We start from the raw sequence: 57,295 nt of genomic DNA, 5'->3' as shown, positions 1-57,295 counted from the left end.
CAATATCTCTAGTGAAGACGCCATTCATATGCTTGATGCAATGGGGTATGACACTGGCATGAACATTCCTAAGTTGTTACAGCTCGCAAAAGAGTTACCAAAGATTGTCGGGCACGAGGTTCCTGGCCAAGTGGCTAAGGCAGGTAGTACTTACACATTGCATCCAGAGCCAAGTTACGTAGATGAATTACGCCGTGCTCAATAAATAGGGGATAGATCATGATTGACCATTTAGATCACTTAGTGCTCACCACTGCCAAGGAAGCAGAGTGCGTAGACTTTTATACCCGAGTCATGGGTATGAAATTGGAATCTTTTGTTGGCGGCACACCACCAGTAGAGCGCAAGGCATTTAAGTTCGGAAATCAAAAAATCAACTTGCACATTAAGGGTAAAGAGTTTGAGCCTAAGGCCGATATTCCGACGCCCGGAGCATTGGATCTTTGTTTTATTGCTGATCGCCCATTGGTAAAGGTGATTGAACAACTCACAGCCGAAGCTTGGCCCATTATTGAAGGCCCAGTAATACGCACTGGTGCAACCCAAAAGATTAACTCGGTGTATGTGCGAGACCCAGATCAAAACCTGATTGAAATTTCTGAGTTAATCTAATTGCGTATAAATCAATATTGCATACTGAGTTATGGCCAATCATTCTGAAAGAGACTCTAAAGATGGGGAAGAGCTCCAAAAGGAGAGTTCTGTGCCGGAAACCTCAAAAAAAGCAGATGAGGCTCAAGTGAGCTCTTACGACTCCCGAAAGAAAAATCTCAGTAAACGTGAAATCATGGAAGAGCTATCACGCGCTCGATTCCCTTGGGACGAATAAACACGAATTCCCAGTAGAACAATATAATTAGCAGGTATAGAAATTACCTAAAAATACTACTAAGGGATGACATCAATGAGTAATAAGTTAAGAGTGGGCTTTATTGGCCTTGGCATCATGGGTCAAAGCATGGCGGGGCATATATTGGCTGCTGGTCACCCTTTAAATGTATTTAATCGCTCAAAAGCTAAGACTGATGGTTTGGTGGCTAAGGGTGCCAAGTGGTTTGACACCATTGGTGATCTTGCAGCTGAGTCTGATGTCATCATCACGATGGTGGGTTACCCATCTGATGTTGAAGAGGTGTACTTCGGGGCTGGCAATATTTTGGATCGTGCCAAGAATGCCTATCTCATTGACATGACAACTTCTAGCCCATCCTTGGCTAAGAAGATTGCCGATGAAGCGGAAAAGCGTGGTTGCCATAGTTTGGATGCGCCTGTATCTGGTGGTGACATCGGCGCACGCAATGCCAAGCTCTCCATCATGGTGGGTGGCAAGCAGGCTGACTTTGATGCAGTACTCCCGATTCTAAAAATCATGGGTGCCAATGTGGTCTTGCAGGGTGGCCCTGGTGCTGGACAACATACCAAGATGTGTAACCAGATCGTGATTGCTGGAACTATCATGGGTGTAGGCGAAGGTCTGGGTTACGCTAAATCAGTAGGCCTTAATCCTGAAACAGTGATGGAGTCAATTGGTGGCGGTGCTGCATCTGGCTTTCAGTTACTCAATCTGGGCGCGAAGATGATTGTTGGGGACTATGCTCCAGGTTTTTATGTAGAACACTTCTTAAAAGATTTAGGTATCGCATTAGAAGAGGCTGACAAAGTGAAATTAGAATTGCCTGCCTTAGCCTTAGCGAAGAAGCTCTACGATGAATTGGTTGCTAAAGGTTGCTCACGTGATGGTACGCAAGTGATCTATACACGCTACATCAAGTAAGTTAGATTGAGCACTACCCAGTTGTTTGATAAAGCCACCTTCGGGTGGCTTTTTACTGAGCCCTGCTAAACCCGAGTAATTTCCTGATGTATTAAGGTTGGTTATCTCAAGAGCGCATACTTGAGGGATGAGAACAGAATTAACGGTATTAAGATTTTTAACAGTAGCTTTAACTTTGGGTTTGAGCGGACTAGTACAGGCAGCTACTCCGCAGGAGCTTTTAAAGAACTATGAGGCGCAATCTGGCAAAGCTTCCCCAGCCAGAGGTGAGCAGTTTTTCAATTCTAAGCATGGCAAAGAGTGGAGCTGTGCTTCCTGCCATGACAATCCACCGAATCACGACACTAAGCACATTGTGACTGGCAAGGTCATTAAGCCTTTGTCCCCCAATGCTAATGCAGCGCGATTTACTGACGAAGCGAAAGCGGATAAGTGGTTTAAGCGGAACTGTAATGATGTCCTGGGGCGTGACTGCACTGCTCAAGAAAAAGCAGATGTCCTTGCCTGGCTAATGACGGTTAAGTGAGATACCAATGAAGAAACTTTTTACGTTAATGATGGCTATTTTGGCAATTACACCAGCTATAGCAGCGAAGGTGCCCATGCCATCTGATGCGCCCAAATCCTATGAGTCTGAATGCGCTAGCTGCCATATGGCTTACCCACCAGGATTACTTGGCGAGAAGAGTTGGCAAAACGTCATTAGCGGGCTGAATAAACATTTCGGGACTGATGCAAGTCTTGACGCAAAGGACCAAAAAGAAATCTCATACTGGCTGCAGAAGAATGCCGCCACTAAACAAAAATATAACGTAGTGGCACCAGACAATCGCATTACCAAAACACCCTGGTTTATTCGTGAGCATGATGAAATCAAAGCCGATGTCTGGAAAAGGGCAGGTATTAAGAGCGCGGCCAACTGTGGAGCCTGTCACACCACAGCAGCTGAGGGTATCTTCAGTGAAAAAAGTATTTCCATTCCTGCCAAATGAGCAATAAACAATCCATCTTAGTGTGGGATGTCCCCACGCGTGTTTTTCATTGGCTATTAGTTATCTGTTTTGCTGGTGCATGGCTAACTTCTGAGAGCGAGCGCCTACAGATGATTCACTACGCATTTGGTTATTCAGCATGCGCCTTAGTGATCTTTAGAGTGGTCTGGGGTTTTATAGGCACAAGATATGCGCGCTTTACTCAATTTCTTAGAGGCCCGGCAGAAATGATGAGTCATGCTAAGGGGCTATTGAGTAGTAATTCACACAACACGGTTGGACATAATCCAGTGGGCGGCATTGTGATGGTTGGTCTTATGCTTCTGATTCTATTGATCGGTCTCACAGGCTACTTCAGTGTGAAGGAGTTTTTGGGGGATTTGATGGGTGAAGCACATGAAGCGATTGCTAGCTTAGCCTTAGTGATAGTTGTCATACACATTGCTGCTGCGATCATCATGAGCTTGCTGCAAAAAGAGAATCTAGTCAGATCAATGGTGACCGGCAAAAAACAGGGCTTACCTGAACAAGCCATTCGGTTTCCTCAGTATTTGATTGGGCTGTTGCTTATCCTGGGCTCAGCCTATTGTTTTTATGTGATTCTTACTGGAGCCGTTCCTAGTTTGACCCAGTAAGCGAGCAATAGATTTGCTATCTGCCTGGTATGGCGATATCACTCTAGCGACAGAACTACCAAATAGGCATAGAATTGAAGGATGAGAAAGATATGTATCGCTCTTTGCTTTAGCTTATTTGCCAGCTTAATTCATGCGGCAGTGATGCCTATTGAGCAACCTGTTTCTCAATCATCAGTTTCCCAAGCCCATCATCAAGTTGCTGTAGTTGATATCTCAGCACACCATTGTGATGAAGTAGCTAGCAATACATCAGATAGCAATAGTAAGTCGCCTTGTAACGGAGATAGCTATCAGTGTTGCTTGGGATTGGTCTTCATTGCGCCTATGGCAATAATGGTTCCAGTGGATTTCACTGCAAGAGCCGCCTCAAATTATTCTTCATTAGCGCTTCAGCCGATGATCAATCACATCTATAAGCCTCCAAAATCTTAAGCTATTTTTTGCATTACGCATTAGCTTGATCTGTGACATCTAGTCACACGCCTATTTTGGAGAAATACAATGAACATGACTCATTACATGGAGTTATTGGCTGTGAACCAGCCTTGGAATTTAATTATCTTTATGGCCATTCCGGTAATTTTGGCGGAGACCTTGGCTATTACAGAGTTATATCTACTGTTTACCCGCAAGTTTGATGGGGCCGTCTATTACCTCAATCGATTTGCGGGAATCGCAGTAGGCATCTACTTTATTGGCATCATTTACTACATTGTGACTAATGCCATCATTCCCATTACTAAAGCAGGTGAGTGGAGAACGATGATTGATGTCATTGCAGTATTTACTTATGTGATTGCTGGATTGCCATTAATTTGGATCGCTTTACAAGAGTTGGGGCTTGTTAATAAGTCGCTTGATCAAATGGGTAGACTCAAAATCCATGCGATATGTGTAGCTCTATTCTTGGTGTTTGGGCATATCGCTATGATTGCCGGCATGGCTGACCCTAGTATTCTTGGTTATAAGGGTGCCGAGACTCATCAAATGGGCGGATCAAAAGACTATGAGCATTGTGATCCGGCTATGCATTCTCAAATGATGGGCGATCATCAAAAAATGATGAATGGAAACATATCCTCTTCTCCGATGCCTATGGGAAACCAAAGCCATAAGCACTAATAGTTGGATGCTTCGATAGAAGTAAGGAAATGGGATTTCTCAATAAAGCCCCCGAATGCAAGTTTGGGGCTTTTTTATGACCATCATGGCTGCCCGTTTTCCGTGTAAAAGGGTTGCTTTGATTAGGGTATATTGTTTTTAAATTCATCGATAAACATAGGAGAACACATGAACCGCGAACAATTTGAAAAAGGCCTAAAAACACGCAAAGAGGTTTTGGGCGCTGAATATGTAGAGACTTCATTAAAAAATGCAGATGACTTCAATATGCCAATGCAAGAGTTGGTTACGGAGTATTGCTGGAATGAGATCTGGAATCGCCCTGGACTTGAGAGACAAACGCGCAGCTTTTTAAATTTGGCTATGATTGCCGCCTTGAATCGTCCGCACGAGCTGAAATTACATGTTCGTGGTGCCATCAATAATGGCATTACCAAGGAAGAAATTCGAGAAGTATTTATGCAGGTAGCAATTTACTGTGGTGTGCCAGCGGCTATAGATAGTTTTCGGGTGGCCAAAGAAGTATTTAAAGAGATGGGAATCTAAAGAGGGGGCGACTGGGAGCGGTATTAAATGAATTTACCAAAAATTCCCCAGAAGATATGAATCTAGGTATATTGCTAATTATTAAGTTTATTGATTGAAAGGCCGCTCATGGAAAAAATGCACTTCACTAGAATGGACCAAGGAACAGCGGCTGACTTTGAGGTCATGAAAGGGGTTCACGAAAGAACCTTGGCAAATCTTCCTGACAGACTTTATGCTTTGTTGGAAGATCTAGCCAAAGATACCGCCTATAACATTACACGTAAAGACCATTGTCTCCAAGCCGCCACCAGAGCCTTGCGTGACAACCGCGATGATGAGTATGTTGTAGTGACCCTATTCCATGATATTGCAGAGCCTTTGGCGCCATTTAATCATGGCGAGGTAATTGCTTCAATTTTGCACCCCTTTATTTCCAGAAATAATTATTGGATGCTGGTTCAGCATGGCTTATTCCAGACCTATTTTTATGGTGACAAGATTGGCGTAGATCCCAATCAACGTGATCAATATAAGTCTGATCCTGCTTATGAGCAAACGGTTGAGTTTTGCGCCAAGTATGACGAAATTTCTTTTGACCCCAATTACAAAAGTGAGCCGCTCTCTACATTTGATCCAATAGTTAGGCGGGTCTTAAAAAAACAATGGGTTGCCCCTTAAATTGAAGAAAAGAAAAAGCCACCCGAAGGTGGCTTTTGTATAACTGGTGAGTCGGGCGGGATTCGAACTCGCGACCAATAGGCTACCATTCCATGGGCTTAGCTTTGATCCCACCTTATTTACAAACATCAAGAACAATGTGCAGTTTTGAGGTCTGATTTAGTCATTTGATTCGGTTGGTCAATTAAAATCGCCCTGGTTGATTTTATAGTTTATAAAGATAGAGAGATGCTTAGGAGGCCCTAATGGTTTGGTTTTATCTTGCTATTGCCATAGCTGCAGAAGTGATGGCAACTACTGCCCTCAAATTTAGTGAAGGCTTTACTAAAATAATGCCATCCGCACTTGTGGTGGTTGGATATGGTGGGGCATTTTATTGTTTGTCTAAGGTACTCAATCAAATTCCTATCTCCATTGCTTATGCGATTTGGTCGGGCGCAGGTGTTGCGCTTGTCGGTATAGTAGGTTGGATTTGGTTAGGGCAAAAACTAGATGCAGGGGCCTTGATTGGAATTGGATTAATCATTGCTGGGGTATTGGTAATCAATATTTTTTCCCAGTCGGTAGCGCATTAATATTTTTTACCTAATTTGAGAATATCTTGAAAAATTTTCTTGAGCTTTCAGATGATCAAATCAGACAAGTGTTTGATATCTGCAGAAATTTAGGGATATGTGGCGCAGTTTTTATAGCTGCCGAGTGGGAGCTTTCTCAAATTCAATCAATATCATCTATGATTGACGTTTTTAATGCGATAGTTTTTGCGCTTCTAATCTTGGTTGGCGTTTGGTTATTTTTGATAAATCAAATCCAAGTATTCAGAAAGCTTAAAGACGGAAAAATTTTTGGGGTGAAGTTGTTATTGCTTGGCCATATCTATAACTTGGTAGCTGTTACCCTCATTGCCTCCATCTTCTTGCATTGATCCGTCGATTTTCCCCACAAACAACATGACTAAGTGTTGTGAAACGCGACACTTGCAAGTCTCATGAGATGCCCAGTCTTAACCTAGCGTCTTAGATCCCCAATAGAAGCGTCCATTAAGTTGTATATTGCGCAGCACTGAAACTACATTTGTTCGGCCTACAAAGACAAAACCCTCACTATTGCTAGTGAGGGTTTTCTTGATGCTGGTGGGTCGGGCGAGATTCGAACTCGCGACCAACGGATTAAAAGTCCGCTGCTCTACCGACTGAGCTACCGACCCAGTTAAGCCATAAATTATAGCAAGAAGTTTGTTGCTCATCCTCGGGTCTACGGGGTCTGCCCGTCAGCCCTTGTAGTTACAAGTGGCTTATGAATTTACCCGTCTGGCGACCGGTGGATTTTTGGAAAAATAGTCCTTAATTCCCCTCAAAATCGCCTCTGCGATCTTGTCCTGATAGCCGTCATCGTTTAATCGGGCTTCTTCTTGTGGATTGCTAATAAATGCCGTTTCCACGAGGATTGAGGGAATGTCAGGCGCCTTTAATACGGCAAAGCTAGCTTGTTCTACCTTGGGTTTATGTAAGGCTGCAAATCCACCAATTTGCTTCAGGATGGAGTTGCCCACCTGCAGAGAATCTTTAATTTGAGCGGTCGTCGACATATCCAGCAATAAGTTGGCTACCTGCCTATCTTGAGTCTTGATATTGATGCCACCAATCAGATCGGAGGCATTTTCTTTATTTGCCATCCAGCGCGCCGTCGTGCTACTGGCCCCCATCTGGGAAAGTGCAAATACGGAAGCGCCTCTAGCATTTCTTTCAATAAAGGCATCGGCATGAATGGAGACAAATAAATCTGCTTCAACACGTCTTGCTTTTTGTACTCTGATGTGAAGCGGCACAAAATAGTCGCCATCTCTAGTTAAGAATGGGCGCATATAAGCTTCACCCTCAATCTTGTCCTTGAGTCGCTTGGCAATCGCCAGTACGACATTCTTTTCTTTTGAACCAGCTGCGCCGATGGCGCCAGGATCTTCACCGCCATGGCCAGGATCAATTGCAATCGTGATCAAGCGCTTATATTTGGCGCCCGCTGGAGGCTCTTTAATTTCTGGAATGGCTTGCGCTACGGGTGCTGCTGGAGCTTTAGCAAGCTCTTTCTCTTTCTTAGTAGCAAATTGGGCAATGAGATCTACTTCTTCATTGGATTTTTCTAGCGCGCTCTCTTTTTTAGCACTGCTTCTTACTAAAGCCATCAAAGGGTCTGGTGGAGTAGTGGGGTACAAATCAAACACCATGCGATAGTTGTACTCAGCTACTGGATCAAGCGTAAAGAGTTGGGGCTTGATTGGTTCTTTTAAGTCAAACACCAAACGCACAATGCCTGGTTGGAATTGCCCAACGCGAACTTGAGAAATATAAGGATCGTTGGGTTTTACTTTGGCTACTAAATCTTTCAGCGTGGGATTGAGTTCCAATCCTTGTACATCTACTACCAAGCGATCAGGATTAGTCAGAATCTGCTGGGTAATGGGCAGCGGCGTGTCAGATTCCAAAGTAACGCGGGTGTAGTCCTCTGATGGCCAGACGCGGACGCCTAAAATCTTGGCACCCCAAGCAATATCAACCTCTGTGAGTAATAGAGCAAAGCTCAAGAACTTCGCTGAAGTCTTCAGTGTTTGTCTTTTCGAGAGATTGGTCTTCTGATTACTCATGTATTAATAGCAAATAACTATTGTTGAATCTCTTGTAATGCCATCTTGCCAGATTGAGTGATGGCATTGAGCGTGATAGCGCGTTCGTTTTCATCTGCACCAGCAGTAAGTTGAATCTGAATATCAAAACCTGGCAAAGTACCTTCCGCTTTTTCTGGCCATTCAATGAGGCAAATTCCAGGAACGTCAAAGTGTTCCGCAAAGCCTGCTTCTTGCCACTCCAGCGGATCTCGCATGCGATACAAATCAAAATGATGTACGGTGATCGCTTGATCTTTAAATTGCAGCGTATAAGGCTCGCATAAGGTGTAGGTAGGACTCTTCACTTTGCCTTCATGCCCCATGGCTTGAATAAGGTATCTTGCAAAGGTCGTTTTACCGGCACCAAGATCACCCTCCAGAGAAATATTTAGGTGTGAGTCTGCATGTTCAGTCAGAAAGCGCTCAAAATTAGTGGCAAGCTGCCTAGCAAGAGAAGCGGTATCGGCTTCCTGCCTACAATAGAGATTAATAGCAGTAAGCGGGGGCTGGTTGGCCTGTGTTTGAGTCATTCCCCTAGTTTATTCAATTATTGCGCTACATTCTGTATTCCATATGTCTTCATCTATCAGCCCTCAATCCATCGACGAGTCCAATCTGCGTGATTGGCTCAATACCCAGGCTATGGCGCTGGGGTTCGATGGCTTGCGCATTACTGACACCCATTTAGGTCCTGCGACCGAGCGCTTGAATGAATGGTTGGCTGAAGGTCGCCACGGTCAAATGGAATACATGCAACGTCATGCAGAATTGCGCTCTAATCCTGAGCTTTTGGTGCCCGGCACCGTGCGTGTGATTTGTGTATCTATGAACTACCTGCCACCCGAGACGGACTTTGATGCTGAGTGGCAACGATTAGAAGATCCTACGCAAGCAGTCGTATCCATGTATGCGAGGGGCCGCGACTATCACAAGGTGCTACGTAATCGCTTACAAGAATTTGCCCGGCTGATTGAAGAGCGTATCGGTAAATTGGGCTATCGAGTGTTTACGGATTCAGCGCCATTGATGGAGGTGGAGTTGGCGCGCAAAGCAGGCTTAGGCTGGCGTGGCAAACATACACTCTTACTCAATCGAGAATCGGGCTCCACGTTTTTCTTGGGCGAGATCTTAGTAGATATACCCCTACCAATAGATCAAGAGGTTGAAGAGCATTGCGGCACTTGTACTTCTTGTATCGATGTTTGTCCAACAAAAGCAATCACTGCACCTTATCAATTAGACGCCCGTCGCTGCATCTCTTATTTAACCATTGAGAATCCTGACTCTATTCCTGTGGAGTTCAGACAAGCCATGGGTAATCGCGTGTATGGCTGCGATGACTGCCAACTCATTTGTCCATGGAATAAGTTTGCCAAACGTACGGAGCTGCCAGATTTTGCAAGGCGTCACGGCTTAGGGCAGGCAACACTCTTACAGCTATGGTCTTGGACTGAATCTGAGTTTGAGCAACGCCATGAAGGTAGCGCTATTCGTCGAATTGGTTACAGCCGCTGGCGTCGCAATCTAGCGGTAGCAATAGGCAATGCTTTGGCTAGCGGAGTGGAGAAGCTTGCAATTACTGAGGCACTAAACGCCGCACTTACTACTGCCGATCCTTTAGTAGCTGAACACATTGAGTGGGCCTTAGGTCAAAATGCGCATTCAGCATAAATACTCACAAGCTTTACAATTGCTACATGTCATCTAACGACCAGCCCTATATTGACCCTAGCGAAATCGCTCTAGATGAGGCTGCGGTCCAACGCTTTAAAAACCCAAGCCATGCATTTTGGTCAGGCATTCGGGATGCGGCTGGTGCCCCTGCGATGGTGCTCTTTGCCGGCATGGTTGGCTTTGGTGCGATGGGCAAAACCAACGGCTTTGATGTTTGGTTTACTACATTTACTTCGTTTTTCATGTTCGCCTTACCAGGGCAGGTGGTCTTGCTTGAGATGGCGATCACCGGATCATCCGTTCTAGCGATTGCTTTAGCAGTTACGCTGACATCGACACGCTTTATTACGATGACGGTGACGCTCTTTCCGCAGTTTCACCAAAAAGATCGTAACCGCAGTCTCTATGCTTCGGTGCATTTATTGGCTATGACTGCATGGGCTATCTCGATGCGGGAGTTTCATGCAATTGAAATTAAGCATCGCCTCAGTTACTTTGTTGGGCTAGGACTCTTGTGTTGGTTGATCTCTGTACCTGGAACTGTATTAGGTTATTACTTAGCAGGAATGGTGCCTAAACCAGTTACTTTAGGTTTGGTGTTTATCAATCCACTATTTTTCTTGCTGACCTTTACCGAAGTAAAGCCTTGGATTAATCGCATTGCCATTCTCTTAGGCTGTATTTTTGGGCCAATCTTCTTTATGCTCGATCGCGATACTAGCTTGTTAACGGCGGGTGTAGTTGCGGGCACCTTGGCTTACTTTATCGATCGTAAGTTCTTGCGCAAAAAAGCAGGAGTACTCGGATGAACGAGGCAATGGACGCTTTAAATCACATGAGCGATGCCCTCACTGGTTGGGGTTTATGGATTGCATTGGTAGGCGCCTGTCTAGGCACTTACTTCTGCCGCGCCATTGGTGTGTTTCTGTCTCAGAGCATTAATCAAGATAGCGAGATATTCCGCTGGCTAGCAGCTGTGACCTACGCAATGGTTGCTGCACTCACAGTGCGTTTGATTGTGATGCCGCTGGGTCTCATGGCAACCGTACCTTTGTGGATACGCGTTCTGATTTGCGCCTTAGCCATTGGAGTGATGATCTCTAAGCCTACAAAACGATTGGTTCCAGCATTATTGACTGGAACTTTGTTGATGGTGGGCTACGGCGTGATTCGCTAACAACCCAAATAACACCAGCCCATCTTTTTATAGATGTGCCGCCAAAATTCTGGCGATATGCACAGCTTCTCTTTGAGTACCATCCGCAATTTGATGACGGCAGCTCGTACCATCAGCTACCACCCAGCTATCTGGTGACTTCCGAATACTAGGCAAGAGGCTTGCTTCAGCCATTTGCTTAGATACTTCAATATGCTCTGCTTCATAACCAAAGCTACCAGCCATGCCGCAGCAAGATGATTCGATAAGCTTTGGCTCTGCATTAGGAATGAGTTTGAGCAACTCCATGGCCGGAGTAACGGCAGCAAATGACTTTTGATGGCAGTGACCATGAAACAGTACAGGCTTATCCGCAGCTTTAAGTTGGATGTTGAGCTTCCCGGCTTTAGCTTCGCTCGCTAAGAACTCTTCTAGGAGTTGTGCTTTTTTAGAAACGCTGACTGCACTCTCGCCAAAGCCCATCACCAAGGCTTCATCTTTTAGAGTGAATAAGCAAGAAGGTTCTAAGCCAATAATCGGAATGTGCTTGTCTGCATAAGGTGCAAGATGATCAACCAATTCGCCAAGTGTTGCCTTGGCTTTATCAACCATGCCTACTGCAAGATAGGTTCTGCCACAGCAAAACTCTTTGGAGCATGAACTTTCTGCTTGGTTTGCTGTTTTACTTTGGTTCTTGCTGTGACTTTTATTGGGGATATGCACACGATAGCCTGCAGCCTTGAGTACCTTTAATGCTGCCTGGAGATTTTCATCCTCAAAGTAAGCATTAAATGTATCGGCTAACAGAACTACGCCCTTGCCATCGACATTGCTTGCCAACTGTTCTGGAGTGTATTGATAAGAATCTCTTGCCTTCTGGTTCCAGAAGGTTTTACTCTTCCAGGTTGGTAGGCTTCTTTGTGCAGAGATGCCCATGATCCATTCTTGTAACTTAGCAATCGGCGCAACGTGATTACGTAGATTGAGAAGACTTGGCAAAAATGGAATATTGCTAATCGTGCTGGCATATTTGGGAAGATAGGCAACTGCTAGATCTCTGAGTGAGTGGCCTACACGCTTCTTGTAAGCAGAGAGGAACTCAATCTTCATCTTGGCCATATCAACGCCAGTAGGGCACTCGCGACGACATGCTTTGCAACTCACACAAAGCTCCATCACTTCTTTAATAGCATCGCTACCTAGGGGTGAGGATTCATCTTTAATATCGAGTTGATTGGAAAGTGCAAGGCGCAGCGTATTGGCTCTGCCACGAGTGAGATGTTTCTCGTCACGAGTGACGCGGTAGCTCGGACACATGACTTCCGCGTCAAACTTACGGCAGTGACCATTGTTATTACACATCTCCACTGCTTTGGCTAAACCCATTGCAGGGTCACCGCCTGTGCCTGGTGCTGTAGTTTCTTCTGTGACAGGATCGTTTTGTACGTTCCAAGCAGACCAATCGAGTGCAGGTTGCAGTGGTATGACTTTATAGCTTGGTGGAAATCTAAAGTTGATGGGGTCATCCATCTTTGGTGGATTGACGATCTTGCCCGGATTAAATAATCCTTTGGGGTCGAATGCGTGTTTGATTTCAGCAAGGGCTTCGGTGATCTTGGGGCCAAACTGCCAAGAGATCCATTCACCACGGCATAGACCGTCACCATGCTCACCGCTATATGCACCCTTGTATTTGCGTACTAAGGCAGATGCCTCTTCAGCAACAGCACGCATCTTCTGTGCGCCATCTCTACGCATATCCAAAATAGGGCGTACATGTAATGTACCTACGGAAGCATGGGCATACCAAGTGCCACGTGAGCCATATTTAGAAAACACTTCAGTCAATGCTTGGGTGTAGTCAGCTAAACTCTCCAGGGGTACGGCGCAGTCTTCAATAAAGCTCACTGGCTTACCATCACCTTTGAGGCTCATCATGATGTTGAGACCTGCTTTGCGTACTTCCCACAAGTTCTTTTGCAGGGATGCATCAGGCATTGGCACAACAGAACCTGGTAAACCGAGATCACTCATGAGTTCTTGTAATGCTTTGAGCTTATCCAAGAGTGGCGCATGCGCTTCACCTGAAAATTCCACCAACAGAATCGCTTCAGGTGTTTTAGCGGTGTGATCCACTAATGCAGTCTCAATGGTTTTCTTGAAGCTTGGATTGCTGCGTGCCAAATCAATCATGGTGCGATCGACTAACTCAACAGCGGTAGGGCCCAATTTCACAATATGCTGGGCACTATCCATGGCCTTATAGAAGCTCGCGAAGTTCACAATGCCCAGCACCTTGTGTTGCGGCAAAGGTGCTAGCTTGAGCTTGAGCGATTTGAAGTACGCGAGAGTCCCTTCGCTACCTACTAACAAATGCGCCAAATTAACGCTACCGTCTTGGGTATAAGGCAATTCGCTTTGGGGATTGAAGATGTCGAGGTTATATCCCGCAACCCTTCTCAACACCTTCGGAAAGTGCGCTTCGATCTCAGGTGTGAGGGTATGGGCTAAGCCTTTAACAAAGTCGCCTAACTCTTTAGCAACACCAGAGCTGTTAGCGTAATTACCAAACTGAGCGACTTGGCCATTCGCTAGCCACGCATCAATCCCTAAAACGTTATGCACCATATTGCCGTAAGCAATGGAGCGACTGCCACAGGAGTTGTTGCCTGCCATACCGCCAATGGTTGCTTGGCCAGCAGTGGAGACGTCAACTGGATACCAGAGACCGTATTGCTTTAAAGAGCCATTAAGGTGATCAAGCACGATGCCGGGCTCAACTTCAACATAACCTTTATCAAGATTGAGATCTAAAACATTTCTGAAATATTTGGTGTTATCAATGACTAGTGCTGCACCAGTAGTTTGACCACATTGGCTAGTGCCACCACCACGAGGTAAGACTGGCACACCCAGTTCAGCAGCAATCTGAATGGCGCTGGAAATATCTTGCGCGGTCTTTGGCACAAATACGGCAACTGGCATGGCCTGGTAGATGGAGGCATCAGTTGCATAACGGCCACGACTCGCGCTATCGGTCATTACTTCGCCAGAAGTTTCTTGGCGCAAGCGTTTGGCTAGCTCGGCCTGATCCACCATCAGTTCTTTGAGGTCTAGAGGCTTATTCATAACTTGCTTGTCTCCGCATCTTTGATTTCTGCTTCTGATTTCAGTAGCTGCACTACAACATCGCGCTTGTTCTGTACGTGCTGAATCATGATTTTTCTCATGCGGGCAGCATCTCTAGCTTTGAGTGCATCGAGCATCTCTTGGTGCTCTTCTACAGCCTTTTCCCATTTCACGCCATCTTGGTTGGAGCGAAAGCGCAATGCTTCGATGCGCGCATTAACTTGTGTGAAGAGTCTAGAGAGCACCGGATTATTTGCTGCTTGATTAATGAGATGGTGAATACGCAGATTGAGTTTGTAATAACTCGACAAATCACGACGAGCATATGAAGCCATCATTTCGTATTGGAGGGCCTCTAACTCTGAGAGAGTGGTGTCGCTAACATTATTGGCAGCCAACTCACCAGAGAATCCTTCGAGATCGGCAATCACATCAAAAGTGTGAATCACATCCTCAAGGGTTAGCTGAACTGCAATAGCGCCACGATTGGTAATGAGTTCAACTAAGCCATCTGCAGCTAAGCGACGAATCGCCTCCCGAATAGGGGTGCGAGATACATTGAGACTTTCAGCCAACTCGCGCTCATTGAGTTTGCTGCCGGGCGCGATCTTGCCCTCGACCAAGAGTGATCTGAGCTTTTGAAAGGTGGCCTCGTGCAAATTCTGAGAATTGGGCTGTTCTATGGTTGCCATGCTGGAATCCCCTAAACCCTATATTTGTATACAAAATTAACAATAAGCCATCATAAAGCATAAATACAGGCTTTAAATGCCTATTTATAGGTTTATTTAAGTAATTATTTCAAATAATTTGTATACAAAATGGAAAATTGGCAAAAATTGTCATACACTAGCGTTAGAAATAACACCCATAAACACACCCATAAGTGAGACAAAGCATGTTGAAACTTGATAACCACGCATCAGGACGCCACTTTTTGCATATTCCTGGCCCAAGCCCTGTGCCCCCACGCGTACTGCGCGCCATCAGCTATCAAACCATCGACCATCGTGGTCCTGAGTTTGGCGCCTTCGGTCTGAAGGTTTTAGAAAACATCAAAAAGATTTTTAAAACTGAGCAGCCGGTCATTATTTATTCCGCTTCCGGAACTGGTTCTTGGGAGGGTGCTTTGGTAAACGTACTGAGTCCTGGCGACAAAGTGTTGTTCTACGAAACTGGTCAGTTTGCTAACTTGTGGCGCGCACTTGGCAAGCGCCTTGGTTTAGATGTTGAGGTAGTTGGTAAAGCAGGACAAGATAGCTGGCGTTGGGGTGTTGACGCTGCAGTAATCGAAGAGCGTTTGCGAAAAGATACTGGTCACGAGATCAAGGCCGTTTGTGTAGTGCATAACGAAACTTCTACTGGTGTCACTTCCAATATTGCAGCGGTACGTAAAGCGATTGATTCTTTAAAGCACCCAGCCTTGTTACTTGTAGACAGCGTATCTGGCTTGGGTTCGGCGGATTATGAGCATGACAAGTGGGGCGCTGACGTGACGATCTCTGGCTCACAAAAAGGCTTGATGTTGCCACCTGGCATTGGCTTTAACGCCTTGTCACCCCGTGCTATCGAAGTCAGTAAGACTAACAAAATGCATAAAGCATATTGGGCCTGGGATGAAATTCTCGAATCCAATAAAACAGGTTACTGGCCAACGACTCCGAGCACCAATTTGATGTACGGTTTGCATGAAGCGATGGATATGATGATGGCCGAAGGATTGGATACGATCTTTGCACGCCATCAACGTTTGGCAGCAGCTTGTCGTGAGGCAGTAAAGGCCTGGGGTTTAGAAATTCAGTGTCAAGACAAAGATTGCTATTCACCAGTGCTCACTTGCATTGCAACACCTGAGGGTATGGATGCTGATGTATTGCGTAAACATGCGCTGGAGAAATTCAATCTCTCCCTGGGCACTGGTTTGGGCAAGATCAAAGGCAAGGCATTCCGTATCGGCCATTTGGGTGATTGCAATGAATTGAGCTTGATGGCTGCTTTAAGTGGTGTAGAGATGAGCTTGGGCTCTATGGGCTTTAAGCCCAAGGCCAGCGGCGTAGTTGCTGCCCAAGAATTTCTCAAATAGCCTTAAATAATCAATTAGTTGGGTGGAGACAGGGTGTAGCAAGGCTTCTAGACCGGAGTCGGGCTACACCCCTTATAATTCAGGTGCTCTGTATAGATAGCACTTTCATCATATAAAACATATTCGAGACAAAGAAAGATTAACCATGTTGGCTACTAAACCTTATTTAACTCAAGCTGATGTTCAAAAGATTTTGAATGCAGCCGATCAACACGCTGCTAAAAATAATTTAGCAGTGACGATTGCCGTTTGTGATGATGGCGGTCATATGTTGGGTTTAATTCGTCGTGATGGTTGCGCTCCTTTGTCTGCCTATATTGCTCAAGAAAAAGCACGCACTGCTGCAATGGGTAAACGTGAGACACGTGTATACGAAGAAATTATTAATAATGGTCGTCATGCTTTTTTATCTGCCCCCCATGTATCGGGCATGTTAGAAGGCGGCGTCAATATCGAGGTAAATGGGTTTACCATCGGCGCAGTCGGCGTTTCCGGCGTTAAATCTGCGGAAGATGCTGAGACCGCTAAGGCCGGCATTGCCGCCATCATGTAAGTTACCTTGACAAATACTGCTACTGAAATAAATTTTTCTACAGGGGTTAGCGATAGCGCTACCCCTACCGATGTTAGTAACACCCCTCCAGCAACTATTACTTTTGCTGACTTTGGTTTAGACCCGAAAATTCAAAAAGCGGTCTCTGAGCAGGGCTACAACACTCCAACTCCCATTCAAGCGCAATCGATTCCGCATGTTTTGGCGGGAAGCGATTTAATGGGTGCTGCGCAAACTGGTACTGGTAAGACCGCTGCTTTTGTATTGCCGATTATTCAAAAGATTTTGCGCCACGCTAGTAATAGCGCGTCTCCGGCGCGTCATCCAATTCGCGCATTGGTTCTCACGCCCACGCGTGAGTTAGCAGTGCAGGTTGCTGAGAACGCAGCCAGTTATTCCAAACATACAGATTTACGCGCTGCAGTAGTTTATGGCGGCGTAGATATGAAAGAACAAGTTGCAATCTTACGCAATGGCGTAGAGATTTTGATTGCTACCCCTGGGCGCTTGCTCGACCACATTGGTTCTAAAGTGGCCAATCTCTCTCAAGTAGAAATATTGGTCTTAGACGAAGCCGATCGCATGCTCGATATGGGCTTCTTGCCAGACTTGCAGCGCATCATTGATTTGATTCCAGCGCAAAGACAAACATTGCTGTTCTCTGCTACTTTCTCACCAGAAATTAAAAAGCTGGCGCAAAGTTACTTGCGCACCCCGGTAACGGTTGAGGTCGCCCGTCAAAATGCTGCAGCTGATACGGTCAAGCAAGTGGTGCACATGGTTTCCTCTGCGGATAAGCAACGCGCAATTGTGAAGGTATTAGAGGCCCGCACTCGTGCTGGTTTATCACGTCAATGCATCATCTTTACCAATAGCCGTTTGGGTTGTGCAAAATTGTCACGCGCACTTGAACGTGATGGTATTAAAGCGGGCGCCATTCATGGTGACAAGAGTCAGGGTGAGCGCACTTTAACTTTAGATGCGTTCAAGTCTGGCGCCATTGAAGCGCTGGTGGCCACTGATGTAGCAGCGCGCGGTTTAGATATTCCGGACATGCCTTGCGTTATTAATCATGAGTTGCCATACAACGCAGAAGACTTTATTCATCGTATCGGTCGTACTGGCCGTGCCGGTAGCAAGGGTGATGCGATTGCCTTAGTTGATGCTAGTGAGAAGCGCTTACTCGACGATATTGAAAAGTTGATGAAGCGTAAATTGGATGTGAAGCCGTTACCTGAAGGTGCGCCCTCACCAAGTCGCCCATCATCTAGTGGCTATGGCAGCGCGCCAGCTAAGATGTCTGATCCCTTCTTCTATAAGCCATACGAGCCATCTGCATCTACAGCATCTGCTACAGATCCTGCAAAGCCAGAAGAGAAAAAAGCAGGCATTACTCCTGCTAAGCCGGCTGTTGGTGCTTTGCTTGGCGGCTTTAAAAAGAAATAAAGAAACCAGAAATCAATTGCAAGAAGAAAAGCAAAGCGATTTAGCTTTTCCATGCACGAGTAGCTGCCAGTAGCCACTCTGCAATAGTGACATTCTCGCCATCAGGCAAATTACGTAACCCCAAATGTTTGGCAGCCTTACGTAACTCTATGAGCGAGTGTTTTTCATCTTGAGTATTGATTTTTGTTGCCAATGTTTGCTTGCTCAGTTTTTCGCCATGCTCATCGAGTACTAGAGGTAAGTGCAGATACTCCGGTCTTGGGTATCCTAGCAATTCCTGCAGATAAATTTGTCTTGCAGTATTGCTTAATAAATCTTCGCCACGGACGATATGAGTAATGCCTTGCTCTGCATCATCGACAACAACAGCAAGTTGATAAGTAAACAGGCCATCGCTTCTCCGTAGAACAAAATCACCTACTGCAGTATTGAGATCTTGGCTTTGTTGGCCCAACCCTAAATCCTGAAATTGAATATGGCAATCCGCTGGAAGAGCGATACGCCAAGCCCTTTTTAAATCTTGAAGAGTGGGCTGAGGATTACGATTTAAATCGACGATACCCAAAGTGGTAGGCCGGCAGGTGCCTGGATAGACCATTTCCTGGTTTCGAGGGGTTTCTATGCCAAGTCTGATCAGGGCATTGGCAATGGTTTGCCTGGAGCAGGTGCAGGCATATAGGCATTCTTGTCCATTTAAGCGCTCTAAGGCAGCTTGGTAGGCCTCTTGGCGTTGGGATTGATAGATGATCTCCTCATCCCAAGAAAGCCCACAGGCAAGCAATTGGGACTGAATTTGCTGGGTTGCCTCAGGGATGCACCTTGGGGCATCTAAATCCTCAATTCTGAGAAGCCATTGACCCCCATTTTTTCGGGCATCTAGCCAGCTTCCAAGGGCTGTGGCTAGGGATCCGGCATGGAGTGGTCCGGTAGGGGATGGGGCAAATCGCCCGCGATAGCCGCCGGCTGGGGATGCAAGGTTTTTAGGTGTCGACACAGCTAAAATCATCTCATGGCTTCACCCCGTTTTGTTCATCTCCGCGTCCATTCCGAGTTTTCGATTACGGATGGAGTCGTTCGCATTGATGATGCGGTCGCAGCAGCTGTCAAAGACGAGATGGGTGCCCTAGCCATCACGGATTTAAGTAATTTATTTGGTTTGGTGCGTTTTTACACTGCTGCACGCTCGAGTGGTATCAAGCCGATTGCGGGTGCTGACGTTTGGATTAGCAATCCTCAGGATCCGGATCAGCCCTATCGTTTACTGTTATTGGTACAAAACCATTCTGGCTATCTCAATTTATGTGAGTTGCTCAGTAGAGCATCTCTCGATAATCAATCTCGCGGTCGCGCTGAAGTGGATTCAGCTTGGTTTAGTGAGCCTGCCGCTAAAGCGGAAGATAAAGCAGCAAAACGCACTTTGTCTTATGGATTGATTGCACTCTCAGGTGCGCGTATGGGTGAGGTTGGAACAGCATTGTTAGCCGGCCAAGAAGATCATGCCAAGATTGTTGCGCGGCGTTATGAAAAGCTATTCCCAAAGTCTTTCTATATTGAAGTTCAGCGCGGCGGCAATCCTCAGGATGAAAAACAACTGCAACTGGCATGTCATCTAGCTAGTGATTTGGATTTACCAGTAGTTGCAACCCACCCAGTGCAGTTCATGCAGAGAAGTGATTTCACGGCGCATGAGGCCCGTGTCTGTATTGCCGAAGGTGAATTGCTGGGCAATCCTCGCCGCACTAAAAAGTTTAATGAAGAGCAATACTTCCTCACTCAAGAGGAGATGGAAAAGCGTTTCGCTGATTTGCCAGTAGCCATAGCCAACTCGGTTGAAATCGCTAAGCGATGCAATCTCTCTTTAGTTTTAGGTCAGCCGCGCTTGCCGGATTTTCCAATTCCGCCTGGAATTAGTTTGGAAGATTATTTATTGCAACAATCTGAGATCGGTTTAAAGCGCCATATGGAGCGCAACTTCCCAGATGCAGAAGAGCGCGAAAAAGAAATGGCGCGTTATCACGAGCGTTTAGTGTTCGAGGTGAAGACCATTTCTCAAATGGGCTTCCCAGGCTACTTCTTAATCGTGGCCGACTTTATCAACTGGGCAAAAAATAATGGCGTACCGGTGGGTCCAGGCCGTGGATCTGGTGCAGGCTCTTTAGTGGCTTACTCACTCGGTATTACCGACTTAGATCCACTGCGTTACAACTTGCTCTTTGAGCGCTTCTTAAATCCAGAGCGGGTATCGATGCCCGACTTCGATATTGACTTCTGTCAGCACGGTCGTGACCGTGTGATCCAGTACGTAAAAGATAAATACGGTAAGGATGCAGTCAGTCAGATTGCGACTTTTGGAACGATGGCTGCTAGAGCGGCGATTCGCGATGTGGGTCGCGTACTAGAGCAGGGCTATAACTTTGTGGATGGCATTGCTAAGCTGGTGCCGAATAAGCCAGGTCAATATATGACTATTGAGATGGCAAAGAAGGAAGAGAAGCAATTAGCCGAACGCGAGAAGAATGAAGACGAGGTGCGTCAATTACTATCTTTGGCGCAGCAGTTAGAAGGCATGACTCGTAACGTCGGTATGCACGCGGGTGGTGTGTTGATTGCTCCTGGGCGTCTCACTGATTTTTGTCCACTGTATACCCAAGAAAGTAAAGATCAAGACAGTAGCTCCGTCATTAGTCAGTTTGATAAAGATGACGTAGAAGCGATTGGATTGGTAAAGTTCGATTTCTTGGGCTTAACCACCCTAACCATCTTGGCGGCTGCAGAGCGCTGGATTAAAACTTTACATGCTGATCGCAGAGATTGGAATATTGGGGAGATACCGCTCGATGATGAAAAAGCATTTGATGTTCTCAAGCGTGCTAATACTGTCGCAGTATTCCAGCTAGAAAGCCGCGGTATGCAAGGCATGCTGCGTGAAGCCAAGCCCGACCGCTTTGAAGACATCATTGCTTTGGTGGCATTGTATCGCCCAGGTCCAATGGATTTGATCCCAGACTTTATTGAGCGTAAGCATGGCCGTCAAAAAGTAGAGTATCCCGATCCGCGTATTGAGCCTGTTTTGCGTGAAACCTACGGCATCATGGTTTACCAAGAGCAGGTGATGCAGATGGCACAGATGATTGGCGGCTACTCATTAGGCGGCGCTGACATGTTGCGTCGTGCGATGGGTAAGAAAAAGCCAGAAGAAATGGCGCAGCATCGCAAGATCTTTAGCGATGGCGCAAAAGCCGGTGGTATCTCTGAAGGTAAGGCCAACGAGATCTATGACTTGATGGAGCGTTTTGCGGGCTATGGATTTAATAAGTCTCACGCTGCTGCATATGCACTTCTAGCCTATCAAACTGCTTGGCTTAAGGCGTATTACCCAGCTGAATTTATGGCGGCCAACTTATCGCTCGCTATGGATGACACCGATAAGGTAAAGATTCTGTATGACGATTGCTTGGCCAACAACATTCGGGTGTTCTCACCAGACATTAATACGGGAGTTTATGATTTCACGCCATTGCGTGCACCTGATGCAGCACCAGATTCCCCGATTAGTCATATTCGTTATGGCTTGGGCGCGGTGCGTGGCACTGGTGAGGCAGCAATTGAATCTATAGTTAAAGCACGAGAAACCGGCGGCCCATTTAAAGATTTGTTTGATTTCTGCGCGCGCGTAGATCGTCGCCAGGTGAATCGCCGTGCTATAGAAGCGCTCATGCGTGCTGGTGCATTTGATAGCCTGTATCGTGACTCCGTGCCTGCCGGTGGTAATTTGTATGACATTCGCTCTACCTTACTTGCTTCTTTAGCAAGAGCGATTGAAGCTGCCGAGCAAGCTGAGGCTTCGATTCACCAGGTGAGCTTGTTTGAAGATGCTGGCGAAGAGAATCGCCATCTACCAGAGTTAGTACGCGAGCCTGTTTGGTCTGAAAAGAAGCGTCTGCAAGAAGAGAAGAATGCTTTAGGACTTTGTTTAACGGGTCATATGTTTGATGCCTATCGTGACGAGACCTCCCACTTCATTCGTCAACCTTTATCAAAAGTCACTGAAGGCAAAGATCAGCTGATCGCTGGCATTATCACTTCAGCGCGGATGTTGACTGGCCAGCGCGGTCGTATGATGATTGCAACCATCGATGATGGCACTGCAGCTTTAGAGGTAACTTTGTATAGCGAAGTATATGAACCCAATCGCTCATGGCTCAAAGAAGACGAGCTATTGGTTGCTAAAGTGAATGTGACCCCAGATAAGTTCTCAGGCGGTATGCGGATTGTGTCTGAGGCTGTTATGGATATTACCGGTGCTCGAATGCGTTTTGCTCGCAACGTCCATGTCTGTATTGATAACGCCATCGATATCAAGATGCTTCGCAGTCAAATTAATCCTTACTTGATGGCCAATCGTGTCAGAGATCCTAAGTTAGGAGCTACTGCTCCAGCTGTACCAGGATCAAATGATGGCATGAAGGGCTTGATGTTGACTGCTGCGGTGACAACTAGCGGCGGCGCCTGTTTAATGCAGTTCCCAGAAGAGCTGCGCATCTATCCAGACGACGCTTGTTTGCATGGCCTGAATCAGATTTTGGCTTCCAAACAAAAAGACCCTGTGCAGGTTCAGTACCACTAAGAATATTTTTTTAGTGTTGTCGCTAATTTAGTTTGCTAGCGCTTTTTGAATCGCTTCAATTACTTGTTTAGGCTCTAGTAGATCCAAACACTCGCTATAGCTATCCGCTTTATCAAGACAACCTGCTTTGCGGCAAGGTACGCATTCACCTGGACCTTGCAAAATAGTGACATTACCCACAGTTTGTGAGCGAGCACGTAGTTGAAAAGGCTGCTCACCTACAAAACCATTAGGCCATGGGCCAAAGTTGGTTGGGGGTGTGGCACCAAAGAGGGCGATAGTAGGAGTATTGCAAGCTGCTGCTAAATGCGTAATGGACGTATCTACTCCAATGTATACAGTAGCACTGCGAATGAGCGTCCCCGCCTGTGGAATGGATAACTTGCCAGCAGCGTTAATCACCTGACTCTTTATATCTTCCGCCAACAAAGACATGATGTCGTGATTCAGTTGTACATCTTGCTTGGCCGGAGAGGCGCTCAACACCACCTGAAATCTTTGTTTCACTAGCCACGTAATAAGTTCCTGCCAGTACGCTAATGGCCAGCGTTTATAAGCAGTCAGCGGTCCTGGGTGAACAACAATATAGGGCTGCTTGAGTTCGCCGGCAATGATAGGCGTTAAAGGCTCGCCTGCTGGGGGTGTGACTGATATCGGCTTAGAAAATAATTGCGCAGAATTTTTAAAGAAAGCTTCTAGTAGGCGCAGCTTTTCGGTAATGACGTGTTGATTAAAGTAATCCACATCGACGGTATGCAAGCAAATCAATTTCTTCCATGCATTTTGTTTATTGCTCTTGGTGCGCTTATGTTGATCTTCGGCATCTTTGCCTTGGGGGTGACCACCGAGAACACCAATTCTTCTAAAAGCTGACACCAGACCATACAGGTATGCGCGATCACTGGGTTGGGTTACAACAGCTAGGTCATAGCGCTGAAATAAACGATTGAATAGAGAGAGGTATTCACGAAATCCTGGGCGATCAGATGTCTCGATGATCTCAGCGATATCGGGATTGCCATGCAGCATCTCTAGCTTGCCGCGATATCCCAAAAAGTGAAACTCCGCATCTGGCCAGAGCTCTCTAGCCTTGCTAATAAGGGGGGTTGTTACCAGCACGTCACCAATCTGCCGTGTGGCAATGAATAGCACTCTCTTAGGCTTGAGGGTAGAGTAATTCGTCATAGCAGTATGAGTATTTACAGTGCCTTTGCCATGATTTTTTCACGCACACGCCGTGCGTTCTCAGCAGCATTGCTTTGATCATGAATTTTATGGAAAAGGTGCAGCACTTCAGTCGACCAAGAGCCCGATTTACGGGTGATGCCATGATGCTGCATTCTAAAAACAAAATCCGCATCTTCATGGCCCCAACCAGTCATGGTTTCATCAAAGCCATTAATGGCTTTAGCATCTGATTTCCAGCAGGCCATATTACAACCCTTGATACGGCGCCAGACAAACTTTTTGTAATCACGCCATGAGCCATTACCCAGTTTTATTTTGAGAGGCCAGTATTTATTAATGCCTCCAGCAATTCTTTTGCTGAATAGAGCTGTGCAGAAGGCGGAGAAGTTCCATTGAGGCCAGGAGAGTAACTCCTTCGTGAGATCTTCACTAAGTAACACTCGGCTGCCGGTGACGAGATATCCTTTTTGTGCCAATGCGCGATGCCGCGCTATAAAGTCAGGCTGAACAATGCAATCCCCATCCAGAAATACCAGGTAGTCACCATGGGCTGCATCAATCGCTTGATTGAGTATTTTGGTTTTCCGAAAACCAATATCTTCTTGCCATAAATGAGTAATGGCTATGGGAGATGAATGCTTGAACGATTCAATGACCTGTTTGGTGCTCTCGGTGGAGCCATCATCGGCAATGATGATCTCAAAGTCTTTATCTGTTTGGGTTGCGAGTGATTCGAGACAAAGCTTGAGCGCTTGTGGCCAGTTGTAGGTGGCCAACAAAATCGAAATCATTTATTCGCTTCCTGGTTGAGGTGCCAGAGCTTGATATAGCGGTAGTAAGTACCTTGACCATTGGATACAGCCAAAGCAAACCCTTGCGCGCCATCTAAAAAACCTGCGCGAATAATATACGTGCGAATAAATGCCCAAACACCATGAAGAACGGCTTTTAGAGGACTGCTAGTTTTGCCCTTGGCAAATGCTTGCTCTGCCGATGCAGTCGAATAGCGATCAAGTTTTTGCAAAACTTGGGAGTAGTTCATAAAACTGTAATGCAACATCGGGTTTTCTAGTTTGGCGACCTGCCCATTAGGAATGAGTCTTTCATGCACCAGGTCATCAGAGAAGCGGGCAGTACCACGCTTAAAGAGACGGTCAACATAATCAGGGCTCCATCCGGAGTGGCGGATAAATCGACCGCAATACCAAGACAATCTGGGAATAGCAAAGCAGTCCACATGAGCGCTATGGTGAATTGCCGTCTGGATTTCTGAGCGCAGGGCAGGAGTTAACCTTTCATCGGCGTCCAAAGAGAGTACCCAATCGCCTGTTGCGAGATCTAGGGCCCGGTTCTTTTGGGGGCCAAATCCAGGCCAGTCTGAAGGCTGGGAGATGGTTGCCCCATGGTTTTGGGCTATTTCTAGGGTGCGGTCAGCGCTATTGGTATCTACAATCACGATCTGCTGGGCAATCCCCTCTAGGGAGGCCAGACAGTCGGCCAAATTGGCCTCTTCATTGCGGGTGATGAGTATGACGGATAACGTGGGCATAATTCATTATATGAATGCTAAAGACCGTACCGCACTAAATCGCTTAATTACGTACCTAAAGCCCCATATTGGCTTGATAACTGGCTCCCTACTGGCTATGGCGGTAGTGGCTGCTGCCGAGACCTCCATCCCGGCATTAATGAAGCCTCTTTTAGACCGCGGCTTTACTGGTCAGCTCAATAGCAAGCTTTGGCAAGTGCCGGTTTTCTTAGTGGGCCTTGCATTGGTCCGCAGTTTGGCTCAGTTCTTCTCCAATTATTTGCTATCCCGCGTGATTAATTCAGTATTGCTCAAGTTACGGGAGCAAATGTTTCAAACTTTATTGCATGCAAAGACAAGTTTTTTCCAGCAGAACTCCGCATCTAAATTAATCAATGCCGTTGTGTTTGAGGTAAATAATGTTCTCTCAGTGATGGGTGGCATGTTGATTAGTTTGGTGCGTGACTTGTTGACGGTTATTGGCTTAATGGGATATTTAATTTATTTGAACTGGCAATTGACATTAGTTGTCCTGATTATTTTCCCTGTAATTGCATTTGTCATGAGTAAAGTGAATCGCCGCTTGAGATCGCTGAATAGAGAACAGCAAACGCTCACCAGCGATTTAGCTTATATCGTTGAAGAAGCTGCCGCGGGTTACAAAATTGTCAAAGTACATGGTGCTGAAGAATATGAAATGAATCGCTTTAGACAAAAGGCTGAGCGTGCACGTCAGTTTGCCTTGAAGTCTGCAGTAGCTGGCGGCCTAAATCAGCCCATTACCCAGCTAATTGCCTCCATGGCTTTATCCGTAGTATTGGTTATTGCATTGATGCAATCTGCCACTGAAGGCACGACTGTTGGCGGCTTTGCGGCCTTTATTACCGCCATGATGTTGGTCATTTCACCACTTAAGCATTTGGCTGACATTAATCAACCCCTTCAGCGTGGCTTGACTGCTGCTGAAATGGTCTTTGGCATGATGGATGAGCCATTTGAGGAGGATGAGGATCGCAAGCTCAATATGCGATCTTTAGAAAAAGCAAAAGGCGCTATTCGCTTTGATGATGTTGGTTTTTCGTATCAACAAGAGGTGGGGCGTAAAGATGCTTTACGTAATATCAATCTCAGCATTAAGCCGGGCGAAGTTGTGGCCTTCGTTGGCCCATCGGGTGGTGGCAAATCCACGCTCGTCAATTTATTGCCGCGCTTCTATAAGCCAACTAGCGGCCATATTTTCTTGGACGATATTCCCCTGGAAGATATTGTGTTGGCTGATGTTCGTAAGCAAATTGCATTCGTCAGTCAAGATGTGATCCTCTTTAACGATACGATTGCGGCAAACGTGGCATATGGCGCAGATACTCAAGAGGCAATTGATCGTGGCCGAGTGATAGAGGCCTTAGAGGCTGCGAATCTGACCGCACTCATTAAAGAATTGCCTGAGGGTATTGATTCGATGGTGGGTGATAACGGTAATCGCTTATCTGGCGGGCAACGCCAGCGTATGGCGATAGCGCGCGCAATCTATAAAAATGCCCCAATTTTGATTTTGGACGAAGCCACTTCAGCCCTGGATTCAGAGTCTGAGCGCCAAGTGCAGGATGCGCTTGATCGCCTTATGGCGGGTAGAACTACTTTGGTAATTGCTCACCGCTTGTCAACTATTGAACATGCTGATCGTATTGTGGTGTTAGAGCATGGCCAGATTGTAGAAAATGGCTCACACGAAGATTTGATTAAGCAAGATGGACTCTATGCCAACCTGCATCGCATCCAATTTTCTAACGCTTAATTAACGAGTAGGTTTAACTCAGAACAATATCGTATTGCTCTTGGCGGAAGCTACCTTCAGCCTGGAGGGTAATTGGCTTACCAATAAAGTCACCTAACTGTGCCAAGAATTGATTCTCTTCTTCTAGGAAGAGGTCGATGACATCGGGCGCTGCTACGATTCTAAATTCTCTTGGGTTAAATTGACGGTGCTCTCGCACAATCTCGCGCAAAATCTCGTAACAAATAGTTTGAGCAGTTTTCACTTCACCCTTGCCAAGGCAGGTAGCACAGGGCTCGCAGGTGATATGGGCTAAGGATTCGCGAGTGCGTTTACGAGTCATCTCCACTAAGCCTAGCGCAGAGAAGTCACTTACTGAAGTGCGAGCATGATCACGTTCTAGATTTCGATTGAGCTCATGTAATACAGACTCTTGATGATCTTTGCCAACCATGTCGATGAAATCAATGATGATGATCCCGCCGAGGTTACGCAAGCGTAGCTGCCTTGCAATTGCTTGGGCTGCCTCCAAATTCGTTTTGAAAACTGTGTCATCCAGATTGCGCGCACCAACATAGCTGCCAGTGTTCACATCAATCGTTGTCATAGACTCGGTTTGGTCAATCATCAAATAGCCACCGGACTTGAGATCAACTCGACGACCGAGTGCCTTATTAATTTCAGCATCGACATCAAATAAATCAAAGAGTGCACGTTCACCACGATGCAATGTCAGCTTGCCTAAAAGATTAGGCATGTAAGCATTAGTAAAAGCCTTCAACTTCTCGAAATTCTCAGCCGAATCAACCCGAATTTGTGTGGTTTCTTCTCCAGCCACATCGCGTAAGACGCGTTCTGCCAAGCTGAGGTCTTGATAGAGCAGGGTGGGCGCGGGATTATTTTTCATCGCCGCATGAATATTGTCCCAAGTGGTGCGCAGGTACAGCATGTCATGCTGCAGCTCAGTATCGGAAGCATCCTGAGCGCTGGTGCGCACGATAATGCCACCTTTTTCATCGGATGCCATTAAGCTAGCGAGACGAGCCTTGATAGCTTCACGCTCTTCGGGTTGATCGATGCGTTGAGAGACGCCAATATATTTTTCGGTAGCAGCATCGCTGCCAGCAGGCGGTAGGTAAACCAAATTACGCCCAGCAATGCTGAGTTGAGTTGTCAGGCGCGCACCTTTTGTACCTAAAGGATCTTTAAGAACTTGTACCAAAAGGGTTTGACCTTCAAACAATAATTTTTCAATTTGTGCCTGAGGATTATTCTGCGTGATATCAGCAACGTGCATAAAAGCAGTGCGCTCTAGTCCAATCTCGATAAATGCCGATTGCATACCCGGTAGAACTCGAACCACTTTGGCTAAATAGATATTGCCCACAATACCGCGTTGGCGAGTGCGTTCAATTTGCAGCTCTTGAACCGCCCCTTGCTGAATTAAAGCAACTCGCGTTTCTTGCGGTGTGATATTGATCAGTATTTCTTCGTTCATTTGCTAGTCAGGCCGGCAATTTCAAGTAATTGTTGGGTTTCATAGAGGGGTAGGCCCATGATACCGCTATAGCTCCCCTGAATAGTGGGAATAAAAGTGCCTCCTAGGCCCTGAATGCCATAGGCCCCAGCTTTACCAAAGGGTTCACCGCTGGCGATATAAGCGTCAATCTGTATTGGAGATAGCTCTGCAAATTGCACGCGCGATACCTGTACCAAAATATTGGGTATTTCGGTTGGGGCTGGCGTAAGGGCAACGGCGGTTAGTACCTCATGTACTTTGCCACTGAGCATATTGAGAATCCGCGCAGTATCTGTTGCATCACTTGGTTTCCCTAAGATTTCACCATCAGGACTGTTGGGCAGGCTAACCGTAGTATCTGCACAAAGAATTGGAGCCCAAGGCAAACCACTGCTTTGCCAACGATTCAGTGCTGCTGCACTTTTTGCCAGGGTTACGCGTTCAACATAGACTCGCGCTTTTTCTTGAGGAAGGGGAGTTTCGATACTTTCACTATCTTCATCAGAAGTGGGTAAAAGCATTTCAAAGCGTACGCCAATTTGTTTTAAGAGCTCTTGGCGACGCGGACTTTGTGAGGCGAGATAAATAAATGAGCTCACAAGATTACTCACGATGGTAGGGGTGACCCTGCAGAATAGTCCAAGCGCGATAGAGTTGCTCTACCAGCAGCACTCTAGCCATAGCGTGGGGAAGGGTGAGGCTAGAGAGGCGCCACATTGCTTGAGCAGTTGCTTTGAGGCTGGCATCCAGGCCATCTGCGCCGCCAATTAAGAAAGTGATATCGAACCCCTCTTGGCGCCAGCTGGCCAGTTGAGTGGCTAGATTCTGAGTAGTCTGGTCTTTACCGCGCTCATCTAAGGCAATGACTCTTGAGCCTTTAGGAATGGCGGCAGCAATTTTGACAGCCTCTTTAGCGGGCGTCAGGTCTGGCTTAATTTCCTTAATTTCAATACTGCAGTCTGCAGGCATTCTTTTGATGTAGTCATGGGTTGCAGTCGCAACCCAATCGGGCATCTTATGACCAACTGAAACTATGGTGAGGCGCATTGATACGTTCAGCGACGAACTTACTCGTCGTCCTCGTCTTCCGATTCGCTGGCTTTGACAAGGCCTTTGCTGCCAGCCAATTTGACGCGTACAGGTTTTGCACCCCACATACCTTCAAGCTGATAGTAGGAGCGCAGCATCGGTTGCAAAATGTGTACGACAATATCGCCGCAATCAACCAATACCCATTCACCGGTTTCTAAACCTTCGACAGAAATCACATCGCCGCCTTTAGTGTTGACAGCTTCTTTTACTGACATTGCTAAAGAGCGGGTTTGACGATTACTTGAGCCGGTGGCAATAACCACGCGATCAAACAATTCACTTAATTTGCTAGTGTCATAGACGCGGATATCTTGCGCCTTCACATCTTCTAGAGCATCAATCACGACGCGTTGTAATTTACGTAAGTCCATATTTTCTCGGCAATAATTTTTGTATTTAGGATGATCTTAGCTTGATTACTGATACAAGCCCAGATTTGTAATTATTTCTAGGGTGTGGGTGGGAATTTGCTCAGATGCAATAGTGCTTCGTGAGCTGGATTTAAGGCAATCTCGTAATTCGGTAGAGGATAGATCGACATTAAGGCTTTCATCGATATATATGAGGCCTGCAGCGCTATTTTCAAGGGCAGCAGGATCTTTTGTCTGGTGATTTTGCAAAAATTGATTCACCTCGGCGCTGGTTTCCACCTGCAAATCATGATGGGGTCTACTAGCCACAGCAAAATTGACATATTGACTGAGCTTTTCCCAAGAATTCCAGCTTGGTAAGGTAACTAAAGAATCTGCCCCCATCAACCAAGTCAGGCTGGCATCTCTACCAAATCGTTCACGTAAGGCTTTAACAGTATCAATGGCATAACTCGGGCCAGCACGATCAATTTCCATGCGATCAATACCTACTTGAGTGGAGATTTTTAAATACAAAAATGCACGGGCTAAGTCAATTCCCGCAGCCTCGGTTAACTTAAGGCGCATTTCAGCGGAAGTGATGCCGGTACCTTTTTGCCATGGTTCACCACTAGGGATTAGCAACAGTGCATCCAAACGCAATAGTTTGGCAAAGTGCGCTGCCAGCTTTAAATGACCAACATGGGGTGGATCAAAAGTGCCCCCCAAGATGCCAATTTTTTTCAAGGTATTCAAGCCAGCCAATCTCGAGGCTTCAGGTAGTAGTCATAGAGCTTGGCCTCAGGTGTGCCAGGCTTAGGTTGCCAGTTGTACCACCATTGCACTACCGGAGGCATCGACATCAGAATGGATTCAGTACGGCCACCTGAATGCAAACCAAAGATCGTCCCTCGATCAAAGATGAGGTTGTATTCCACATAACGACCACGACGATATTCTTGGAAAGCTTTTTCTTCAGCAGTAAAGCTATCCTGGTAGCGGCGCTGAACAATCGGCAGGTAGGCGTCAATGAAGGCATCGCCCACGGCACGAGTCATCGCAAAACTTTTTTCAAATCCGAGTTCATTAAAGTCATCAAAGAATACTCCGCCGATACCGCGTGGCTCTTCGCGATGCTTTAAGTAAAAATATTCATCACACCACTTTTTAAAGCGAGGATAGAGCTCTTCGCCAAAAGGATCTAATGCATCTTTAGCTGTTTGATGAAAATGCTTGCAGTCTTCATCAACGCCGTAATAGGGTGTGAGATCGAAGCCTCCACCAAACCACCAGACAGGCTCTTTATCGGGCGCTTGCGCAATAAAGCAGCGCACATTCATATGGGTGGTGGGCACTTTAGGATTATTTGGATGAAACACTAAAGAAACGCCCATCGCCTCAAAGCTACGCCCAGCTACTTCTGGTCGGTGATGTGATGCAGACGGCGGCATTTGATCGCCGCGTACGTGTGAGAAACCCACACCACCCTTTTCCAGGATATTGCCGCCATCCAAAATACAGGTGCGACCATAACCTTTGAGTTTGCTATCTTCTGGCTTATGCCATTCGTCAGCAATAAAAGCCTTGCCATCCAATGCACTCATTGCAGTAGTAATGCGATCTTGCAAGCCTAAAAAGTAATCTTTTAGGGCGGCGATATCGATTTGGGTATGTTGATCTGACAAGAGCGTTCTAACTTTAGATAAATTTACTTAATAGCGCGATAACCAATATCTTTGCGATATTGCATGCCATTGAACTTGATGTGGTTGATTGCTTCGTATGCTTTTTGTTGGGCGCCGCGAACGGTATCAGCAAGTCCAACCACACACATCACACGTCCTCCAGAAGTGACTACCTTGCCGTCTTGTAATTTCGTACCGGCATGGAATGTGATTTGATCTTCAGTGTCGTCAGGTATGCCGGTAATGATATCCCCGGCTCTTGGGGTATCAGGGTAGTTATGGGCGGCCAATACAACGCCAAGAGCGGTACGACGATCCCATTCCAGCTCGACTTCATTCAGGGTGCCATCCACAGCGTGATCCAAGGCATTGACGAGATCACTTCGCAGGCGCGCCATAATTGGTTGTGTTTCTGGGTCACCCATACGGCAATTAAATTCTAAAGTCTTGATCTTGCCATCAGGCGTGATCATTAAGCCAGCATATAAGAAGCCGGTGTACGGAATGCCATCAGCTTGCATGCCCTTAACAGTTGGCATGATCACTTCACGTAATGCGCGCGCATGAATTTCTGGGGTGACTACTGGAGCAGGAGAGTAGGCACCCATACCACCAGTATTAGGGCCTTGATCGGCATCGAGTAAACGTTTGTGATCTTGGCTAGTTGCTAAAGCTAAAACATTCTTACCGTCAACCAACACAATAAAGCTAGCTTCTTCGCCAGTGAGAAATTCTTCGATGACTACACGTGCGCCAGCATTACCTAGTTTATTGTCAGCCAGCATCATGTCAACTGCAGCGTGCGCTTCTTCAAGGCTCATAGCCACAACGACACCTTTACCTGCCGCAAGGCCATCCGCCTTGATCACAATTGGTGCGCCTTTGGCATCGATGTATGCATGTGCTTCTAGAGCATTAGAGAATGTTTGGTAATCCGCAGTCGGAATACCATGACGCTTCATGAAGGCTTTGGAGAAATCCTTAGAAGACTCCAATTGCGCTGCTAATTGTGTTGGTCCAAAAATACGCAAGCCATTATTGCGGAATACATCAACGATGCCGGCCGCCAGAGGGGCTTCAGGACCAACAACAGTTAGATGAATCTTCTCGCGCTTGGCAAAATCAGCCAGCTCTTGCAGTCCGCTGATGGGTAAATTCTCAATACCTGCAGCAGCTTGCTTAGCCGTAGCGGTGCCGCCATTACCTGGGGCAACATAAACCGTTTGTACTTGTGGGGATTGAGCTAGCTTCCAAGCAAGTGCATGTTCGCGTCCGCCAGATCCGATCAGTAGAATTTTCATAACAAGCTATCTAGTATTTAAATAAGGTAATTAAAAGAAATCAATTTCAAGAATCAAAGTGCAGCGTTCGTAAATACCTCTTGAACGTCATCCAAGTTCTCAAGAGCATCTAGCAACTTCTGCATGCTTTCAGCTTGCTCGCCTTCTAGAGCAATCTCTGTCTCGGGGCGCATGGCAACAGTTGCAAGCTCTGGCTTGAGACCTGCTTTATTAATAGCATCTTGGACTTTTGAAAAATCTGGAACAGGAGATAACACCTCCAAGGATCCATCATCATGCGTAATGACATCTTCTGCGCCAGCATCTAACGCAACTTCCATGAGTTGATCTTCGCTGGTGCCTGGGGCAAACAACATTTGGCCGCAATGTTTGAATAAGAAAGCAACTGAACCTTCTGCGCCCATATTGCCGCCATTTTTATTAAATGCATGGCGCACTTCGGCGACGGTGCGGGTGCGATTATCGGTCAAGCAATCAACAATGATGGCTGCGCCATTAATGCCGTAGCCCTCATAACGAATTTCTTCATAGTTCACACCCTCAAGAGAACCAGTACCACGCTGAATTGCTCTTTGCACGTTGTCATTGGGCATATTGGAGTCTTTGGCTTTATCAATAGCCAGACGTAAACGTGGATTGGTAGCAACATCGCCACCGCCTAATTTGGCGGCTACGGTAATTTCTTTAATGAGTTTGGTCCAAATCTTGCCGCGTTTTTCGTCCTGACGACCTTTGCGGTGCTGAATATTGGCCCATTTCGAATGGCCGGCCATACGGGTAAGTCCTTTTAATAATTTGGCTAGAAGTCCTCATTTTAAGGGGTTCTAGACCCAAGGTAGGGGGTAAGGGGGCATTTTTTGTTACACTCTCATGTCTTAGCAGTAACAAAGTAGCAAAGTAAGCAGAATTTCCACTGCAAACACCTGCCTCGGTGATGGAATTGGTAGACGTGCCGGACTCAAAATCCGGTGCCGCAAGGCGTGGCGGTTCGAGTCCGCCCCGAGGCACCACTCAAAAACAGATCTGTTTTTGAGGATCTCCCAAATCAGAATCAAACACCAGACTGTGGCCGGTTAAATCTCGTACGTCTCGGTTTCGTTCGACATGGCCTGCTCAACAATTTTTTTGGTGAGCGTTGGCGAGAAGAGTTCAATAAAGGTGTAAACAAATGAGCGAAGGTAAGCGCCTTGTTTAACACCTAGATGGGTCACGTTATTGCCAAATAAGTGTCCTGCAGGAATCACTTTGAGATTGCGGTCTCGATCGGGATCATATGCGTGACCCGCAACGATGCCGATGCCCATACCAGTCTCAACGTAAGTTTTAATCACATCAGCATCAATCGCCTCCAAAATAATATCGGGTGTGATATTTCTTTGTGCAAAAGCTGCATCAATCTTACTGCGTCCCGCAAATGCTTTGTCGTAGGTAATGATGGGGTACTTAGCAATCTCTTCTAACGTCAGTGTGGCCTGGTTGAGTAGTGGGTGACTGAGTGGCACCATCAATACGTGATGCCATTGATAGCCCGGCAGTGCCAGCACGCCTGGCGTATTGGCGATTCCTTCAGTGGCAATCGCAATATCAGCGCGATCATGGGTGAGTAATTCCGCAATTTGACCTGGACTGCCTTGCTGAATGCTGACCTTTACCTTTGGAAAGCGCTTAGTAAATTCGGTGAGAACTTTGGGTAGGGCATAGCGTGCCTGAGTGTGGGTGGTGGCAATCACAAAGCTGCCTTGATCTTGGCTCGCAAAATCCTTGCCCACTCGCTTGAGTGTTTCAACTTCATCCAAGATGCGCTCGATCGAGCTCAAAATCCGCTTTCCAGGTTCCGTCATAGAGCGAATACGCTTGCCGTGACGACGGAAGATTTCAACGCCTAATTCGTCTTCTAGCTCGATGATGGCTTTAGACACCCCTGGCTGGGAGGTAAAGAGTGCCTTTGCGGCGGTCGTTAAGTTGAAGTTTTGTCTAACGGCTTCTCGTACAAATCGGAATTGGTGGAGATTCATAAGGATTCCTGTCTTTATATCAACAATGATATAGGAATCACATTCTAAATGATTTTTTGGTATTAAGCCTTAGAAACCCAGCGCAATCCAACAAGCGCCAATAGGAAATACAGCAGGGGCGGAGTGAGGGCGGTAAGAAGCGATGGCCAGGAACCCAGTAACCCCACATTTGAAAACAAGGAATTAAAGAGTTGAAAGCTCATACCCAGCATGATGCCGCCAAATACCTTAATACCAACACTGCCTGCACGTACCTTGAGGTAAGCGAACGGTAGTGCCAATGTGAGCATCACAAAAATGGTGAATGGATAGATGACTTTTTTCCAGAAAGCAATTGAGTGCCGATGCGCATCTTGTTTGTTATCACGCAGATGAGAAATAAATCGACCCAAGCTCACAATCGACATTTTTTCCGGACTGATTAACAGCACGCTCAAAATTTGTGGGGTGACTTCAGACTCTAGGGTGAGAATCGGATGAGTGAAAGTCTGTGCAGAAAAAACAGGATTGAGAGGGTCAGATTGCTTGGTTTCTTTAAAGCGGGTTTCTGTTACATCATTTAAAACCCAGATACCTGTCTCATCAAACTGTCCAGAGACCGCGCTGCGAATAGAGAGGAGATGGTAAGTGTCATCAAACTCATACATGCGGATATTGCGAATTTCATTATCCTTATCAACCTTGCCAACGTTGACGTAGCGCACTCCAGGGCGAACCGGACCACTACCATCTTCATCACGTAAGCGATCCTTTACCCATACACCCGTTCTGAACTGGGATGAGTATGCCGACCCCATAGCCTTCATGCGAATCTGATCAGACTTCGCTTCGGTATAAGGTCCGACCCATTCACTCATGATGAGCGTAAGTGCAATTAAAGGAATAGAAATTTTAGTGAGCGTGATCAGTCCGCGTTTTACATCCAAACCAGCGATACGCAAGATGGTGAACTCAGATTGACTAGCTAACATCGCAAATACATAAATACTGCCTATTAAGCCTGCAATCGGAATAATTTCAGAGATGCGGCTTGGCGCCTTGAGTAGAACGTGCAGCAGAGCCAAGGGAAGTGTATAGGCGCCTTGCACTGAGCCGAGTTCACTCAAGATATCAAAGAATAAAAATAAAGCCACCAAAGCAAAAAGAATGAAGCCAAAAGCAGCATAGATCTGCTTGGCTAGATAGCGCTCGTAGATAAAGGGGAAGAGGATCTTCATTTTCTGGCAATGGAAGCGGGTAATTGGCGGAGCCACCACTTCAATGAAGGATTAATACGATTGCGAATTAAGACTGTTGCAATCAAAAGCGCAAGTAAGTGTATCGGCCAGATGGCTACAAAAACACTGACCTTGCCTTGTGAAACAAAATTTTGCGTCAGGTTTAGCAGGTTGCTATAAATCAGGTAAATCAATACCGCGTAGAACATCGCAGTGTAATTACCAAGACGTGGATTGACATATGCAAGTGGTATGGCAATCAACACTAAACCTAAGGCCATTAATGGCAAGCCAATGCGCCAGAGTAATTCAGCGCGATTAGGATTGATTGTCGCTGGGTTGGTGTCATTGAGTAGCTCGTCGACTGTTTTTTCACGATCACGTGGCGCAGGCGCTAAGGCATCCTTGCTGCGAATTTTGGTGCTGTATTCATCAAACTCGAGAATTCTAAAATCAGGCTGGGTGGGTTGTCCTTCATAGCGCCGGCCGTTATGTAGAACAATGGATTTTTCGCCGCCTTCAGAATTTTGAATATAACCAGAAGCCGATACAGCAATGCTTAAACGACCGTTCTTAGAGTCTGCTACGAAGATATTTTTGACTTCGCTTTTATCGACATCGAGCTCTTCAATAAAGAAGACGCGTTCTGCTTTTGCTGATTCTTTAAATTGACCAGCGCTCACCATAGATACATCATCACGTTGTTGAAAGCGCTGACTAATTAAGGTTGATTCCCGATTAGCCCACGGCCAAACAAAAAGAGCGAGTAAGGCAATGACAATAATGAGTGGAGTTGCAAATTGCAAAATTGGACGAATGAGATTGGTGACGCTTAAACCGCTGGCAAACCAAACAATCATTTCTGAATCTTTGTACCAGCGCACTAAAACAATCAGCGTTGCGACAAATAGGGAGACCGTCAAAAGAATGGCAAGGTAGCCCAAAGTGGCTAAGGCAATTAAAACCAGTGCATCCTCTGGGTTAACCGCTCCGTTAGCGGCGTAGCCCAAAATACGGATCACTAGGGTAGTCACCATAATGGTGACTAAGACCAAAAAGACCCCGCCAGTCGTAAAACTGAGTTCGCGGCGAAGGGCCTGTTTAAAAATCATGAGAAATAAGGGTCTGGATTCGTGGGGTTATTGGGTTCTGTAAATGGCTTATATTGCTAGTGACAAGGGAGACTATTCTCATGTCGGAGGATAATGGATAAACGTCCCGGATTAGCAATTTCCTCTCTTTTGAATCGACCAAAATACCGTAATAGATTATGACAATTCAATTTAGTACCAAGATTTTCCCTCAAGCCGACCTTCAGAGCTCAAAACTCCAGAAAACTAGCCTCAAGTCCTTGCTTGGACATACGACCGACTGCTTGGTTTTGGCCTACTCCAAGGCAGATTTTGATAGCTTCTCAGGCGCAAAGGGCGCCAAAGCAAAGGTAGGATTTTTGCCGGAACTAGATGTTCTGCTTGGAGGTTCTGTAAATCACGCCAACATCGTTGGAGATTTGGATTCTAAGCAGGCCTCCGTTTGCATGTTGCGTACAGAAAAATCCTGGGCCGGAAATGGTGTTAAAGCTAAACGCGTCTTGTTAGTGAGCTTGGGTGATGTTCATCTTGCCAGTGAGCGCAGCTTAACGACTTATTCCAAAGTAGCTCGTGCTGCCTTAAAAGTACTTAGTGGCGGCTCAATTGAAAATGCACTTTGGTTTACTCCAAGCTTTGCTCTCGCACACAAAGCAGATTTCATTGCAGAAGAAGTGCGTCTTACTGTTCAGTATGCTGGTGATCAAGCTTATCGTTTTGGTGTTCGTCAGCCAGCGATGAAATTCAAGGCTAAAGATAAGGCGGATACGTTTAAGCAGTTGGTATTTGCTGGAAACGATGATTGCGCTAAGGAATTGAAAGCCGCTGTAGAGCAGGGCGTAGCGATGGTTGAAGGAATGAACCTGGCAAAAGATTTAGGCAATCTTCCTCCAAATATCTGTACGCCAACCTACTTGGGTAAGGCTGCGCAAGGCTTAAGCAAGAAGACAGCTTTAAAAGTCGAAGTGCTTGGGCGCAAGCAGATTGAGGCTTTGGGCATGGGCTCGTTCTTATCGGTTGCTAAGGGATCTGAAACTCCGCCGCAATTTATTGTGATGCGTCATCAAGGCGGTAAAGCGGGTGAGGCCCCGATTGTTTTGGTAGGCAAGGGCATTACTTTTGACACTGGTGGTATTTCACTGAAGCCTGGCGAAGCGATGGATGAAATGAAGTACGACATGTGCGGTGCTGCATCTGTCATTGGCACCATGTATTCAGTTTCATTGATGAAATTAAAAAAGAATGTGATTGGCGTCATTCCTACTTGTGAAAACATGCCATCTGGTCAAGCTACACGTCCAGGTGATATTGTGAAGAGTATGTCTGGGCAGACAATTGAGATTCTCAACACTGATGCAGAAGGTCGATTAATTCTGTGTGATGCTTTGACGTATGTCGAGCGATTCAAGCCAGCAGCGGTCATTGATATTGCCACCTTAACTGGTGCCTGTGTGATTGCCTTGGGCCATGTTCATAGTGGGTTATTTTCTGAAGATGAGGGTCTAGTGAGTGAGCTCACTAAAGCGGGTCATGCTTCTTTGGATACCGTATGGCGCTTGCCTTTAGATGCTGCCTATCATGAGCAACTCAAATCCAATTTTGCCGATGTCGCCAATATTGGGGGACGTCCAGCTGGCAGCGTAACCGCAGCCTGTTTCTTATCTCGCTTTACTGAGAAATACAAATGGGCCCACTTGGATATCGCTGGAACTGCCTGGAAGAGTGGTGCCGCTAAAGGATCTACTGGTCGCCCGGTTCCTTTGTTAGTGAACTTCTTGCTTGAACGCAAGTAAGCAGTGCGCGTGTCTTTGGATAAAAACTGAATGGCTCGAATCGATTTTCATAGCAACGTGAATGACAAGCTGGAATACGCTTGTCGATTAACGCGCAAGATTTGGAGTGCTACGCCTGAGGGTGAGCCCGTTCGCAATATTGTGATGGTGGGTGAGAAGGCTGACCTGCAAAAGCTAAATGATCTTTTATGGGCATTTAGCAGTACTGATTTTTTACCCCACTGCTTTATTGAAGATGAAGCCGCAGCAGAAACGCCGATTGTTTTAACGGATGATTTTGCCTCTTCGGCTTTAAGCAATATACCTCATGCAGATGTCATGATTCATTTAGGTATGCGAATGCCTGCCGATGTACCAGCATTAGTGGCGCGCTTTCCCAGAATAGTTGAGGTAGTTACCGTCAATGAGGCTGAGCGTTTGGCTGGGCGCGATCGCTATAAAGCCTATCGAGATTTAGGTCACGAGTTGCACAACTTCGACCAATCCAAAAGTTAGCATCTATGTTGATTCATCCTGAGTTTGACCCCGCAGCAATTCGTATTGGGTCCTTTGCGATTCATTGGTATGGATTGATGTATCTGATGGCCTTTGTGCAGTTTTTGCTCTTAGGTCGCTTACGCATTAGAGCGCCTCGTTATCAGGCCTTGGGCTGGACCTACAAAGATCTTGAGGACCTACTTTTTGCAGGCGTTCTCGGTGTTGTGCTTGGGGGCCGCTTGGGCTACACCCTGTTTTATATGCCAGGCTTTTACTTGGCCAACCCTTTGAGTATTTTCAAAATCTGGGAAGGCGGTATGTCTTTCCATGGTGGTTTGCTGGGTGTACTTGTTGCGCTGTACTGGTTTGCTAAAAAGCGCAAGACCACTTTTTTTGTCGTCAGTGATTTGGTAGCGCCACTTGTTCCCTTTGGTTTGGCTTTTGGCCGCCTTGGAAATTTTATTAATGGTGAGTTGTGGGGAAGGCCAACCGATCTTCCATGGGCAATGGTATTTCCGTTAGTGGATTCTGTGCCGCGTCATCCCTCCCAGATATACCAACTGCTCGGCGAGGGCCTATTGCTAGGTATCGCTCTATGGATTTATGCAGGTAAGCCAAGACGTGTTGGTCAGGTATCTGGATTCTTCTTATTAGGTTATGGCATTTGTCGTTTCTTAGCAGAATATGCTCGAGAACCAGATGCATTCCTTGGCTTGCTTGGCTTGGGTCTATCCATGGGTCAATGGTTATGCGTGCCAATGATGGTGTTTGGCATCTATCTGATGACCACATTTAAATCTAAGAGTACTTAACGAGTTCAGACGTACTTATGCTGAATGAAGAACTGACGCTACGTAAATTAGAAATTCTCTGTTCGTTTGTTCGAACTGGAAGTCTTGCGCGTACGGCAGAAGAATTACATTTAAGCTCGGTCAGCATTCACAAAGCGCTACATTCGCTTGAGTCAGGCATTGGGTGCCCGTTGTTTATTAAGGAGGGGCGTCAATTAAAACCCCTTCCAGCAGCGATCTATTTAGCTGAGGCGAGTAACGATTTATTGTCAGACGTAGATCGCATTCTTAAAAAGACAAGAGCAAAGGCCGGAGTAGAAAGCGGACAAATTCGCCTGGGGTCAATGTACTCATTGACTGCCAACATCATTCCTCGCATGATCATGGGCACCAAAATTCGTCGACCTGATTTAGATATCGATTTATTTCTTGGATCCAATGAGGAGTTGATGAAAAGGTTGACCGAAGGAACTGTAGACGCAGTAGTGATTGCCGTCCCCTCGAAAAATCTTCCTGAGGGAGTGCAGGTGGTCTCCCTCTTTGAGGATCAGTTGTATTTAGCTTCCTCGAGGAACAGTAAACCCACTCAGGCTGATATCGACTTATCGGAATATCAAAGCGAAAAATTTCTCACTTTGCAAGATGGCTTTGCCACCACATCGGGTTTTTATGAGGCGTTTCAGTTAGCAGGCTTTAAGCCTAATGTAGTAATGAAGGTGGGGGACATCTTCTCGCTGATGAATATGGTCTCAGGAGATCTAGGGCGGTCTTTATTGCCTGGTAGGGTGAGGGCACTCATGGGGGATGCGATTGACTTTACCCCCTTACTACCCAAATATCAGGTGATTCAACACATTGGCCTAATGTATCTTCAGGCTAATGAAGCGAATCCCAATATTTTGGCTTTAGCGGCTGAAGCCCGCATGCTGCATCGCAAAAACTCCTGATATACCCTTACGTTTAGCAATATTAATTAACTTTAGGTTAATGATTTATCATTTAACTTAATTGATTTTGCTTGTCCTGGGTAATAAATTGAACTCGGTCAAATTTTTGTCGATTTTCTTTTTTGAAAAGACTCCATGCTTGAAAAGCTAGCAAAAGCCCGAAACCTGTCAAAAGCAAATAACGCTATTAAGCGTTTAATTTCCGAGCGAGGGGAATCTAACGCGGTCAGCATGGCAGATGATGTGGTGAATAACTATCGCAAGCTTACAAAAGATCAACATATTCCATTTTTCACCTATCTGTTTGAAAAATTAAATCCTCAAGTAGATGCAGTCCTGAAGGCTGCACAAAACTTTGCAGCGGAATCTTCCGCTCGTAACTACATCAAACTACAAAAGGTTTCTGAATCTCCTAGGCAAGAATTATTTCGCCGCTTAAATCGTGCTGGGCACGGCACTGCAGCAGTTGTCCAAATGCGTCGCGACTTATTGCAGCTTTTGGATAAGAAGCCCGAGCTTGCTGCTGTAGATTTTGATATGCGCCATCTTTTGTCATCTTGGTTTAATCCAGGATTTTTGAAGATGCATCGAGTTGACTGGAAATCACCCGCAGAGGTTTTAGAAAAATTGATTCAGCATGAGGCAGTGCATGCTATTGATGGTTGGGATGACCTGCGTCGCCGTCTTCAACCAGATCGTCGCTGCTTTGCCTTCTTTCATCCGCAGCTCCCCAGTGAACCCTTGATCTTTGTGGAAGTGGCGCTGCTACCTGAGATTCCAACCGTGATTACACCTTTGGTGGACAAGAAGGCTGAGACGGTAGATCAACCATCGCAATATAAAGTTGCGGTGTTCTACTCCATCAGTAACTGCGAACCTGGTCTTCGTGGTGTATCGATGGGTAACTTTCTCATCAAGCGCGTTGCTGAGCAGTTGCATGCGGAGTTTCCTGGAATTAAAACTTTTGTTACCTTGTCGCCGATTCCTGGATTTATGGATTGGGTATCTGCTGGGGCTAATTTGGGTGAAGATGTTCCTGCAGAAAAATTAAAGCCAAATTTAAGAGCTGCTCGAGACCAAGCCCTAGCAGCACTAAAGCTGGATGCGCAGTCTTGGACTGAAAAACTCAGTGCTGGATGGCACCCGGATTTAGCATCCCCAAAAGAGCAGGAGTCTTTGCTCTGTTTGGCATCCATTTATTTGGGGCTTGGCTCTACTGGACGCAATGGCAATCCTGTTGCCAAATTTCATTTGGGTAACGGGGCTAAATTGCATTTAGTGAACTGGGCTGGGGATTTATCTCGCAAGGGCTTACGTCAGTCAGCAGGCTTGATGGTCAACTATCTCTATGATTTGGGCAATGTTGAAGAAAACCACGAGAAATTTGCCAATGGCGAGATTGTGTATTCAAGATCGGTGGGGCGCTTGATGGTGCCGTGATAAAGAATTAAGGAGGAGATGCCCTAAGGCAGAATCCAAAGAGATTCACTTTGGGGTTTAATAAGCGAACTGGGCATGAAGATCCAGAAAGTAGTAACGTAAGCAATTTAGCGGTATTCATAATGAACATAGCCATGAAATAGTGGCAAGTGGAGGAGATGAAGATGTTTAATCAATTACGCCTTTCGGCAATGATCAAGAAAGCGGTATTTTTAGTTTGTGCCGCCCCCTTAGTGGTAATGGCGCAAGAGTGGCCCAATAAACCAATTACCTTTGTTGTGCCTTTTCCTGCGGGCGGCGGAACAGATGCATTCGCTAGACCTTTAGCAACACAGCTAACCAAGCAATTGGGCAAGCAAATCATTATTGATAACCGTGGTGGTGCTGGCGGAACTTTAGGTGCTTCTATTGCTGCTAAGGCTGCACCAGACGGATACACCTTTTTTGTAGGTGCTGCGCACCACGCAATTGCACCTTCCATGTATCCAAACTTGGATTACGACATCGAGAAAAGTTTTGTGCCAGTTGCAATGATTGCAAGTCCACCGCAGGTAATCGTTGTTAATCCAAAGAATGTTCAAGTGAAAGACTTGAAAGAATTCATTGCACTTTTAAAGAAAAATCCTGGTAAGTTCAATTACGCCAGTGCAGGTAATGGCTCTACTCACCACTTGGCTGGCGAACAGTTCAAGATGCTGACTAAAACCTTTATTACTCATATTCCTTACCGTGGTGCTGGTCCAGCAATGCAAGATCTGATCGCAGGACAAGTTGATATTGAGTTTGATGGCCTTGGTTCTTCAGCTGCTCAAATTAAGAATGGCTCAATTGTAGCCTTGGCGGTTGCATCTCAGAAGCGTGCCCCTGGATTCCCGAACGTGCCAACAGCTGCTGAAGCCGGTTTAGTGGGTTATGAAGTTTCCACTTGGTATGGATTGTTTGCCCCTAAAGGAACACCTCAACCGATCATTGATAAGATGATTGCTGAGACGCAGAAGGCGCTGAATACGCCTGAGATCAAAACTATTTGGACTAATAACGGTTCCGAAACTCCAAGCCTTTCTGGTGATGCATTTGGAAAGTTTGTGAGTGCTGATGTTAAGCGTTGGGCTGCTGTTGCTAAGGCTTCTGGCGCCAAATTAGACTAAGAATTTTTATTAAATATTACCCCTGAGGTTTGAGGTTTAAATGAATTTATATTCACTATTGGAAAAAGGTTTTCCAAAAGATAAAAAAGCATGTGCTCTCGAGACGCATGATGGTTTGTATTACTCCTGGGGTGACTTAGAGGGTGCGACTGCAAAGCTGGCAAATTTACTTGCCAGCTTAAAGTTACCCAAAGGGTCTAGAGTGGCAGTGCAGGTTGAAAAATCACCTGAGGCACTTTTTCTATATCTAGCAACCATTCGTGCGGGCTATGTGTATTTGCCACTGAATACGGCTTACCAGTCTGCAGAAATCCAATACTTCTTGGAGAACGCTGAGCCAGCCGTAGTTGTTTGCAGCAGTAAGAATCTATCTTGGGTATCTAAGGTTGCCTCCAAAGCCGGCACCAAGCATGTCTTTACTTTAGACGAGAACCGTACCGGCACATTGCTAGAGCGTGCAGCGGGATTGAGTGATAAATTTAAAACGGTACCCGCTAAGGATGATGACCTCGCGGCTATTTTGTACACCTCTGGTACCACTGGCCGAAGTAAAGGCGCAATGTTGACGCATAAGAACTTGGGCAGTAATGCGCAAGTATTGCAAAAGTTCTGGGGTTGGAAAAAAGGCGATGTCCTGTTGCATGCTTTGCCTATCTTCCACGTGCACGGTTTATTTGTAGCAGCTCATGGTGCTCTCATTAACGGTAGCAAAATGATCTGGTTGCCACGTTTAGATACCGCTCAACTTATCAAGCATATGCCGCAGTCTACGGTGATGATGGGTGTACCAACATTCTATGTACGCCTTCTAGCTGACAAAGGCTTCAATAAAAAAGTAGCACGCAATATGCGCCTTTTTGTTTCTGGTTCTGCTCCACTGCTGACAGAGACATTTAATACTTTCAGGGAAGTGATTGGACAGCCAATTTTGGAGCGCTATGGCATGAGCGAGACCGTCATGTTGGTCTCCAATCCATATAAAGGTAAGCGAGTAGGGGGTTCTGTTGGTCTCCCACTTCCTGGCGTTAAGGTGCGCGTTGTCAATGAAGACAACAAGCCTTGCAAGGTTGATGAAATTGGTGGCATTCAGGTGAAGGGCCCAAATATATTTAAGGGCTACTGGCGTATGCCTGAAAAGACCGCCGAAGAATTTACCAAAGACGGCTGGTTTAAGACTGGTGACGTTGGCCGTTGGGGTGGTGATGCCAATGGCGGCAAAGCACCTAAGGAATACTTGTGCATTGTTGGTCGCAGCAAGGATTTAATTATCTCTGGTGGCTATAACGTCTATCCAAAAGAAATTGAGAGTTTTATCGATGACATGCCTGGTGTTGACGAAAGTGCTGTGATCGGTATTCCGCATCCAGACTTTGGTGAGGCGGTAATGGCGGTGGTTGTACCGAAATCTGGAGCTAAGTTAAATGCTGAAGCCATGATCGCGACTTTAAAAACTCAAATTGCGAATTTCAAGATTCCGAAGCGAATCGAGATTCTTTCTGATTTACCTCGCAATGCCATGGGTAAAGTCCAAAAGAATATTTTGCGTCAGCAATTTACTGGCTAATCAATAGCCAAATGCTTTGCGGCTTTCATTAAACATGAAGGCCGCAAGCATTAGTAACATCACCCCAAAAATTCGTTTGAGTTGTCCGACATCCAGCTTGCGGGCCATCTTGGCACCAAGCGGTGCCGTGAATATACTCACTACAGCGATGCAAACTACTGCAGGTAGGTAAACGAAGCCTAAAGATCCAGAGGGTAGATTGGGGTGGCCCCAGCTGCCGTACATGTAGCCTACAGTGGCCGCAGCGGCGATCGGAAATCCCAAGCCAGAAGAACTGGCCATCGCAACGTGTGGTTTGACGTTGCACCAGAGCATGAAAGGTACGGTGATGAAGGCGCCACCGGCACCCACCAAGCTGGATAGGGCGCCTGCAAATGAGCCAAAGCTAAATAGACCTAAAGGGCTTGGTAAATCTCTGCCTGGTTTAGGTTTTTTGTTGAGGAGCATCTGAATAGATGTGTAAACAATAAAAACAGCAAAGAAGAGTGAGAGCCAAGAGGTATTCAAGGCTTCAAAAATTTCGCTACCGCCAATTAAGCTACCGACAACTAAACCAGGACTTAATGATGCAACCAACCTCCAGTCAATCGAGCCATGCTTGTGATGCGCCCAAATAGCAGAAGTTGTTGTAAATAAAATAGTAGCCATGCCGGTAGCAATGGCCATATGCACAATCACACTTTGGTCAAATTGGAGGTGATTAAAAACCAAGATCATGAATGGCACGAGAATCATGCCGCCACCAATGCCCAATAAGCCTGCTAAAAATCCAGAGATGCTGCCGCAGAGCATCAGCATGGCGATATCGCTCAGTAACATGAATTCCCCGCCTTAGCCGCTAGGCCGTCATCCTGAACCCTAAGGTTCAAGGTGGAACGGCTACCCTGTTTCGGGTGCATTAAGAGGTTCAGGGAGTAACCAAGTCTAAGTTGGCACTGTGAACTTTCGAAACGCTCACGCCCACAAGGTAAAGATCGTTCCGGATGCTTGCGCATCGGTTCAAGGAACTATTGGCCTTGGCGAACCAGGCAGGGAAAGGGTTTGCATCAAGGCGTCAACTTGATCCTCTAGGGCGCGAATCTCGCTTTGCAAGCGAGTGACTTCATCGGAGCTCACATTGGAGGAAGAGCCTTGCTGCGATTGATTTTTTTGTAGCGTAATAAGGTCGCCTGCAATTTTGAGCGCTGCCATCATGCTAGCGCGTTCAATGCTGCGATTGCCTCCGCTAATAGCTAATTGAATTTGTTCGTCCACCAAGACGCATGCTGCTCTTAATAGTGGTTCGTGCTCAGCGCTCGTTGCTAGGGTGATTTTTTGACCGGCGAGACTTACTTCAATGCGTTGTTGGCTCATTATCATCCTCTGGATTATTTGGGGGAACAGCCTCGCCTAGTAAATTGAGCTGACGACCATCACTCTGTTCTGGTAAGCGACTCAATATGTGTTGAATTCGCTTTTGCGCGTCTTCAATTTTGATTTCTAACTGAGTACGTTCAGCCGTCAATTTTTTAACGGCTTCTGCAACTATAGAAAGCTTATCAGCAAGACGCTGAACAGAGATCTCAAGAACACTTATGTCGCCAGAGGGTAATGGGGTTAAATCGCTCATAACGACATTGTAGCTTTTTGATCAAACCTTGTGAAAGCTATCGTGAACACCCTGAATTCTGGACTCAAATACCTCAAAAGGTATATCTGGCGGTCAAATAATAAGCTCTTCGATCGCTAGGATAGTAGTAGTAGTTATTTGCAAAGGATCCGCTAGCACCTTGGGTGGAGGCATAGCCCCCATAAGTAGCGTAAAGAGCATTACCTACGTTCTTAATCGTGAACTTAGTATCCCATCCACCTGTTTTGTAATTTAGGTATACATCGCCTACAGTATATGAAGGCATCAATGCAAGAGAGTTGTATATGGTGGTGTTAGTTCCTGCATCGTAATGCTGAGTACTTACATAATTGACCACGCCACCCAATGACCAGTTTTGATCGATTAAATAGTTAGCTCTTGCATTTAGAAGTAAGTCCGGTGTTACTGCTATTGATTGTCCTTGGTATGGTCCATCAGCATAGTAGGAGCGTTGAAACTTTCCTCCGCCTGCAACACTGAGTCGATTTGTGAGATTGACAGAGGAATCCAGCACTACTCCTCTTCGATTAATGTTGTATGGGGAGTTATAGTTGGCGCCAGTGGTAGGGTTGTAGGTGATTTCATTTTGAGACACAGACGAGAATATTGAGCCATTAATTTTGAAACTTTGAAGCAACCAATTTCCTCCAAGCTCATAAGTTTGAGCAGTTTGAGGCCTCAAGATACCATTGAAAACTTGCGCACCAGTTAGTGGATTCGTTCCCCAAAACTCATCAATATTAGGGAAGCGATATGATTGATTCCACTTGACATACAGATTTTGGTTTTTTGCGTAATTAAAATTTAATGCAGCATCGCCTGCATTGGCAGAAAAAGTCTGATCCGCACTTGAAGATCCATTGAACGAGCCGATAGCAGAGTAGTAGGTATTTGCTTGTTGTGTTTGGCGTCTTCCGCCTCCAACTAAATTAATGCCGTTTGTAATTGGCAGTTTCAAGATGCCATAAAAAGACTGATTTAAAAACGCAGCGTTCTGAACATTATTTGTTTGGCCATTTGGATTGGTAATCCAGTAACCATCTGGGATCATGTAACTATTTAGTTGATTTGATCCATAGGAGCCAACAGATCCTTGCCCAGCTTTATTAAATTCATATCCCACAATCGTTGTTCCAAGTGATCCGAAATCCGCTTTAACGCGTGGCGAAAGGTTGAATTGCCATCCCGAAAGAGTAATGTTGGTGTTTGACCATACAGGTGATCCGCTACTGGTATTTATGGCTGCAGTCGTATCGTAAAAAGGATAGTAGTTAAAGGCAGTTTTGTTGGTATAGGATGTATCTAACTCGCCTATATAGCCTGTTGCTAACTCCTTAGTTCCACCGAAGCGAAATCCGGAATTGTTCACTGTGTTATTGGCGCCAATGTTTTTAAAGTAGGCCGATTGTGGATTGCCGCTTCCTACTTGTCCTATAACAGCACCAGGCACTTGTTGATTTGTATAGCCATAGAAAAAATCAGTATAGATTTTGTCAATGCCGCCAAACTTTTGCGTTACCTTAGCGTCAAATGCATAGGCATTCGCTGCAGAATTCTGGCGCCATCCTTGGCTGTTTGAGGTGTTAGCTGTGAGCTGATAAGTAGTATCCTCAAAGCTATCGCGCAGAATGACATTATTAATTAAAGTGTTGTAACTGCCGTAGCTTGTACTAGCTTGGTTGAGCTTAGAACTATTTCCGTTAGTGATGATATTAATGACGCCGCCAACTGCACCGTTGCCGTATTGAACGCTGGCGCCACCTTGAAGTACCTCAATGCGTTCAATCGAGTCTATCGGAATCGATTCCCACATGACAGATGAAGAGTCAATCGGATTAATTCTTTGGCCATCAACCAAAATGAGAGTGGTGCTTCCAGCTGTCATTCCATAGCCACCCATATCCACCGTAGCATCTAGATTAAGTTGCCCTCCGCCATTGATATTGCGAACGTTGAGGCCGCCAATTTGAGATAGAACATCAGGAATATTGCTTGATGTTGAACCCGCTATTTCATCGCGTGTAATGACTTTGACGTTTGCAGGAACTTCGTTGAGGTTCTCTTCAAAACGTGATCCTGTTACAACGACAGTGGGTAGTGAATTTTGTGCAAACGCTAAAGAGGTGTTACTAACTACAACTAGTGCGCCGCAAAGAAGGGCGAGTTGTTTTTTGCTGAACGGCTGTTTCATCAAATGCTTTCTGTTATCGAATGCCTAGCTAACTTCCCCGTTAGCTGGGTCGAACAGAATTTCACGTGCAGGAGCTCAGGCGTCAATGAGGCGCGGATTGCGCATTATTGGCGCGCGAAGATCCCCGTCCGCAAAATTCCACCTGTCTTGGCCGGTATCCGGGCTAGTAAATATCAGAATCTGGCCTTCCCATGCGATTGACTCGCACAGTGGCTTTGTCAGATTCCTGACGTCCTTGACTTACTAATAAAGACGCATTTACCTACCGTTGCGGGGGCAGCACACGTTTAGTGTTTCCCGTTTAACTTCATTGCACTGCAATAAAGCACCACGACCCCGCCATTCTAGCTGATTTGATGGGGTCTAAGACCCAAATCCCGGCTTAAAAAGGCAAAAAAGCCTACAATATGAGGTCTAGGAGTAAGCATTGATGACCGTATTAGATAAGCATCCCGAAAAGAACCTGATTCGCCTGCAGTTAAGCCAAAACTCGGTCTTAAAAAGCTTGGATCCGGCCGCAATGGCTGAGTTAGAACGTCATTTAGAGATCTCCGACCTCAAAAAATCTGAAATTTTGCTGCACCAGGGTGACCATCAGATGGAGCAGTACTTTGTTTTGGATGGCATTCTGAAGCGCATTGTTTCAAGTGCCGATGCAAAAGAGATGATTCTGCGTTTTGCCATCGAGAAAGATATTGAAACCAGCTATGCCGCTTGGCGTCTAAAGACAGCAGCCCCCTACAGTATTGCCTGCGTGACCAAGGCGCGCGTGGCCCGGATGCCCCTGAAAAAATGGGCAGAGTTCCTAGATCAACACAAGCCTCTTAAAGAGAGCTTTGAGTTTGAGGTAATGCGCCTCATGAGTGAAATCATGGCCCACACGATTACCTTGCATATGCTTGATGCGCCTGGCCGGGTAGAGCGTTTCTTGCGTAAATACGAGGATTTATTTGAGCTCCTCCCTAAAAAAGAGCTGGCAGCCTACCTGAACCTTTCTCCAGAGACCTTGAGCCGCCTCAAAACGAAGCACAAAGAGCTTTTTGTATAGGCGCTCACCCCTCCTGTAATTACAGGATTTAGAGGGAAATTGACCGAAGTCAATGATGAACCCCCTCCCCAAGCCTAATATTCATTTCAGCCTAAGCGGGGTCAAAAATCTCGCAGTGCGATTAATAACTAAATTGGAGACATTAGCGAGAGCTAAATTGCTTTTGCCCTTACCGGGTGATTTGCGATTCTTAAAAAATTTCTATGACTACAGATAATCAAAACACACAGTTAACGGATGGCTTCCATCTCGTCATTGATGCCTTGAAGGCAAACGACCTCGATACGATTTTCGGTCTGGTTGGCATTCCAATTACTGACTTATGTCGTTTAGCGCAGGCTGAAGGTTTGCGTTTTATTGGTTTCCGTCACGAGCAGCACGCAGGTAATGCTGCCGCGATTGCTGGTTACATGACACAAAAGCCAGGTATTTGCATGACGGTTTCTGCTCCTGGTTTCTTGAACGGTTTGACAGCACTTGCTAATGCAACTGTGAACTGTTTCCCAATGATTTTGATCTCTGGTTCAAGCGAGCGTGAAATCGTTGACTTGCAACAAGGTGACTACGAAGAGATGGATCAGCTCAATGCAGCTAAGCCATATTGCAAAGCTGCATATCGTATTAATCACATTGAAGATATCGGCATCGGTTTTGCTCGCGCAATTCGTGCTGCAGTTTCTGGTCGCCCAGGCGGTGTTTATTTGGACTTGCCAGCCCAGTTGCTCGCGCAAACAATGCCTGTTGAAGAGGCCAAGAAATCCATCTTCAAGGTAATCGATCCAGTTCCACGTCAAATCCCTGCAGCTGATGCAGTTGCTCGTGCATTGGATGTATTGAAGGGCGCTAAACGTCCATTGATTCTCTTGGGTAAGGGCGCTGCTTATGCGCAAGCTGACAAAGAGATTCGTGATTTGATCGAAAAATCTGGCATCCCATATTTGCCAATGTCTATGGCTAAAGGTTTATTGCCAGACAACCACCCACAATCTGCTTCTGCAGCGCGTTCATTTGTATTGGCTGAAGCCGATGCTGTGATGTTGGTTGGTGCGCGTTTGAACTGGTTGTTGGCACACGGTAAAGGTAAAACTTGGGGCAAAGATCCTAAGAAATTTATCCAAATCGATATTCAAGCAAACGAAGTGGATAGCAACGTACAAATCGCCGCTCCGTTGATTGGCGATATCGGCTCTTGCGTGAGCGAACTCTTGAAGGGTATTTCTGCTGTTCCTAAGCCAAGCGCTGAATGGATTGCTGCCATTACCGAGAAGAAAGATAAGAACACAGCCAAGATGGCGGAGACATTAGCTAAAGAAGCTAACCCAATGAACTTCCATGGTGCATTGCGTGTAATTCGTGATGTGATCAAGAAGAACCCAGATGTGAACTTGGTAAACGAAGGCGCAAATACACTCGACTATTGCCGTGCAATTGTAGATATGTACAAGCCACGCAAGCGCTTTGACTCAGGCACCTGGGGAATTATGGGTATCGGTATGGGTTATGCCATTGGTGCTGCTGTAACCAGCGGCTTGCCAACTGTAGCGGTTGAGGGTGATAGCGCGTTTGGTTTCAGCGGCATGGAATTAGAAACCGTTTGCCGTTACAACTTGCCGATCACTACTGTTATCTTTAATAACAACGGCGTATACCGCGGTACTGATGTGAATCCAACTGGCGGTGCTGATGTTGCGCCAACAGTATTCGTTAAAGATGCTCGTTACGACAAGATGATTGAAGCGTTTGGTGGTGTTGGTTACTACGTAACTACTCCAGCAGAATTAGAAGCAGCGTTAACAGAAGCGATTGCTGCCGGTAAACCAGCCCTCATCAATGCTGTTATTGATGAAACTGCAGGTACTGAGAGTGGACGTTTAACAAACTTAAACCCATCCACAGCAGCTGCTAAGAAGTAATCCAAGATAAATTTAGAAGCAAACAAGAAAGACTTAAGGAGAAACAAACATGACTAAACCATTAGACGGTATTCGCATTATTGACTTCACACACGTACAAGCAGGTCCTGCATGTACTCAGTTATTGGGCTTTTATGGCGCAGACGTTATTAAGGTAGAGCGTCCTGGTGCTGGCGACGTAACTCGTAGCCAATTGCGTGACGTGCCTGGCGCAGATGCTTTGTACTTCACAATGCTCAACGGCAATAAGCGTTCTTTGACTTTGGACACTAAGACTCCAGAAGGTAAGGAAGTGTTAGAGAAGATGATCAAGGTTTCTGACGTAATGGTTGAGAACTTTGGCCCAGGCGCATTAGACCGTATGGGCTTCTCATGGAAGCGTATTCAAGAGTTGAATCCAAAAATGATTCTAGCTTCTGTTAAGGGCTTTAGTGATGGCCACTCATATGAAGACTTAAAAGTGTATGAGAACGTTGCTCAGTGCGCCGGTGGTGCTGCTTCTACTACCGGTTTCTGGGATGGTCCTCCTACAGTTTCTGCTGCTGCTTTGGGCGACTCTAATACTGGTATGCACTTGGCAATTGGTATCTTGACTGCATTGATGCAGCGTCAAAAAACTGGCAAAGGTCAAAAAGTATCTTGCTCAATGCAAGACGCTGTATTGAACTTGTGCCGTGTGAAATTGCGCGATCAACAACGTTTAGACAAAGTTGGCTACTTGGAAGAGTATCCACAGTACCCACACGGTTCATTCACTGACGTAGTTCCACGCGGCGGTAACGCTGGTGGTGGCGGTCAGCCAGGTTGGGTGTTGAAGTGTAAGGGTTGGGAAACAGATCCAAACGCATACATCTACTTCACAATTCAAGGTCACGCTTGGGAGCCAATTACCAAAGCTTTGGGCAAGCCAGAGTGGGCAACTGATCCAGCGTACATGACTGCTGAAGCTCGTCAAGACAAGATTTTTGACATCTTCGCAACTATCGAAGACTGGCTCAAAGACAAGACTAAGTATGAAGCTGTGGACATCCTTCGCAAGTTCGATATTCCATGTGCTCCAGTTCTCTCTATGAAAGAATTGGCTGCTTCACCAGACTTGCGTAAGAGCGGTTCTATCGTTGAAGTTGACCACAAAGTACGTGGTAAATATTTGACAATCGGTAGCCCAATCAAGTTCTCTGATTTGGAAATCGAAGTGAAGCCATCTCCAGTATTGGGTGAGCACACCGATGAAGTGTTGGCTGATCTTGGCTACAACGCTGACGATATTGCTAAGCTGCACTCAGCTAAAGCGGTTTAATAAAAATAATTATCTGCTTAATTGCAGTTACTTTAGGGCGCTCCTTGTGAGCGCCTTTTTTATTCTATAGACTGGCCATATGAAGACAAATATTGATTTGTACCAACTAATAGAGTGTGTCGGTGATGCCATCATCGTGGCTGATGCTCATGAAAAGATTGTGCTTTGGAATCCCGCTGCAACTCGGATCTTTGGGTATTTGGAAGAAGAGGCTTTGGGCAATACTTTGGATCTCATTGTTCCTGAGCGCCAACGGCAAAAACACAATGACGGTTACAGCCATTCCATGGAGACGGGTACAACTCGGTATGGAACATCTCTATTGAAAGTGCCTGCCAAACATAAAGATGGCGGCATGCTGTCGATTGCCTTTACTGTCGGAATGCTATTTGACGCCTCTGGTAAGGCCAATGGGGTGGTAGCCATCGTCCGTGATGAAACCGAACGCTTTGCCCAAGAAAGAGCCCTCAAAAAGCGACTCTCCGATCTTGAAAATCCCTAGTTTTAGCCCCATATAGGCCTATGGTGACGCCAACACAGGCTTAGATGGGCAGTGTGCCCAAATATTGGGCACACTTTAATTTAGCCATTTCCCCACTGGTAAAATTGCCTTAATTCAAAATTTTCATTCTTATTAGGACTTAAATCATGGCAAAAGCACTAGAAGGGGTCAAAATCCTCGACTTTACGCATGTTCAATCAGGCCCAACCTGTACTCAGTTACTGGCTTGGTTTGGTGCAGACGTAATCAAAGTAGAAAAATCTGGCGAAGGAGATGCAACACGCGGTCAGTTGCGCGATATTCCTGATGCAGACAGTTTGTACTTCACGATGTTGAACCATAACAAGCGTTCTATTACCGTGAATACTAAAACCCAAAAAGGCAAAGAAATTCTTGAGCGTCTGATTAAAGAGTGCGACGTTCTAGTGGAGAACTTTGCGCCAGGCGCACTCGATCGCATGGGATTTTCTTGGGAGCGCATTCAAGAGCTCAACCCAATGATGATCATGGCTTCAGTAAAAGGTTTTGGTCCTGGTCCATATGAAGATTGCAAAGTGTATGAAAACGTAGCGCAATGCGCAGGTGGTTCTGCATCTACTACTGGTTTTGATGATGGTCCTCCAATGGTGACTGGTGCGCAAATCGGTGACAGCGGAACAGGTTTGCACTTGGCATTAGGTATCGTGACTGCCTTGTATCAACGCACTCATTCTGGCCGTGGTCAGAAAGTATTGGCAGCGATGCAAGATGCGGTATTGAACTTGTGCCGCGTGAAGTTGCGCGACCAGCAACGCCTTGAGCGTGTTGGCTTGATGCAAGAGTATCCACAGTTCCCGAACGGTGAGTTTGGTGACTCTGTACCCCGCGCAGGCAATGCTTCTGGCGGTGGTCAGCCTGGTTGGATTGTTAAATGTAAGGGCTGGGAAACTGACCCAAATGCATACATGTATGTGATCGTTCAGGCCCCAGTTTGGGAAGCAATTTGTAAAGTAATCGGCCGTGAAGATTGGATTACTGACGTGCGTTTTGCGTCTCCAATGGCGCGCTTGCCACACCTCATGGAAATTTTCGGCGAGATTGAAAAGTGGACGATGACGATGACCAAGTTTGAAGTGATGGATATCCTCAATCAATACGACATTCCATGTGGCCCAATTTTGTCCATGAAAGAAATTGCTGAAGAGCCTGCATTGCGTGCTACTGGTACCGTGGTTGAAGTGGATCATCCAATTCGTGGCAAGTACCTTACTGTTGGTAACCCAATCAAGATGTCTGATAGCCCAACAGAAGTGACTCGTTCACCGTTGCTTGGTGAGCACACTGATGAGATTCTTCATGAGTTGGGCTACACCACTGATGATTTGATCTCTCTCCGTCACGATAAGGTGATCTAAGATGCGGGTTGCCTTGATTGGGAGTGCGGATTTTGGTAAAGCAGCATTAGAAGCTTTTTTAGATCGCGGCGATGAAGTGGTTGCCGTTTTCTGCCCACCTGACAATCCCAAATCAAGCAAACCGGAAGTCTTAAAAGAAGCTGCGCTAGCAAGGGGCTTAAACCCCTTGCAGTTCGCCTCTCTGAAGGGTCCTGAAGCCGCTCAAGCCATGATTGATAGCAATGCCGACATTTGTGTGATGGCTTATGTATTGCAATTTGTGCCACAAGAGCTCGTTAAGATCCCAAAGCACGGCACTATTCAATATCACCCCTCTTTGCTCCCCAAGTACCGTGGCCCAAGCGCCATTAACTGGGCGATCGCATTGGGTGAAGAGAAAACGGGCTTAACGATCTTCCGTCCATCCGATGGTTTAGATGAAGGCGAAGTGATTTTGCAAAAAGAAGTAGTTATTGGACCTAATGACACCTTAGGAAAAATCTACTTCGATCATTTATTTCCAATCGGCGTCAAGGCTTTGCTTGAAGCTGCCGACTTGGTGGTTGCAGGCAAGCATCAAGAAGTTGTTCAAGATGAATCACAAGCGAACTACGAAGGATGGTTTGATGCGAATGCTGCGCAGATTCATTGGGCAACCCATATTAGCCAGATCTACAACTTGATCCGCGCATGCAATCCAGCACCTGGTGCATGGACGAAGTTTGGCGAGCAAAAAGTTCAGATCTACGATTGCCACAAGCACGTAGCTGCTACATTCGGCGCCGTCAAAGGCAAACCTGGAGAAGTAACTCAGATCACGCTTGATTCAATCTTCATCACCTGCCATGGTGGGCAGATTGAAGTCCTCAAAGCCAAAGGCGCTGCAGGTAAGGTGACTGGTGCTGAATTAGCCAAAGAATTGAATCTACAAGTCGGGCAGTTCTTCGCGCTGTAATCCCGCTGACTTCCATTGGCTGCAGCAGAGATTATTTGATGATCTGCAAATAAGGAGCGTGCGAGATCGAAATTAAGCCTTGATATGGACTGCTAAAAGTCAAAGCCAGAATACAGAGCGGCGTGAGAACGGTGAGAGTGGCAATTGACATCGCTACCATCAAAGCTTTCGGTTTGGATAGGTGAATAAAAGCAACGGATATCAGCACCAAAATACCTAAAAATAAAATTGCATACCAACGAATTGGGTGCAGATCAAATGAAGCGTAGGCTTGTCGTGTTTCACGAGCGGTATTAATGGTAAAGAATGCATTCAACAGCGCCTTGGATTCAGCTCTATCAGGAAAAATATTCGCTGCTTTAAATATTTCTGACCGCATAGCGATAAATTTTTCATCGGTAATT

General features: G+C 46.1%; 56 protein-coding genes, 2 tRNA genes, 1 other RNA gene, 1 pseudogene and 1 riboswitch (2 of these 61 cut by a window edge). Of the genes and pseudogenes, 35 read left to right on the top strand and 25 right to left on the bottom strand.

All coding sequences use genetic code 11. From position 1 onward, the window contains the following. The 13 genes from PKF022_RS06790 to PKF022_RS06730 all read left to right on the top strand — a co-directional run. Positions 1-205: the 3' portion of a hydroxymethylglutaryl-CoA lyase gene (locus tag PKF022_RS06790; protein WP_281776328.1), read on the top strand. It extends 731 nt beyond the left edge of the window; 205 of the gene's 936 nt are visible here — the last part of the coding sequence; the start codon falls outside the window, past its left edge; its stop codon occupies positions 203-205. 14 nt (positions 206-219) lie between these two features. Beyond that, positions 220-612: a VOC family protein gene (locus tag PKF022_RS06785; protein ID WP_281776327.1), complete on the top strand. Its 393-nt coding sequence runs from the start codon at positions 220-222 to the stop codon at positions 610-612. A 31-nt stretch (positions 613-643) separates the two neighbouring features. Continuing rightward, complete coding sequence (locus tag PKF022_RS06780) at positions 644-829, top strand: hypothetical protein (protein ID WP_281776326.1); 186 nt, start codon at positions 644-646, stop codon at positions 827-829. A 75-nt stretch (positions 830-904) separates the two neighbouring features. Beyond that, a complete protein-coding gene (locus PKF022_RS06775; RefSeq protein ID WP_255532673.1) occupies positions 905-1,774 on the top strand; it encodes an NAD(P)-dependent oxidoreductase in 870 nt (289 codons plus the stop codon). 127 nt (positions 1,775-1,901) lie between these two features. Then, positions 1,902-2,300: a DUF1924 domain-containing protein gene (locus PKF022_RS06770; protein ID WP_281776325.1), complete on the top strand. Its 399-nt coding sequence runs from the start codon at positions 1,902-1,904 to the stop codon at positions 2,298-2,300. 7 nt (positions 2,301-2,307) lie between these two features. Continuing rightward, positions 2,308-2,766: a diheme cytochrome c gene (locus PKF022_RS06765; protein WP_281776324.1), complete on the top strand. Its 459-nt coding sequence runs from the start codon at positions 2,308-2,310 to the stop codon at positions 2,764-2,766. After that, on the top strand, positions 2,763-3,401 hold the full coding sequence (locus tag PKF022_RS06760; RefSeq protein WP_281776323.1) for a cytochrome b/b6 domain-containing protein: 639 nt from the start codon (positions 2,763-2,765) through the stop codon (positions 3,399-3,401). The genes PKF022_RS06765 and PKF022_RS06760 overlap by 4 nt, the downstream gene beginning before the upstream one ends. An 81-nt stretch (positions 3,402-3,482) precedes the next feature. Beyond that, a complete protein-coding gene (locus PKF022_RS06755) occupies positions 3,483-3,836 on the top strand; it encodes a hypothetical protein (protein ID WP_281776322.1) in 354 nt (117 codons plus the stop codon). Positions 3,837-3,905: 69 nt separating this feature from the next. Then, a complete protein-coding gene (locus PKF022_RS06750; protein WP_281776321.1) occupies positions 3,906-4,526 on the top strand; it encodes a DUF6803 family protein in 621 nt (206 codons plus the stop codon). Positions 4,527-4,694: 168 nt separating this feature from the next. Further along, positions 4,695-5,072, top strand: coding sequence for a carboxymuconolactone decarboxylase family protein (locus tag PKF022_RS06745; RefSeq protein ID WP_281776320.1), 378 nt, complete (start codon positions 4,695-4,697; stop codon positions 5,070-5,072). Positions 5,073-5,180: 108 nt separating this feature from the next. Next, the gene (locus tag PKF022_RS06740; RefSeq protein WP_281776319.1) at positions 5,181-5,732 is read left to right on the top strand and encodes a hypothetical protein; all 552 of its coding nucleotides are present in this window, start codon (positions 5,181-5,183) and stop codon (positions 5,730-5,732) included. A gap of 245 nt (positions 5,733-5,977) precedes the next feature. Further along, the gene (locus PKF022_RS06735) at positions 5,978-6,307 is read left to right on the top strand and encodes an SMR family transporter (RefSeq protein WP_281776318.1); all 330 of its coding nucleotides are present in this window, start codon (positions 5,978-5,980) and stop codon (positions 6,305-6,307) included. Between the two features lie 26 nt (positions 6,308-6,333). After that, positions 6,334-6,657 carry a hypothetical protein gene (locus PKF022_RS06730; protein WP_281776317.1) on the top strand — a complete coding sequence of 108 codons (324 nt, stop codon included), beginning with the start codon at positions 6,334-6,336 and terminating at the stop codon, positions 6,655-6,657. 206 nt (positions 6,658-6,863) lie between these two features. Here the strand turns inward: PKF022_RS06730 and PKF022_RS06725 are convergent. The 3 genes from PKF022_RS06725 to tsaE form a co-directional block, all read right to left on the bottom strand. Continuing rightward, positions 6,864-6,939 (bottom strand) — tRNA-Lys (locus tag PKF022_RS06725). Positions 6,940-7,026: 87 nt separating this feature from the next. Then, positions 7,027-8,373: an N-acetylmuramoyl-L-alanine amidase gene (locus PKF022_RS06720; protein ID WP_281776316.1), complete on the bottom strand. Its 1,347-nt coding sequence runs from the start codon at positions 8,371-8,373 to the stop codon at positions 7,027-7,029. Positions 8,374-8,390: 17 nt separating this feature from the next. Next, the gene (gene tsaE / locus PKF022_RS06715) at positions 8,391-8,924 is read right to left on the bottom strand and encodes a tRNA (adenosine(37)-N6)-threonylcarbamoyltransferase complex ATPase subunit type 1 TsaE (RefSeq protein ID WP_281776315.1); all 534 of its coding nucleotides are present in this window, start codon (positions 8,922-8,924) and stop codon (positions 8,391-8,393) included. A 43-nt stretch (positions 8,925-8,967) separates the two neighbouring features. Between tsaE and queG the strand changes: the two genes are divergently transcribed. Genes queG through PKF022_RS06700 form a run of 3 tightly spaced genes read left to right on the top strand, consistent with a single transcriptional unit; the run spans position 8,968 to position 11,245 of the window. Then, positions 8,968-10,065: a tRNA epoxyqueuosine(34) reductase QueG gene (gene queG / locus PKF022_RS06710; protein ID WP_281776314.1), complete on the top strand. Its 1,098-nt coding sequence runs from the start codon at positions 8,968-8,970 to the stop codon at positions 10,063-10,065. Positions 10,066-10,091: 26 nt separating this feature from the next. After that, positions 10,092-10,877 (top strand): AzlC family ABC transporter permease, encoded by a 786-nt coding sequence (locus PKF022_RS06705; protein WP_281776313.1) that lies wholly within the window; start codon positions 10,092-10,094, stop codon positions 10,875-10,877. Next, positions 10,874-11,245, top strand: coding sequence for an AzlD domain-containing protein (locus PKF022_RS06700; RefSeq protein ID WP_281776312.1), 372 nt, complete (start codon positions 10,874-10,876; stop codon positions 11,243-11,245). The genes PKF022_RS06705 and PKF022_RS06700 overlap by 4 nt, the downstream gene beginning before the upstream one ends. 27 nt (positions 11,246-11,272) lie before the next feature. Here PKF022_RS06700 and PKF022_RS06695 read toward each other — a convergent pair whose 3' ends face one another. Beyond that, positions 11,273-14,353: an FAD-binding and (Fe-S)-binding domain-containing protein gene (locus PKF022_RS06695; RefSeq protein WP_281776311.1), complete on the bottom strand. Its 3,081-nt coding sequence runs from the start codon at positions 14,351-14,353 to the stop codon at positions 11,273-11,275. Further along, the gene (locus PKF022_RS06690) at positions 14,350-15,045 is read right to left on the bottom strand and encodes a GntR family transcriptional regulator (protein ID WP_281776310.1); all 696 of its coding nucleotides are present in this window, start codon (positions 15,043-15,045) and stop codon (positions 14,350-14,352) included. Before PKF022_RS06690 ends, PKF022_RS06695 begins: the two co-directional genes overlap by 4 nt. 206 nt (positions 15,046-15,251) lie before the next feature. On the opposite strand from PKF022_RS06690, the gene PKF022_RS06685 reads away from it, so the two are divergent. The 3 genes from PKF022_RS06685 to PKF022_RS06675 all read left to right on the top strand — a co-directional run bounded on the left by PKF022_RS06685 (position 15,252) and on the right by PKF022_RS06675 (position 18,435). After that, a complete protein-coding gene (locus PKF022_RS06685) occupies positions 15,252-16,436 on the top strand; it encodes an aminotransferase class V-fold PLP-dependent enzyme (protein ID WP_281776309.1) in 1,185 nt (394 codons plus the stop codon). 148 nt (positions 16,437-16,584) lie between these two features. Then, positions 16,585-16,989 (top strand): heme-binding protein, encoded by a 405-nt coding sequence (locus tag PKF022_RS06680; RefSeq protein ID WP_281777484.1) that lies wholly within the window; start codon positions 16,585-16,587, stop codon positions 16,987-16,989. Between the two features lie 6 nt (positions 16,990-16,995). After that, positions 16,996-18,435 carry a DEAD/DEAH box helicase gene (locus PKF022_RS06675; RefSeq protein ID WP_281776308.1) on the top strand — a complete coding sequence of 480 codons (1,440 nt, stop codon included), beginning with the start codon at positions 16,996-16,998 and terminating at the stop codon, positions 18,433-18,435. 40 nt (positions 18,436-18,475) lie between these two features. Here PKF022_RS06675 and gluQRS read toward each other — a convergent pair whose 3' ends face one another. After that, positions 18,476-19,441, bottom strand: a complete 966-nt coding sequence (gene gluQRS / locus PKF022_RS06670; protein WP_281776307.1) for a tRNA glutamyl-Q(34) synthetase GluQRS — start codon at positions 19,439-19,441, stop codon at positions 18,476-18,478. 3 nt (positions 19,442-19,444) lie between these two features. Between gluQRS and dnaE the strand changes: the two genes are divergently transcribed. Next, on the top strand, positions 19,445-23,062 hold the full coding sequence (gene dnaE / locus PKF022_RS06665; protein ID WP_281776306.1) for a DNA polymerase III subunit alpha: 3,618 nt from the start codon (positions 19,445-19,447) through the stop codon (positions 23,060-23,062). A gap of 27 nt (positions 23,063-23,089) precedes the next feature. On the opposite strand, the gene PKF022_RS06660 is transcribed toward dnaE, so the two are convergent. From PKF022_RS06660 to PKF022_RS06650, 3 genes are read right to left on the bottom strand one after another with little or no spacing between them, the layout of a single operon-like run. Next, positions 23,090-24,247 carry a glycosyltransferase family 9 protein gene (locus PKF022_RS06660; protein WP_281776305.1) on the bottom strand — a complete coding sequence of 386 codons (1,158 nt, stop codon included), beginning with the start codon at positions 24,245-24,247 and terminating at the stop codon, positions 23,090-23,092. Positions 24,248-24,261: 14 nt separating this feature from the next. Then, the gene (locus PKF022_RS06655; RefSeq protein ID WP_281776304.1) at positions 24,262-25,041 is read right to left on the bottom strand and encodes a glycosyltransferase family 2 protein; all 780 of its coding nucleotides are present in this window, start codon (positions 25,039-25,041) and stop codon (positions 24,262-24,264) included. Continuing rightward, complete coding sequence (locus tag PKF022_RS06650; RefSeq protein WP_281776303.1) at positions 25,038-25,799, bottom strand: glycosyltransferase family 2 protein; 762 nt, start codon at positions 25,797-25,799, stop codon at positions 25,038-25,040. The genes PKF022_RS06655 and PKF022_RS06650 overlap by 4 nt, the downstream gene beginning before the upstream one ends. 10 nt (positions 25,800-25,809) lie before the next feature. On the opposite strand from PKF022_RS06650, the gene msbA reads away from it, so the two are divergent. Next, on the top strand, positions 25,810-27,573 hold the full coding sequence (gene msbA, locus PKF022_RS06645) for a lipid A export permease/ATP-binding protein MsbA (RefSeq protein WP_281776302.1): 1,764 nt from the start codon (positions 25,810-25,812) through the stop codon (positions 27,571-27,573). Between the two features lie 13 nt (positions 27,574-27,586). On the opposite strand, the gene rng is transcribed toward msbA, so the two are convergent. The 8 genes and pseudogenes from rng to PKF022_RS06605 form a co-directional block, all read right to left on the bottom strand. Next, complete coding sequence (gene rng / locus PKF022_RS06640) at positions 27,587-29,050, bottom strand: ribonuclease G (protein WP_281776301.1); 1,464 nt, start codon at positions 29,048-29,050, stop codon at positions 27,587-27,589. Further along, positions 29,047-29,670: a Maf family protein gene (locus PKF022_RS06635; protein ID WP_281776300.1), complete on the bottom strand. Its 624-nt coding sequence runs from the start codon at positions 29,668-29,670 to the stop codon at positions 29,047-29,049. Before PKF022_RS06635 ends, rng begins: the two co-directional genes overlap by 4 nt. 4 nt (positions 29,671-29,674) lie before the next feature. Further along, the gene (gene rlmH, locus PKF022_RS06630) at positions 29,675-30,118 is read right to left on the bottom strand and encodes a 23S rRNA (pseudouridine(1915)-N(3))-methyltransferase RlmH (RefSeq protein ID WP_216230577.1); all 444 of its coding nucleotides are present in this window, start codon (positions 30,116-30,118) and stop codon (positions 29,675-29,677) included. Between the two features lie 23 nt (positions 30,119-30,141). Beyond that, positions 30,142-30,534 (bottom strand): annotated as a pseudogene (gene rsfS / locus PKF022_RS06625) (ribosome silencing factor); the annotation flags it as partial. Between the two features lie 45 nt (positions 30,535-30,579). Next, positions 30,580-31,269, bottom strand: coding sequence for a nicotinate-nucleotide adenylyltransferase (locus tag PKF022_RS06620; protein WP_281776299.1), 690 nt, complete (start codon positions 31,267-31,269; stop codon positions 30,580-30,582). Continuing rightward, positions 31,266-32,177: an oxygen-dependent coproporphyrinogen oxidase gene (hemF, locus tag PKF022_RS06615; RefSeq protein ID WP_281777483.1), complete on the bottom strand. Its 912-nt coding sequence runs from the start codon at positions 32,175-32,177 to the stop codon at positions 31,266-31,268. Before hemF ends, PKF022_RS06620 begins: the two co-directional genes overlap by 4 nt. 44 nt (positions 32,178-32,221) lie before the next feature. Next, complete coding sequence (purD, locus tag PKF022_RS06610) at positions 32,222-33,499, bottom strand: phosphoribosylamine--glycine ligase (protein ID WP_281776298.1); 1,278 nt, start codon at positions 33,497-33,499, stop codon at positions 32,222-32,224. A gap of 53 nt (positions 33,500-33,552) precedes the next feature. Continuing rightward, positions 33,553-34,272 (bottom strand): YebC/PmpR family DNA-binding transcriptional regulator, encoded by a 720-nt coding sequence (locus PKF022_RS06605; protein ID WP_281776297.1) that lies wholly within the window; start codon positions 34,270-34,272, stop codon positions 33,553-33,555. A gap of 152 nt (positions 34,273-34,424) precedes the next feature. On the opposite strand from PKF022_RS06605, the gene PKF022_RS06600 reads away from it, so the two are divergent. Beyond that, a tRNA-Leu gene (locus PKF022_RS06600) sits at positions 34,425-34,509 on the top strand. 63 nt (positions 34,510-34,572) lie between these two features. Here PKF022_RS06600 and PKF022_RS06595 read toward each other — a convergent pair. The 3 genes from PKF022_RS06595 to lptF all read right to left on the bottom strand — a co-directional run bounded on the left by PKF022_RS06595 (position 34,573) and on the right by lptF (position 37,843). Further along, the gene (locus tag PKF022_RS06595; protein ID WP_281776296.1) at positions 34,573-35,514 is read right to left on the bottom strand and encodes a CysB family HTH-type transcriptional regulator; all 942 of its coding nucleotides are present in this window, start codon (positions 35,512-35,514) and stop codon (positions 34,573-34,575) included. Between the two features lie 62 nt (positions 35,515-35,576). Further along, positions 35,577-36,731 carry an LPS export ABC transporter permease LptG gene (lptG, locus tag PKF022_RS06590; protein ID WP_216230571.1) on the bottom strand — a complete coding sequence of 385 codons (1,155 nt, stop codon included), beginning with the start codon at positions 36,729-36,731 and terminating at the stop codon, positions 35,577-35,579. After that, positions 36,728-37,843 (bottom strand): LPS export ABC transporter permease LptF, encoded by a 1,116-nt coding sequence (lptF, locus tag PKF022_RS06585; protein WP_281776295.1) that lies wholly within the window; start codon positions 37,841-37,843, stop codon positions 36,728-36,730. Before lptF ends, lptG begins: the two co-directional genes overlap by 4 nt. A gap of 158 nt (positions 37,844-38,001) precedes the next feature. Here lptF and PKF022_RS06580 point away from each other — a divergent pair, with 158 nt between their 5' ends. The 7 genes from PKF022_RS06580 (at position 38,002) to PKF022_RS06550 (ending at position 45,979) form a co-directional block, all read left to right on the top strand. Further along, entirely contained in the window at positions 38,002-39,612 is a 1,611-nt protein-coding gene (locus tag PKF022_RS06580) for a leucyl aminopeptidase (protein ID WP_281776294.1), read from the top strand. A gap of 30 nt (positions 39,613-39,642) precedes the next feature. Then, a complete protein-coding gene (locus PKF022_RS06575; protein ID WP_281776293.1) occupies positions 39,643-40,107 on the top strand; it encodes a DNA polymerase III subunit chi in 465 nt (154 codons plus the stop codon). A 5-nt stretch (positions 40,108-40,112) separates the two neighbouring features. Beyond that, the gene (gene lgt / locus PKF022_RS06570; protein ID WP_281776292.1) at positions 40,113-40,901 is read left to right on the top strand and encodes a prolipoprotein diacylglyceryl transferase; all 789 of its coding nucleotides are present in this window, start codon (positions 40,113-40,115) and stop codon (positions 40,899-40,901) included. Between the two features lie 17 nt (positions 40,902-40,918). Then, on the top strand, positions 40,919-41,827 hold the full coding sequence (locus PKF022_RS06565; protein ID WP_216230566.1) for a LysR substrate-binding domain-containing protein: 909 nt from the start codon (positions 40,919-40,921) through the stop codon (positions 41,825-41,827). 135 nt (positions 41,828-41,962) lie between these two features. Further along, positions 41,963-43,267, top strand: coding sequence for a malonyl-CoA decarboxylase (locus PKF022_RS06560; RefSeq protein ID WP_281776291.1), 1,305 nt, complete (start codon positions 41,963-41,965; stop codon positions 43,265-43,267). Between the two features lie 191 nt (positions 43,268-43,458). Further along, complete coding sequence (locus tag PKF022_RS06555) at positions 43,459-44,415, top strand: tripartite tricarboxylate transporter substrate binding protein (RefSeq protein ID WP_281777482.1); 957 nt, start codon at positions 43,459-43,461, stop codon at positions 44,413-44,415. A 40-nt stretch (positions 44,416-44,455) separates the two neighbouring features. Continuing rightward, positions 44,456-45,979 (top strand): malonyl-CoA synthase, encoded by a 1,524-nt coding sequence (locus PKF022_RS06550; protein ID WP_281776290.1) that lies wholly within the window; start codon positions 44,456-44,458, stop codon positions 45,977-45,979. Here the strand turns inward: PKF022_RS06550 and PKF022_RS06545 are convergent, their stop codons facing one another. The 4 genes from PKF022_RS06545 to PKF022_RS06530 all read right to left on the bottom strand — a co-directional run bounded on the left by PKF022_RS06545 (position 45,980) and on the right by PKF022_RS06530 (position 49,800). After that, positions 45,980-46,798, bottom strand: coding sequence for a sulfite exporter TauE/SafE family protein (locus tag PKF022_RS06545; RefSeq protein WP_281776289.1), 819 nt, complete (start codon positions 46,796-46,798; stop codon positions 45,980-45,982). It lies immediately after the preceding gene. Continuing rightward, a non-coding RNA gene (gene ssrS, locus PKF022_RS06540) (6S RNA) lies at positions 46,799-47,017 on the bottom strand. A gap of 295 nt (positions 47,018-47,312) precedes the next feature. After that, a complete protein-coding gene (locus PKF022_RS06535) occupies positions 47,313-47,588 on the bottom strand; it encodes a hypothetical protein (RefSeq protein WP_281776288.1) in 276 nt (91 codons plus the stop codon). A gap of 73 nt (positions 47,589-47,661) precedes the next feature. Continuing rightward, the gene (locus tag PKF022_RS06530) at positions 47,662-49,800 is read right to left on the bottom strand and encodes a TonB-dependent receptor (RefSeq protein ID WP_281776287.1); all 2,139 of its coding nucleotides are present in this window, start codon (positions 49,798-49,800) and stop codon (positions 47,662-47,664) included. A 131-nt stretch (positions 49,801-49,931) separates the two neighbouring features. Then, a riboswitch (cobalamin riboswitch) is annotated at positions 49,932-50,148 on the bottom strand. Between the two features lie 82 nt (positions 50,149-50,230). On the opposite strand from PKF022_RS06530, the gene PKF022_RS06525 reads away from it, so the two are divergent. The 6 genes from PKF022_RS06525 (at position 50,231) to PKF022_RS06500 (ending at position 56,891) form a co-directional block, all read left to right on the top strand. Then, positions 50,231-50,848 (top strand): Crp/Fnr family transcriptional regulator, encoded by a 618-nt coding sequence (locus tag PKF022_RS06525; RefSeq protein ID WP_216230559.1) that lies wholly within the window; start codon positions 50,231-50,233, stop codon positions 50,846-50,848. Between the two features lie 203 nt (positions 50,849-51,051). Further along, the gene (gene oxc / locus PKF022_RS06520; protein ID WP_281776286.1) at positions 51,052-52,761 is read left to right on the top strand and encodes an oxalyl-CoA decarboxylase; all 1,710 of its coding nucleotides are present in this window, start codon (positions 51,052-51,054) and stop codon (positions 52,759-52,761) included. A gap of 49 nt (positions 52,762-52,810) precedes the next feature. Continuing rightward, on the top strand, positions 52,811-54,061 hold the full coding sequence (frc, locus tag PKF022_RS06515) for a formyl-CoA transferase (RefSeq protein WP_281776285.1): 1,251 nt from the start codon (positions 52,811-52,813) through the stop codon (positions 54,059-54,061). A gap of 79 nt (positions 54,062-54,140) precedes the next feature. Beyond that, positions 54,141-54,563 (top strand): PAS domain S-box protein, encoded by a 423-nt coding sequence (locus PKF022_RS06510; protein ID WP_281776284.1) that lies wholly within the window; start codon positions 54,141-54,143, stop codon positions 54,561-54,563. A 146-nt stretch (positions 54,564-54,709) separates the two neighbouring features. After that, a complete protein-coding gene (gene frc / locus PKF022_RS06505; RefSeq protein ID WP_068323848.1) occupies positions 54,710-55,957 on the top strand; it encodes a formyl-CoA transferase in 1,248 nt (415 codons plus the stop codon). 1 nt (position 55,958) lies between these two features. Next, positions 55,959-56,891, top strand: a complete 933-nt coding sequence (locus PKF022_RS06500) for a methionyl-tRNA formyltransferase (RefSeq protein WP_281776283.1) — start codon at positions 55,959-55,961, stop codon at positions 56,889-56,891. A 31-nt stretch (positions 56,892-56,922) separates the two neighbouring features. On the opposite strand, the gene PKF022_RS06495 is transcribed toward PKF022_RS06500, so the two are convergent. Further along, positions 56,923-57,295, bottom strand: the 3' portion of a protein-coding gene (locus tag PKF022_RS06495) for a DUF4239 domain-containing protein (RefSeq protein ID WP_281776282.1). The gene runs 302 nt beyond the window's last position; only the last 373 of its 675 coding nucleotides appear in the window; the start codon falls outside the window, past its right edge; the stop codon is at positions 56,923-56,925.

The organism is Polynucleobacter sp. KF022, assembly GCF_027924105.1.
Classification (GTDB): Bacteria; Pseudomonadota; Gammaproteobacteria; order Burkholderiales; family Burkholderiaceae; genus Polynucleobacter.
Note: the sequence above shows the minus strand (reverse complement) of the source record. Positions and strands in the feature narration are given on the sequence as shown.

Excerpts from the sequence above, each read along its gene's own strand:
- PKF022_RS06785 (WP_281776327.1), top strand. The coding sequence starts at position 220 with ATGATTGACCATTTAGATCACTTAGTGCTCACCACTGCCAAGGAAGCA.
- PKF022_RS06780 (WP_281776326.1), top strand. The coding sequence starts at position 644 with ATGGCCAATCATTCTGAAAGAGACTCTAAAGATGGGGAAGAGCTCCAA.
- PKF022_RS06775 (WP_255532673.1), top strand. The coding sequence starts at position 905 with ATGAGTAATAAGTTAAGAGTGGGCTTTATTGGCCTTGGCATCATGGGT.
- PKF022_RS06770 (WP_281776325.1), top strand. The coding sequence starts at position 1,902 with ATGAGAACAGAATTAACGGTATTAAGATTTTTAACAGTAGCTTTAACT.
- PKF022_RS06765 (WP_281776324.1), top strand. The coding sequence starts at position 2,308 with ATGAAGAAACTTTTTACGTTAATGATGGCTATTTTGGCAATTACACCA.
- PKF022_RS06760 (WP_281776323.1), top strand. The coding sequence starts at position 2,763 with ATGAGCAATAAACAATCCATCTTAGTGTGGGATGTCCCCACGCGTGTT.
- PKF022_RS06755 (WP_281776322.1), top strand. The coding sequence starts at position 3,483 with ATGAGAAAGATATGTATCGCTCTTTGCTTTAGCTTATTTGCCAGCTTA.
- PKF022_RS06750 (WP_281776321.1), top strand. The coding sequence starts at position 3,906 with ATGAACATGACTCATTACATGGAGTTATTGGCTGTGAACCAGCCTTGG.
- PKF022_RS06745 (WP_281776320.1), top strand. The coding sequence starts at position 4,695 with ATGAACCGCGAACAATTTGAAAAAGGCCTAAAAACACGCAAAGAGGTT.
- PKF022_RS06740 (WP_281776319.1), top strand. The coding sequence starts at position 5,181 with ATGGAAAAAATGCACTTCACTAGAATGGACCAAGGAACAGCGGCTGAC.
- PKF022_RS06735 (WP_281776318.1), top strand. The coding sequence starts at position 5,978 with ATGGTTTGGTTTTATCTTGCTATTGCCATAGCTGCAGAAGTGATGGCA.
- PKF022_RS06720 (WP_281776316.1), bottom strand. The coding sequence starts at position 8,373 with ATGAGTAATCAGAAGACCAATCTCTCGAAAAGACAAACACTGAAGACT.
- tsaE (WP_281776315.1), bottom strand. The coding sequence starts at position 8,924 with ATGACTCAAACACAGGCCAACCAGCCCCCGCTTACTGCTATTAATCTC.
- queG (WP_281776314.1), top strand. The coding sequence starts at position 8,968 with ATGTCTTCATCTATCAGCCCTCAATCCATCGACGAGTCCAATCTGCGT.
- PKF022_RS06705 (WP_281776313.1), top strand. The coding sequence starts at position 10,092 with ATGTCATCTAACGACCAGCCCTATATTGACCCTAGCGAAATCGCTCTA.
- PKF022_RS06700 (WP_281776312.1), top strand. The coding sequence starts at position 10,874 with ATGAACGAGGCAATGGACGCTTTAAATCACATGAGCGATGCCCTCACT.
- PKF022_RS06695 (WP_281776311.1), bottom strand. The coding sequence starts at position 14,353 with ATGAATAAGCCTCTAGACCTCAAAGAACTGATGGTGGATCAGGCCGAG.
- PKF022_RS06690 (WP_281776310.1), bottom strand. The coding sequence starts at position 15,045 with ATGGCAACCATAGAACAGCCCAATTCTCAGAATTTGCACGAGGCCACC.
- PKF022_RS06685 (WP_281776309.1), top strand. The coding sequence starts at position 15,252 with ATGTTGAAACTTGATAACCACGCATCAGGACGCCACTTTTTGCATATT.
- gluQRS (WP_281776307.1), bottom strand. The coding sequence starts at position 19,441 with ATGATTTTAGCTGTGTCGACACCTAAAAACCTTGCATCCCCAGCCGGC.
- dnaE (WP_281776306.1), top strand. The coding sequence starts at position 19,445 with ATGGCTTCACCCCGTTTTGTTCATCTCCGCGTCCATTCCGAGTTTTCG.
- PKF022_RS06660 (WP_281776305.1), bottom strand. The coding sequence starts at position 24,247 with ATGACGAATTACTCTACCCTCAAGCCTAAGAGAGTGCTATTCATTGCC.
- PKF022_RS06655 (WP_281776304.1), bottom strand. The coding sequence starts at position 25,041 with ATGATTTCGATTTTGTTGGCCACCTACAACTGGCCACAAGCGCTCAAG.
- PKF022_RS06650 (WP_281776303.1), bottom strand. The coding sequence starts at position 25,799 with ATGCCCACGTTATCCGTCATACTCATCACCCGCAATGAAGAGGCCAAT.
- msbA (WP_281776302.1), top strand. The coding sequence starts at position 25,810 with ATGAATGCTAAAGACCGTACCGCACTAAATCGCTTAATTACGTACCTA.
- rng (WP_281776301.1), bottom strand. The coding sequence starts at position 29,050 with ATGAACGAAGAAATACTGATCAATATCACACCGCAAGAAACGCGAGTT.
- rlmH (WP_216230577.1), bottom strand. The coding sequence starts at position 30,118 with ATGCGCCTCACCATAGTTTCAGTTGGTCATAAGATGCCCGATTGGGTT.
- purD (WP_281776298.1), bottom strand. The coding sequence starts at position 33,499 with ATGAAAATTCTACTGATCGGATCTGGCGGACGCGAACATGCACTTGCT.
- PKF022_RS06605 (WP_281776297.1), bottom strand. The coding sequence starts at position 34,272 with ATGGCCGGCCATTCGAAATGGGCCAATATTCAGCACCGCAAAGGTCGT.
- PKF022_RS06595 (WP_281776296.1), bottom strand. The coding sequence starts at position 35,514 with ATGAATCTCCACCAATTCCGATTTGTACGAGAAGCCGTTAGACAAAAC.
- lptG (WP_216230571.1), bottom strand. The coding sequence starts at position 36,731 with ATGAAGATCCTCTTCCCCTTTATCTACGAGCGCTATCTAGCCAAGCAG.
- lptF (WP_281776295.1), bottom strand. The coding sequence starts at position 37,843 with ATGATTTTTAAACAGGCCCTTCGCCGCGAACTCAGTTTTACGACTGGC.
- PKF022_RS06580 (WP_281776294.1), top strand. The coding sequence starts at position 38,002 with ATGACAATTCAATTTAGTACCAAGATTTTCCCTCAAGCCGACCTTCAG.
- PKF022_RS06575 (WP_281776293.1), top strand. The coding sequence starts at position 39,643 with ATGGCTCGAATCGATTTTCATAGCAACGTGAATGACAAGCTGGAATAC.
- lgt (WP_281776292.1), top strand. The coding sequence starts at position 40,113 with ATGTTGATTCATCCTGAGTTTGACCCCGCAGCAATTCGTATTGGGTCC.
- PKF022_RS06565 (WP_216230566.1), top strand. The coding sequence starts at position 40,919 with ATGCTGAATGAAGAACTGACGCTACGTAAATTAGAAATTCTCTGTTCG.
- PKF022_RS06560 (WP_281776291.1), top strand. The coding sequence starts at position 41,963 with ATGCTTGAAAAGCTAGCAAAAGCCCGAAACCTGTCAAAAGCAAATAAC.
- PKF022_RS06555 (WP_281777482.1), top strand. The coding sequence starts at position 43,459 with ATGATCAAGAAAGCGGTATTTTTAGTTTGTGCCGCCCCCTTAGTGGTA.
- PKF022_RS06550 (WP_281776290.1), top strand. The coding sequence starts at position 44,456 with ATGAATTTATATTCACTATTGGAAAAAGGTTTTCCAAAAGATAAAAAA.
- PKF022_RS06545 (WP_281776289.1), bottom strand. The coding sequence starts at position 46,798 with ATGTTACTGAGCGATATCGCCATGCTGATGCTCTGCGGCAGCATCTCT.
- PKF022_RS06535 (WP_281776288.1), bottom strand. The coding sequence starts at position 47,588 with ATGAGCGATTTAACCCCATTACCCTCTGGCGACATAAGTGTTCTTGAG.
- PKF022_RS06530 (WP_281776287.1), bottom strand. The coding sequence starts at position 49,800 with ATGAAACAGCCGTTCAGCAAAAAACAACTCGCCCTTCTTTGCGGCGCA.
- PKF022_RS06525 (WP_216230559.1), top strand. The coding sequence starts at position 50,231 with ATGACCGTATTAGATAAGCATCCCGAAAAGAACCTGATTCGCCTGCAG.
- oxc (WP_281776286.1), top strand. The coding sequence starts at position 51,052 with ATGACTACAGATAATCAAAACACACAGTTAACGGATGGCTTCCATCTC.
- frc (WP_281776285.1), top strand. The coding sequence starts at position 52,811 with ATGACTAAACCATTAGACGGTATTCGCATTATTGACTTCACACACGTA.
- PKF022_RS06510 (WP_281776284.1), top strand. The coding sequence starts at position 54,141 with ATGAAGACAAATATTGATTTGTACCAACTAATAGAGTGTGTCGGTGAT.
- frc (WP_068323848.1), top strand. The coding sequence starts at position 54,710 with ATGGCAAAAGCACTAGAAGGGGTCAAAATCCTCGACTTTACGCATGTT.
- PKF022_RS06500 (WP_281776283.1), top strand. The coding sequence starts at position 55,959 with ATGCGGGTTGCCTTGATTGGGAGTGCGGATTTTGGTAAAGCAGCATTA.